We start from the raw sequence: 57,143 nt of genomic DNA, 5'->3' as shown, positions 1-57,143 counted from the left end.
CAGCCTGGTCGAAACCGCGCTGTGGTATTCCTTCCTGGCCAGCATCGCGACGGTCGTCGCTTATCTGCTGCTGGGCGTATTCCTGGGAACCGGAGCCGGCATCGTCGGCGCCGTCGCGCAGCAGTTCCTGCCGGTCTGGGTGTCGCTGATCATCCTGTTCGCGATGTCGGTCGCCTTCAAGCGGCGGCTGGGCCTGTATGGCAAGCTGTTCGACAGCCCGATCGGCATGATTGGCTTTGCCCTGGTCATGTTCTGGGTGTTCACCGGCATTTTCGGCGCGCTCGACCTGATCGTGACCCATGACCCGCTGGTGCAGTTGTCGGGGATGAAGAACAAGGTGCCCGGCACCCCCCTGCCCAACCCCGAGGAAGGGCAGTTCGCCTGGTACCTTCTGGGCGGCGACAACCTGGCCCGCGATGTGTTCAGCCGCATGGTCAAGGGCGCGTGGATCGTCGTGCAGATCGCGCCGCTGGCCACGATGTTCGCCTTCATGGTCGGCATCACGCTGGGCCTGCCGGCGGGGTACTATGGCGGACGCCTGGATACGTTCCTGTCGTTCCTCGCCAACCTGATCCTGGCCTTTCCGGTAATCCTGCTGTTCTATCTGCTGGTAACCCCGGAAATCGTGGCGACCGGCGTGCCGAACTATATGGCCGCTGTGCTGTTCATCTTTCCGATCTTGTTCATCGCGGTGCTCCTGAACTCGCGCTACTATACCCGCCCGAACTTTCGAACGCCTCTGCTGATCGGGGTGCTGGGGATCGCGATCTGGCTGTACCTGTCACTGATTTCGACCGGAGGCCACGTCATCAACACTGACGCCTACAGCATCTGGGGGTTGCCGACCTATCTGGATCTGTTCGACATTCCGGGCGGGATATTGGTCGTGTTCGTATCGGTTGTCTTCGTCAACTCGCCCACGGTGTTCCGCATCGTGCGCGGCCTGGCCATGGACATCAAAACGCGCGACTATGTGGCGGCCGCCCAGACGCGCGGCGAAGGTCCCTGGTACATCATGCTGTGGGAAATCCTGCCCAATGCGCGCGGGCCGCTGATCGTCGATTTCTGCCTGCGCATCGGCTATACGACCATCCTGTTGGGAACCCTGGGGTTCTTTGGGCTGGGCCTGCCGCCGGAAAGCCCGGATTGGGGGTCAACCATCAACGAAGGGCGCAAGCTGCTGTCGATCTATCTGCACCCGGCCCTGCCGCCGGCGTTGGCGCTGTTGTCGCTGGTTCTGGGCTTGAACCTGCTGGCGGACGGCCTGCGCGAGGAAAGCCTGAAGGACTGACGTGAACGCAGCCGGGGGGCCAGCCCCCCCCGGACCCCCCGGGATATTTTGAGCCAGATGAAGGGGAAACCGGACTTTGGCGAGGAGCGAAGAAATGAGCAAACTTGCAGATCATGACGGGCCAATCCTGGAAATCGAAAAACTGTCGATTTCATTCTTTACCCGCCTACGGGAAATTCCGGCCGTGATGGATTTTTCGGTTTCCGTGATGCCCGGCGAGGCGGTGGGGCTGGTCGGGGAATCCGGCTGCGGCAAGTCGACCGTTGCTCTGGGCGTGATGCAGGATCTAGGCAAGAACGGCCGTATCGTCGGAGGCACCATCAAGTTCAAGGGCCGCGATCTGAGCGAGATGAGTGCCGAGGAGTTGCGCGACATCCGCGGCAACGAGATTGCGATGATCTATCAGGAGCCGATGGCTTCGCTGAACCCGGCGATGAAGATCGGCAAGCAGCTGATGGAAGTACCGATGATCCACGAAGGGGTCAGCAAGGAAGAGGCCTATGCCCGCGCGCTGGAAGTGGTGACCGACGTGCGCCTGCCCGACCCCGAACGGATGCTGAACAGCTTTCCGCATCAATTGTCGGGGGGGCAGCAGCAGCGCATCGTGATCGCGATGGCGCTGATGTCGAAACCGGCACTGCTGATCCTCGACGAACCGACAACCGCGCTGGACGTGACCGTTGAGGCCGCCGTGGTGGAACTGGTCAAGGATCTTGGCAAGAAATACGGCACCTCGATGCTGTTCATTTCGCACAATCTGGGCCTGGTGCTGGAGACCTGCGACCGTTTGTGCGTGATGTATTCCGGCGAGGCGGTCGAACGGGGCTCGATCCATGACGTGTTCGACGAGATGCAGCACCCCTATACGCAGGCCTTGTTCCGCTCGATCCCCCTGCCCGGCGCGGACAAGAACGCGCGCCCGCTGGTCGCGATTCCGGGCAATTTCCCCTTGCCGCATGAACGTCCGCCGGGCTGTAATTTCGGACCGCGCTGCGACTATTTCGAAGAGGGGCGTTGTGACGCGCAAGACATCCCGATGTTCCCGGTGCCGGGGAATGACCGTCACCACACGCGCTGCCTCAAGTTCCAGGAGATCGACTGGAACGCCCCGGTTACCGTGGCGGAGCAGAAGGAAAAAGCGCCCATCGGTCAGACCGTTCTGAAGATCGACAACCTCAAGAAATATTATGAAGTCGCCGCAAATGCGCTGTTCGGTGGCGGCGAGAAGAAAGTGGTGAAGGCCAACGAGACCCTGAGTTTCGAGGCCCGCGAGTCTGAGACTCTGGCCATTGTGGGCGAGTCGGGCTGCGGCAAATCCACCTTTGCCAAGGTGCTGATGGGGCTGGAAACGGCGACAGACGGGCAAATCCTGCTGGACAACCGCAACATCGAAGATCTGCCGATCGAAGAGCGGGATACGAAAACCATCGGCGAAGTCCAGATGGTGTTCCAGAACCCCTTTGACACGCTGAACCCGTCGATGACGGTGGGGCGACAGATCATCCGCGCGCTGGAAATCTTCGGCGTCGGCAATTCCGAGGCCGAGCGCAAGCAACGGATGCTGGAGTTGCTGGATCTGGTGAAGCTGCCCCGGGCCTTTGCCGACCGGATGCCACGGCAACTGTCGGGTGGCCAGAAGCAAAGGGTTGGCATTGCGCGTGCCTTTGCCGGAGATGCGCGCATCGTCGTCGCAGACGAGCCGGTTTCGGCGCTGGATGTTTCGGTGCAGGCCGCGGTAACCGACCTGCTGATGGAAATCCAGCGCGAGCACAAGACGACACTGTTGTTCATCAGCCACGACCTGTCGATCGTCCGCTACCTCAGCGACCGCGTGATGGTGATGTATCTAGGCCATGTGGTCGAACTGGGCACCACTGATCAGGTGTTCTCGCCCCCCTATCACCCCTATACCGAGGCATTGCTGAGCGCGGTTCCGATCGCCGATACCTCGGTCGAGAAAGAGCACATCGTGCTCGAGGGGGATATTCCATCGGCGATGAACCCGCCGCGGGGATGTCCGTTTCAGACACGCTGCCGGTGGAAATCCGAAGTCCCCGGGGGCCTGTGCGAACAGCAGGTTCCGCCGGTCAAAACTTTGTCCGAGGGGCACCAGATCAAGTGCCATCTGGCCGAGGACATTCTTGCCAGAATGCAACCGGTCATCAAGATCGCTGCTGAATGACGTACGCGGTCTTCGACGGGTTGGAGCCGTCCACTGGACGGTCCAGAACAATTGCCACGACTGATGGGGTTTTCAGCCGCCCCAGATGGCCTTCACATAGTTCCGGGTCTCAGCATAAGGTGGAATACCGCCGTGCTTTTCCACCGCCTTCGGCCCCGCATTGTAAGCGGCCAGTGCAAGGCGCCATGACCTGAATTTCTTGTACTGCCAGTACAGGTAGCGCGCGCCGCCTTCCAGGTTCTGCTTGGGGTCGTGCGGGTCCACGCCCAGCAGGCGCGCGGTCTGCGGCATCAGCTGCGCCAGCCCCAAAGCGCCCTTGTGGGACCGGGCATGCGGGTTCCATCCGCTTTCCTGCTGGACCAGCCGCAGGAACAGCTCTTCGGGGACGTTGTGCATGCGGGCGGCCTGGCGCGCCAGGACAAGATACTGCCCCTTGTACTTGCCGTCATACCGTTTGCCGAACTTTCCCTGCGCCGATTTGGGTTTGAGACGCTCGCTGTCGCGGTATTGGCTGGCGGCGCGACTGTCCAGCACCTTGGCCTGCTTGAGAAAGATATCCCTGCGGTTCTTGGTCGAAAGAACATCGGCGCCCGACGGAACAGAAGTCAGCGCAAGGAAGGCAACCAAAAAACCAGTCAACACATACCGCATTCAAGCAAATCCCGCCCGTTCTGCCATCAGAATGAGTATAGGTATTTCAAGCCGAAATGAAAGCTTGGTTAATCGCGGGTGGAAATTCAAACCTAAGGCTCCACGATCATCCGTGTTCCAACCCGCGCGCGGGGGGTATAGGGTTCGGGTGAACACCGTGCGAGATTCGCGCCCCAACCCGCAAGACAGGATACGAGGAAAAACATGGCAGGTTCAGTCAACAAGGTCATTCTGATCGGCAATCTCGGGCGTGACCCCGAGGTTCGGTCGTTTCAGAACGGAGGCAAGGTCTGCAACCTGCGCATCGCCACTTCGGAAACCTGGAAAGACCGCAATACGGGCGAGCGTCGCGAACGGACCGAGTGGCACTCGGTCGCGATTTTCAACGAGGGCTTGGTCCGGGTGGCCGAGCAATACCTTCGCAAGGGGTCAAAGGTTTACGTCGAAGGCCAGTTGCAGACCCGCAAATGGCAGGATCAGTCCGGTCAGGACCGGTATTCGACCGAGGTCGTTCTGCAAGGGTTCAATTCGACCCTCGTCATGCTGGACGCCCGCGGAGAAGGCGGCGGCGGCGGTTACGGTGGCGGCCAGTCCGGCGGTTACGGAGACCCCTATGGCGCACCGATGGGCGGCAGTTCACCAGCCCCGGCCTCGGGCGGGATCGACGACGACGAGATCCCGTTCTGATCTGACGGAGCCAGAAAATGACATGGTCCTTCGCCGTCGGTCGTCTGCTTGGCTCGGAGCTGAGGGTCCATGTCACGTTCTTCATTCTGTTGGCCTGGGTCGGCTTCGCGGCCTATGCCGAGGGCGGCCTGCCCGCCGCATTTGACAACATCCTGTTCGTTCTGGCGCTGTTTGCCTGCGTGGTCGCCCATGAATTCGGCCACGCGCTGATGGCCCGCCGCTATGGCATCCGCACGCCGGACATCACGCTTCTGCCGATCGGCGGGCTGGCCCGGCTGGAGCGGATGCCGGAAAAGCCCATGCAGGAAGTTGCCGTTGCGCTAGCCGGGCCGGCGGTGAACATCGTGATCTGGCTGGTGCTGGTGGGTCTGGGTGCGGGCATTCAGATGGATGTAATGGCCCATATCGACTCGGCGCGCGTCGATCTGTTCAGCCGGCTGGCGTATGTGAACCTTTTCTTGGCGGTATTCAATCTGATCCCGGCCTTTCCGATGGATGGTGGCCGGGTGTTCCGGGCGCTGCTGTGCCTAAAGATGGACCGGGTCAAGGCCACGCGGGCCGCTGCCTCGGCCGGTCAGATCGTGGCGGTGGGTTTCGGCTTTCTGGGGCTTAGCACCGGAAACCCGATCCTGGTCCTGATCGCGGTGTTCGTCTTCATCGCCGCCAATGCCGAGAGCCAGGATGTCGAGATGCGCTCGATCGCGCGCCGAGTTCTGGCCCGCGACGCGATGATCACCGAGTTCCACGCACTGACGCCGCAGGACACGCTGGGTACGGCCGCGCAGGCCGTGATCCAGACCACCCAGCATGAGTTTCCGGTGCTGGGCCCCGACGGGCAACTGCTGGGCTTCGTGACGCGCAACCGGTTGTTCGCAGCCCTCGCCGGCGAACACCCCCGGTCCGAACCGGCCACATCGGTCATGGAGACCGAGATTCCCATCGTATCGCCAGCCGGCGGGCTCGAGGCAGTGCTAGACGGGTTGCACGGCGGCGCTCCGGCGGTGGCCGTGTGCACCAGAGCGGGGCAGATGGTCGGGTACATAACCCGCGAAAACATCGGCGAACTGATGGTAATCCGGGGACGCTGAGACCGTCAGCAGGTGGCCAGCGCATCCTCGAGCACGGACAAAACCGCATCGCGCGGCACGTCCGATGTCACGAAGGCCTGCCCGATTCCGCGCGCCAGAATGAACCGCAACTGACCGTCCACCACCTTCTTGTCCTGGGCCATCAGATCGACCAGCGCTCCGGCCCCCGGCAAATCGCCGGGAATGTCGGCGAGGTCAGCCTTCATCCCCATCGCGCGCAGATGCGCCCGAACGCGGCTGGGGTCTTCCTGCGAACAAAGGCCCAGGCGCGCCGACAGTTGGAAGGCCAAGGCACAGCCGATGGCCACGCCCTCGCCATGCAGCAACCGGTCGGAATAGCCTGTCGCGGCCTCGAGCGCGTGGCAGAAGGTATGGCCCAGATTCAGCAACGCCCGGTCGCCCTGTTCGGTCTCGTCGCGCGCGACGATGTCGGCTTTCATCTGCACCGAGCGCGTCACTGCCTGAACCCGGGCCGCCATGTCGCCCTCGGCCAACGCGGGGCCGTTGCGTTCCAGCCATTCAAAGAATTCGGCATCGCCCAGCAGCCCGTATTTCACGACCTCGCCATAGCCCGCCAGAAAATCCCGCGCCGTCAAGGTGCCCAGAACCGAGGTATCGGCCAGCACCAGCGACGGCTGGTGGAAGGCGCCGATCAGGTTCTTGCCTTGCGGGGCGTTGATGCCGGTTTTGCCGCCCACCGAACTGTCGACCTGCGCCAGCAGAGAGGTCGGGATCTGCACGAACCGCACCCCCCGGCGAAGCACGGCAGCGGCAAACCCGGCCAGATCGCCGATCACCCCGCCGCCAAAGGCTACGACGACATCACGGCGCTCGACCTTTTCGGCCAGCAGCCATTCGACCGCGCGTTCGAAATGGGGCCAACTCTTGGTTGCCTCACCCGGCGGCAGCGCCAGGGCAGTCATCTCGACACCGGCCGCGGCCAGCCCGGCACGCAGCGCGTCCAGATGCAGCGTGGCAACCGTTTCATCCGTCAGTACCGCCACACGCGGGCGGGGCAACAGCGGCCTGATCCGCATCCCGGCCTGCGCCAGCAGGTCCGGCCCTATTTCCACGTCATAGGATCGTTCGGCCAGATCAACGAATACGGTTTGATGCATCTACTTCAGTTCCAGAACGTCAGGGCGCGTCGCCAGTTTTTCCAAGACCCGGTCCACCATGTCCTCGATCGCAGTTTCGCCATCCGAGTCCACGACCAGATCGGCCTGTTGGTAAAGCGGAACGCGTGCTTGGTACAAGGCGCTCAGCGTCGCATGCGGATCGGGGGTGCGCAGCAGCGGCCGTGTGTCCTTGTGGCGGACGCGGTTCCACAGCACCTCCAGATCGGCCCTCAGCCAGACCGACACGCCGCGCTCTGATATCATCCTGCGGTTCGCCTCGGACAGGAAGGCGCCGCCGCCAGTCGACAGAATGCCTTTCTGCTCGTCCAGCAACCGGCCGATGACCTGGCTTTCCTTGGCCCGAAAGAATGCCTCGCCATCGCGCTCGAAGATCTCGGGAATGGTCATGTTGGCGGCCGATTCGATCTCGGCATCGCTGTCCAGGAACGGCACGCCCAGCCGCGCGGCCAGCGCCCGGCCCACCGCCGTCTTGCCAGCGCCCATCATGCCGACCATAACCACCGTTTTGTGCAGGTCATAGGCCGGCCGGACCGATGCCGGCGATGCGTTATGCTTAATTTCGCTCATTTCCCCGTGAATGACGTGATCTTGGAAAAAATGCCAGTTATAACTTGGCCAAAATCAAAATTTGAGGCAGCGTTTCGCCATGGGCCGTCTGATCAAACTCCTCCTGTACCTCATCTGCCTGAGTTTCATCGGGCTGGTAGCTTATGCCTATCTGGGGCCGTATTTCGGCGCGGATTTCTCGGCCCCGCAAAGCGAAATCAGCGAACCGGTCATCCTGAATGTGGACTAGGGCCGCGGCGGTGACGATTGCCCTGGCCGGGCAGGTCGCCGCACAGACGACCGAGCCGCTGTCGGCGATCGACTGGCTGAAGGAACCGGGCGACCTGCTACCGGGAACGGTGATGCTCGAACCTCCGGTGGCCGATGCGGTGGCGGACCCGCAGATCCATGTAACTCCGCTCGAGGCGCTGTCGCAGCCACTGGGGTTGGTGGATGCCTCGGTGACGGGACTGCCGGTGGATCTGTGGCGCCCAAGCGACCCGGCCCGCCTGGCCCGACTGATCGGGCAAGTTCCGGTGAAATCCAGCCCGGCCATGCAAAAGCTGATGTTCACCTTGCTGCTGACCGAAGCCCGCGCGCCGTCGGGCGGCGCGGATCCCGACACCCTGCTGCTGGCGCGACTGGATCGCCTGTTCCAGTTGGGGGCGGCCGACCCTGCGCAGGCGCTGGTGCAACAGGCCGGGCCGGCGGCTTCACCGGACCGGTTTCGCCGCTGGTTCGACACGACCTTGCTGACCGGCGACGAGGACCGCAGCTGTACCGCGCTCATCGCGCAACCCGGCCTGTCCCGCGACTACCGCGCCCACATTTTCTGCAAGGCACGCCGCGGTGACTGGGCCTCGGCCGCGCTCATGCTCGAGGCCGCCCACGCGCTCGAGATCCTGCCGACAGAAACGCTGGACCTGCTCGACCGGTTTCTAAGCCCCGAGATGTTCGAAGGCGCCCCCTATCTTCCGCAACCCCAGGACCCCGACCCGCTGACCTTTCGCCTGTTCGAGGCCATCGGCGAACGGCTGCCCACCGCGTCGCTGCCGCGCGCCTTTGCCAATGCCGATCTGCGCGACGTCGCCGGCTGGAAGGCCCAGATCGAGGCGGCCGAGCGCCTGACCCGCATCGGAGCGTTGACCCCCAACCACCTGCTGGGTCTCTATACCGAGCGCGCCCCGGCGGCCTCGGGCGCCGTCTGGGACCGCGTCGCCGCGGTACAGCGGTTCGAGGCCGCGCTGGACGGCGGCAAGCCGCAGGCCGTCGCGGATGCGCTGATCGCGGTCTGGGCGCAGATGGAAACCGTCGGGCTGCAGGTTCCCTTTGCCGAGCTGTTCGCGGACCGCCTGGCGCTCCGCCCCCTGCCCGGCGCCGAGGCCGAGAACCTGCGCTGGCGCATTCTGCTGCTGTCCGAGCTGTATGAAGACGCGGCCCAATCCGTGCCCGATGGGCCAACTGCCAATGCTTTTCTGGCCGCGCTGGCCCGGGGGATGCCCGATCAGGCCCCGTCGCCGTCGCCGCTGTCCGATGCGATCACCGAAGGCTTTGCCTGGGCCGCCCCGGTCCCGCCCGACCTGCAGACTATGCTGGATCAGAACCGGTTGGGCGAAGCGATTCTGGAAGCGATGCAGCTTTATGCCCAGGGCGCGCGCGGCAACCTGGTGGACTTGACCGCTGCCATCGCAACCTTCCGCAGGGTCGGGCTCGAGGATACCGCGCGGCGGGCGGCGCTGCAGCTGCTGATCCTGCAGGGGGTCTGACCGTGCCGGGGCCTGAAACGCCAGAGCTGTGGATCTCGGCCTTTCTCGAAGCGCAGGCCGCCGAGCTGGGCGCGGCAACCAACACGCTGCTGGCCTATGGGCGCGACTTGAAGGACTTCGCGGGATGGCTGAGCCGTCACGGCGACGGATTTGCCCAGGCCGACCAGACCCGGATCGAGGCCTATCTGATCGACTGCGATGCCGAGGGCCTGTCGCGCGCGACCCGGGCTCGCCGCCTGTCCGCCATCAAACAGCTGTACCGCTTCGCTTTCGAGGAAGGCTGGCGCGACACCAACCCCGCCATCCAGATCAAGGGACCAGGCCGGCAAAAGCGCCTGCCCAAGACGCTGGACGTGGCCGAGGTCGACCGCCTGCTGCAGGCCGCGCGCCAGACCGGCCGCACCCAAGCCGACCGGCTGCGCAACACATGCCTGATGGAGCTGTTGTACGCCACCGGCATGCGGGTAACCGAATTGGTTTCGCTGCCCGTATCCGCAGCGCGTGGCGACCCGCGGATGCTTCTGGTTCTGGGCAAGGGCGGCAAGGAACGGATGGTGCCCCTGTCGCCACCGGCCCGCGATGCGTTGGCCGCATGGCTGGCTGCGCGCGATGCGGCCGAGGAGGCGACCGTGGCCAAAGGCGGACAGAGGTCACGCTTTCTGTTTCCGTCGCGCGGCAAGTCCGGGCACCTGACCCGGCACAGGTTCTTCCTGCTGGTCAAGGAATTGGCGGTTCAAGGCGGTGTGTCCCCCGACAAGGTCACCCCGCACACGCTGCGGCACGCCTTTGCCACGCATCTTCTGGCCAACGGGGCCGACCTGCGTTCGATCCAGACCCTGCTGGGCCATGCCGACGTGGCCACGACCGAGATCTACACGCATGTTCTGGACGAGCGGCTGTCGGAATTGGTGTTGCAACATCACCCCCTTGCCAGGAACGACACCGAGGACTAGGGGCTTCCCCTTGATCGCATGCCCCCGCGACCCCATAACCAAGGCGCGACAACAATCATAGTGGAACGATGGACCCTGACCCTTCCCTTTTCGACAGCGCCTTCTGGATCACCACCGTCTCGATCCTGTTCCTGCTTGTGCTGTCCGGCTTCTTCTCGGGCTCGGAAACGGCGCTGACTGCGTCGTCTCGGGGCAAGCTGCGCGCGCAGGCCGACAAGGGATCGCGCGGTGCGCAAAAGGCGCTGGAAATCACCGACGACAACGAACGGCTGATCGGGTCGGTGCTGCTGGGCAACAACCTGGTGAATATCCTTGCGGCCTCGTTGGCGACGGCTCTGTTCACGCGGCTGTTCGGCGAAAGCGGCGTGGCACTGGCTACGCTGGTCATGACCCTGCTGGTTCTGATCTTTGCCGAAGTTCTCCCCAAGACCTATGCGATCACCAATGCCGAAAAGGCCGCCGCTGCGGTCGCCCCGGTGATCGGTGTTGTCGTTACGGTGTTTTCGCCGGTGGTGGCCGCCGTACGCCTGCTGGTGCGCGGGGTATTGCGTTTGTTCGGTGTACGGATCGACCCGGACAGCCACATCCTTGCCGTGCGTGAAGAGATCGCCGGCGCCCTGCAACTGGGCCATTCCGAAGGCGTCGTCGAAAAAGAGGACCGCGATCGCATCCTGGGGGCGCTTGACCTCGGCGACCGCACGGTCGAGGAAATCATGCTGCACCGCTCGAATATCGAGATGATCGACGCCGATGCCGACCCCGAAGCGATCCTGAAACAGTGTCTCGAAAGCCGTCACACGCGCCTGCCGGTGTTCCGCGACCAGCCCGAAAACATCGTGGGTGTCGTGCATGCCAAAGACCTGTTCCGCGCCATGTACGCGCAGGCCGGCGGCGGCGAGGGCGGTGCCGAGCGGCTGAAGTCATTCGACATCCTCAAAGTGGCCAACGCCCCGTATTTCGTGCCGGAAACCACCACTCTGGACGACCAAATGCGGGAATTTCTGCGCATGCACAGCCATTTTGCGCTGGTGGTCGATGAATACGGGTCGCTTCAGGGGCTGATCACGCTCGAGGACATCCTCGAAGAAATCGTGGGCGAGATCGCGGACGAGTTCGACGTGGACGAAGATGTGACGATTACGCGCACCGAAGACGGTCAGTACCTGGTCGAAGGCTCGATGACCATCCGCGACCTGAACCGTGCGATGGACTGGAACCTGCCCGATGACGAGGCCAACACCATTGCCGGGCTGGTGATCCATGAGGCGCAGATGATCCCGACCGTTGGTCAGGTGTTCTCGTTCCACGGCTTCCGGTTCGAGGTCGTCGAACGCGAGGGCAACCGGATCACCTGGTTGAAGGTGCGGCCGCTCTGACGGACGGCCGGCGGAAACGACATACTCGGTCGTTTTCGTGACAGATACCGTCGCGGCGCCCCTGCACCTTCGGGCCAGACGCAAGGAGGTGCGGATGAAATCGACGTGTCAGGTTGCCGTGATCGGCGGCGGAGTTGTCGGGTGTTCGGTGCTGTATCACCTGACCAAGCTGGGTTGGTCGGATGTGATGCTGCTGGAACGGTCGGAACTGACCAGCGGATCGACCTGGCACGCGGCGGGCGGGTTTCACACGCTGAACGGCGACACCAACATGGCCGCGCTGCAAGGCTATACCATCCGGCTGTACAAGGAGTTGGAAGAGATCACCGGCATGTCCTGCGGGCTGCACCATGTGGGCGGCATCACGCTAGCCGACAACCAGGACCGGTTCGACATGCTGCTGGCCGAACGCGCCAAGCATCGTTTCATGGGGCTGGAGACCGAGATCGTCGGCCCCGACGAGATCAAGAAGATCGCCCCCATCACCAATACCGACGGCATCATCGGCGCGCTGTATGATCCGCTGGACGGGCACCTCGACCCTTCGGGCACGACCCATGCCTATGCCAAGGCCGCACGAATGGGCGGTGCCACCATCGAGACCCACTGCATGGTGCGCGAAACCAACCAGCGCCCCGACGGCACATGGGACGTGGTCACCGACAAGGGCACCATCCACGCCGAGCATATCGTCAACGCCGGCGGCCTCTGGGCGCGCGAGGTGGGCGCGATGGCGGGCATCTACTTCCCGCTGCACCCGATGGAGCATCAATACCTCGTCACCGACAACATCCCTCAGATCGAGGCGATCATCGACACGGGAGGCGAGCATCCGCACGTCATGGACCCGGCCGGCGAGAGCTATCTGCGGCAGGAGGGGCGCGGCCTTTGCATCGGCTTCTACGAACAGCCCTGCAAGCCTTGGGCGGTGGACGGCACCCCTTGGGATTTCGGCCACGAACTGCTGCCCGACGATTTCGACAAGATCACCGACTCGATCGAGTTTGCCTATCGCCGTTTCCCGGTTCTGGCCGAGGCCGGGGTGAAATCTGTGATCCACGGCCCGTTCACTTTTGCCCCCGACGGTAACCCGCTGGTCGGGCCGGTGCCGGGCGTGCGCAACTACTGGTCGGCCTGCGGCGTGATGGCCGGGTTCAGCCAGGGCGGCGGCGTCGGCCTGACGCTGGCGCAATGGATGATCGAGGGCGAGCCCGAGCGCGACGTCTTTGCCATGGACGTCGCCCGCTTCGGCGACTGGATCACCCCCGGCTATACCCGCCCCAAGGTGATCGAGAACTATCAGAAGCGTTTCTCCGTCTCCTACCCCAACGAGGAACTGCCCGCCGCTCGGCCCAACCGCACCACGCCGATGTATGACATCTTCAGCGATCTGGGCGCGGTCTGGGGCCAGCAATACGGTCTGGAAGTGCCGAACTACTTCGCGCAAGTGGGCGAGCCCACCTATGAAACCCCCTCCTTCCGCCGCTCGGACGCCTTCGCGGCAACCGGCCGCGAAGTGCGCGCCGTGCGCGAGGGCGTCGGCATCAACGAGGTGCACAATTTCGGCAAATACCTAGTCACCGGCCCCCGTGCCCGCAACTGGCTGGATCGGATCATGGCGGGCCGCATCCCCAAGCTGGGCCGCCTGTCGCTAACCCCAATGCTGTCGCCCAAGGGCAAGCTGATCGGCGACTTCACGGTTTCCTGTCTGGGCGAGGAGGAATTTCAGCTCACCGCCTCATACGGCGCGCAGAACTTCCACATGCGCTGGTTCCAGATACATCAGGAAGACGGCGTAACCGTCGAAAATATCAGCGACAAACGCAACGGCTTCCAGATCGCCGGCCCCAAGGCGCGCGAGGTTCTGACCGCCTGCACCCGCGCCGATATCAGCGACATGCGCTTCATGGACGTGCGGCGGATGGTCGTCGGCATGACCGACTGCATCGTGCAGCGTGTCAGCTATACCGGCGATCTGGGGTTCGAGATCTACTGCGATCCGATGGCGCAGCGCCAGCTCTGGTGGACCCTGTGGCAGGCCGGGCAACCGCACGGCATCACCCCCTTCGGCATGCGCGCGATGATGAGCCTGCGGCTCGACAAGTTCTTCGGCTCGTGGATGCGCGAGTTCTCGCCCGACTACACGGCGGCCGAAACCGGGCTGGACCGTTTCATCGCCTTCAACAAACCCGCCGATTTCATCGGCCGCGCCGCCGCCGAGGCGGAACGTGCGACCGGCTCCGCGCGCAGGTTGGTGGCCTTCGAGGTCGACGCCGACGACGCCGACGTGAACGCCTATGAACCGATCTGGCTGGGCGGCAAGGTCGTGGGTTTCTGCACCTCGGGCGGTTACTCGCACCACACAGGCAAGTCGATCGCGATGGGCTTCCTGCCCACCGACCGCATCGCCGACGGGCTGCAGGTGAAAATCGAGATCCTGGGCCAGATGCGCAAGGCCCGCGTGATCTCGACCCCGCCCTTCGACGCGGATGGCGCGCGCATGCGCGGGTGACAATGCCCGCGCCACACGCCATGGTGGCGGCATGAATACCATTCCAATCATCCTCCTTGCCGCTGGCCGATCCAGCCGCATGGGGGGGGCCGATAAGCTGATGCAGGAAATAGACAGCCAGCCCCTGCTGCGCCGGACGGCGGAAATCGCGCGGGCCGTGGCCCCGGTCATCGTGGCTCTGCCCCCGGCCCCGCACCCGCGCCACGACGCGCTGGCCGGAATGGATGTGCGCATCGTGCCGATCGCCGACGCAGAGGAAGGCATGAACGCAAGCTTGCGCGCGTCCCTGAATCACGTACCCGATACAGCCGACGCCGCGATGATCTTGCTGGCCGACCTGCCGGACTTGACGGTCGACGATCTGGCAAAGGTGCTGCGCTCGGTCAGCGAAAACCCGGACTGCCTGATCTGGCGCGGATCGGCAAGCGACGGCACCCCCGGACACCCGGTGGTCTTCGCATCATCTCTGTTTCCGCAGCTGCGTTCATTGACCGGAGATTCCGGCGCGCAGAGTGTCGTCAGGGCCCATCGCGACAAAGTCCATATCGAACCCCTGCCGGGGACCCATGCCACCCGCGATCTGGACACGCCCCTGGACTGGGCCGCCTGGCGGACCAGTCGGCAGGCCACAAAATAACACGGCCCGATCTTTTCAGACCGGGCCGGTTGCCCAAAAATGCAGGACTACCACTTTCACCTTTTCCGGAAACGCGCCCGACGCATCAGAAGATGAACGGACGTGGCTCTGCAGAACTGAAACAAGACCCCCTCGTTAACACGCCACTGGCATTCCCGGTAATCGAGATCTGCCTGAAGACACCCCCTTGATGTCTGTCAGGCCCCTTTTTGGACATTTTTATCGTCACCGATCATTCGCTTCAAAACAATAAAAAATTCGTCGCAAGGCCTAACAAGGTTCAATTTGACGTAGCGCCCGCACAGTATGAATCTCGGCCATGTTCTACCCATGGCAGAGTTGCGGAATTTGATCGGCCGAATTACCAGCGCGTGCAATCGTTCTGTCACGGGAGCGGGATTAAAAATAGTGTACTGAATGACATCAGATACTGAGCGACGTTTTCAAAGGCATACAACCTAAGCGAGACCATCCAACTCATAACTCCGGCCTCGTCGCCGTTGTAGCCTCTGAGTGATCAATGCAACACTTTTCTACAATTAGCGCCCTTTTCGGCAACAATCCGACGATTCGCGCAGAATCGAATCCCGGAAAACCGCCTGCGCTCGTCGGGCATAGACCGCAAGAAAATGGCAGAATTAAGAAAATTTAACCATCAGGTCAGAAAACCCACAGGGCCGTCCTCCATCTTTCCGTTAAAGAAATGATCCTCTGCGACGAATCCAAGGAGCACAGTCGAGACATGAATACCCGCAAGCCCCTCTTGAACGCTTTCCGTACACCCCGTCTGTTTGGCGCGGCCGCTCTGAGCGCCGCCCTGCTGGCCGGGACCGCGATCCCGTCCCTGGCCGACGAGCGGGTGGCCGATCTGGTCGAATCCGTATCGCCCGCCGTCGTGACCATCATCGCGACGCAGGACGCCGCCCCGATGCCGGCCGGCAGCCCCAATTTCGATTTCGAAGGACATCCTTTTGGCGAATTCTTCAAGCGTTTCGGTGCCCCCGAAGGCATGGACATTCCGCGGCAGGGCCCCCGTCAGGGGCTGGGCTCCGGCTTTGTCATGGATGCTGATGGCTATATCATTACCAACAACCACGTCGTCGAGGGCGCCAGCAAGGTCACGGTGCGCCTGCATGACGACCGCAGCTATGAAGCCGAGATCATCGGGACCGACCCGCTGACCGACCTCGCGCTGCTGAAAATCGAAGCCGATACCCCTCTGACCGCAGTGCCGCTGGGCGACAGCGACGAAATCCGCGTGGGTGAAGACGTTGTGGCCATCGGCAACCCCTTCGGGCTGAGCTCGACCGTCACCACGGGCATCGTCTCGGCCAAGGGGCGCAACATCTCGGATGGCCCCTATGCTGAATTCATCCAGACCGACGCAGCAATCAACAAGGGCAACTCGGGCGGCCCGCTGTTCAACATGGAAGGCGAAGTCATCGGCGTGAACTCGGCCATCTATTCGCCCACGGGCGGCTCGGTCGGGCTGGGCTTTGCCGTGACTTCCAACATCGTTGAACACATCGCTCAGGACCTGCGCGACGACGGGCAGATCAGCCGCGGCTGGCTGGGGGTCTCGATCCAGAATATCAGCCCTGAACTGGCCGCCGCCATGGGGATAGAGGGCACCACTGGTGCGTTGGTCTCGGACGTGGTTCCCGGCAGCCCGGCCGACGGCGTGCTTCAGCAGGGTGACGTGATCGTCGCGTTCGACGGCGAACAGGTCGACAACAGTAGCGAATTGCCGGTCCTGGTTGGCACCACAGCCATCGGCACCGACAGCAAGCTGACCGTACTGCGCAACGGCAAGACCGAGACGCTGAACGTCACCATCGGCCAGCACCAGACCGAAACCGCCGCTGCGGCGCCCGACAAGGTGGCCGGCAAGACGCTGGGCGTGACCGTCGCACCGCTGACCGACACCACGCGCGCCGAGATGGGCGTGCCGGAAACCGTGCACGGCGTGGTTGTCACGGCACTGCAGCCCGACAGCCCCGCCGCAGAGGCCGGTCTGCGCCGCGGTGACGTCATCGTCCGGCTGGGCCGCGCCGAGATCGACACGCCCCAGGATCTGAAGAAGGCTCTGAGCGATCAGAAGGACGGCCCGGCGCTGGTGCTGATCAATCGAGGTGGCAACCAGATCTTCGTTGCCGTCGAGGTGGCCTGACGCTTGTCCCCGCGCGCGCCGCATGATGGGGATATCGGCGCGCGCATCCCCCCGCCCGCACGTCATGTCCGCGTGCGACGGGGCTGCCGGGTGCGATTTCCGCGCCCGGCAGTATTCTTTGACGGCCCCACATGCTTATATCCCGAGCAAAAGGATATCCGACCATGAGCAGACGTTTGTTGATCGTTGAAGACGACGAGGACACGCGGGATTTCATCGCCAAGGGGTTTGCCGAGGAAGGCTATGCCATCGAAACCGCCACCAACGGGCGCGACGGGCTGTATCACGCTACCGATGGCGGGTTCGACGCAATCGTCCTGGACCGGATGCTGCCCGAACTGGACGGGCTGGCGCTGGTGAAATCGCTGCGCGCAGCCGGGATCAAGACCCCCGTTCTGATGCTGACCGCCATGAGCGCGGTGGACGAGCGGGTCAAGGGCCTGCGCGCCGGCGCCGACGACTATCTGGTCAAGCCGTTCTCGTTCCAGGAACTCCATGCCCGGATCGAGGCGCTGCTGCGCCGCCCTCAGGAATCCGAAGAGACCCCGACCCTCAGGTGCCGCGACCTCGAGATGAACCTTCTGACCCGCAAGGTGACCCGCAACGGGCGCGAGATCACCCTGACCCCGCGCGAATTCCAGATCCTCGAATTCTTCCTGCGCCGCAAGAACCGCGTGGTGTCGCGCACGATGCTGCTGGAAGGCGTCTGGGACTATCATTTCGACCCCAACACCAACGTCGTCGACGTGCATATCTCGAAACTGCGCAAACAGTTAGACGATCCCGGCGACACACCCCTGATCGAAACCGTGCGCGGCGCGGGATACATGATGTCCGATGGCACAGCTTAGATTTTCGTTTCACAATTCCCGCACCCGGCTGGTGCTGCTCAGCATGGTGCTCAGCGCGCTGCTGACCGCGACGGTGCTGGCGCTGGTCTATGTGACGGCGACCCGGACAATCGACGGCGAGACACGCTCGGTCGTTTCGGCCGAACTGACCGGGCTGGCCGACGAATACGAACGGCTCGGCCTGATCGGGCTGATGACGGCCATCGAGCGCCGCCTGCCCTCGGCGTCAGAGCGCGATGCGCTGTATCTGCTGACCGACCGGTTCGGCAATGTCCTTGCGGGCAATCTTGCCCGTTGGCCCGAGGGCGTGACACCGGGCAGCGGCTGGACCGAACTGGAATTGCGAAAAACCGAGACGAATGAGATGGTTCCGGTCTCGGCCGCATCCATCCGCCTGCGCGGCGGCGAGCGTTTGTTGGTGGGCCGCGATGCGCTGGCCCGGCAACAGTTCGACAGGGTTCTGTTCCAATCGGTCGCGCTGGCGCTGGGGGCCGCCCTGGCGCTGAGTATCCTGACGGGCTGGCTACTGACCCGGCTGGTTTTTTCCCGGCTGCGGGACATCGCCGATACGGCCGATTCCATCATGTCGGGCGACCTGACGCAGAGAATGCCTCAGCGCGGCACCGGCGACGAGTTCGATCAGGTTTCGGCCATGCTCAACGCCATGCTGGACCGGATCGAGGACCTGGTGAACAATTTGCGGACCACGTCCAACTCCATCGCCCATGATCTGCGGTCGCCGCTGTCGCGGCTCCGGCAGCGGGTCGAGGCGCTGGGCGACAGCCAGCGAAACGACAGCGAACGCGAGGCCGACACCGCCCGCGCCACGGCCGAGATCGACCATATTCTTCGGGTCCTGGGGCAACTGACCGAGATTTCGCGGGCCGAGGCCGGGCTGGGCCGCGAGCAGTTCGAACAGGTCGATCTTGGTCAACTGGCTGCGGACGTGGTCGAGCTCTATGAACCCGTCGCCGCGGATCAGGGCGTTGAAATCAGCCTGACCGGCACCGCGCCCCCCATCCTCGGCCACCGGCCGCTTCTGTCTCAGGCGCTGTCCAACCTGCTGGAAAACGCCCTGCGCTACGCGCCCGAGGGCACCAGCATCACGGTGGAGTTGGGAGACCTCGACAGGCACGCTAGGCTGAGCGTCCGCGACATGGGTCCCGGCGTGCCTGAACCCGATCTGGGCCGGCTGGACCAGCCCTTCGTCACGCTGGACCCGGCCCGCAGCAGCCGCAACTCGGGTCTGGGGCTGGCGCTGGTGGCGGCCATCGCGCGGATGCATGGCGGCACTTTCAGCGCCCGCAACGCCGATCCGGGGCTGGAAGTCACGCTGAACCTGTCGAAATCCTGATCCGGCGCGCCTCCAACGACCCCGCCTACAACTCCGCGGGCAGCGAGGCGTATCCGCGGAACCGGATCCGCCCGCCTCGCACCCGCCCGTTCAACAGGCGATAGCCTGGGAACCGCGCCAGCAGTCGTCCGATGGCGATGCGCCCTTCCATCCGCGCCAGCGTCAGCCCGACGCAAACATGCGGCCCACCTGCAAAGGCCAGGTGCCGGTTCGGCTTGCGCGTGATGTCGAACCGCGTCGGGTCGTCGAACACCTCGGGGTCGCGGTTCGCCGCGCCGATGCACAGGTGCAGGTTGGTGCCCGCCGGAAGCGCCAGCCCGTCCAATTCGATATCCTCGGTGGTCTCGCGGTTTCCGAACTGGTTGGGCGAGCGAAAGCGCAGGATCTCCTCGACCGCTGGCGTGATCAGCTCGGGGTCGTCCAGCAGGCGCTGTTTCTGCTCCGGGTGGTCGTTCAGAAGCGCCAGACCGTTGCCGATCAGGTTCGTCGTGGTCTCGTGCCCCGCATTCAGGATGAAAATGCAGTTCTGCAAAAGCTCGGTTTCGCTGAGTTTTTCGTCCGCCCCCTCGCCCCGGATCAGCCGGGTCAGCACGTCGGTCTCGGGATCGCCCGGCGCCGCCCGCCGCCGCGCGACGAGGTCGGTCAGATACGCCTTGAACTCCTCGACCGCCGCATGGCCCCGCGCCAGTTGCTCCTCGGTCAACGCCGGCTCCAACGCGCCCAGAATGGCCAGCGACCAGTCGCGCAGCGGCCCGCGTTCCTCCATCGGAACGTCCAGCAGGTTGCCGATGATCTGGATCGGAATGGTCGAAGCGAAATCCTCGATCAGATCGACCTTGGGTTTTCCGGCCATCGCGTCCAGCAGATGATCCACCGTCTCGATCAGACCCGGCTCCATCCGGGCAATCGCGCGCGGGGTCAGCGCCGATGTCATGATCTTGCGCACCCGCGTATGCAAAGGCGGATCGGAAAACACCAGCGAGGTCGTGTGATGCTCGAACAGAGGGGATCCCACGCCAAATTTCGGGCCAAACGCAGCCTTCTTGTCCGACGAATACAGCTTTGTGTCGCGATAAATCCGGTCCAGATCCCGATGACGGCTCAACAAAACCGACCCGTCCGGCTGCGGCAGAACCGGCGCATGGGCTAGCAGCGCGTCGTAAAACGGAAACGGATTTTCGACGAAGCCCTCTGGCGGATCGGTCAGATCAAGTGTCCGCGCCGCCTGTGCCACATCCAATGCGTTCATTCCGTCCTCCCCTGCCGTATGCACTCCCGCCTTGGGTATCTCAGGCCGAGACCTCGGACAAGCGTGACATCGCTGCCGAGCGCGGCTAGACAGAACCCATGCCCAGCCCCGTGTCCTCGATCCGCAATCTCGGTCCCGCCTTTGAACAGGCCTGCGCCCGCGCCGGTATCCACTCGGCCGAGGAACTGCGCGAACTGGGCGCCGATGCTGCTTATGCAAGGCTGATCGAGGCCGGAACCCGCCCGCATTTCATCGGATACTACGTTCTGGTAATGGGCTTGCAGGGCCGCCCATGGAACGATTGCAAGGGCGACGAGAAAAAGGCCCTGCGCGCAAGGTTCGACCGCATCAAGGCCGGCGCGAAAACGGCGCCCGTCTCGAAACTGGTCGCCGAGCTGGACGCCGTCGGCGTGCGCGTCTCGGCCTCGGAACTCACGCCCGAGGGCTGACGCGGCACGAAAAAGGGCCGCATCCGGCAGCGGGCGCGACCCTCTTCGATGTCAAATGACTGACGGCTTAGCCGACCAGCTCGATGCCCGAGAAGAAATAGGCGATCTCGACGGCAGCAGTTTCCGGTGCGTCCGAACCGTGGACCGAGTTTTCACCCACCGATTCCGCGAACTCGGCGCGGATGGTGCCGGGGGCCGCGTCTGCCGGGTTGGTGGCGCCCATGACTTCGCGGTTCTTGGCGATGGCGTTCTCGCCTTCCAGAACCTGCACCACGACCGGAGCCGACGACATGAATTCGCACAGCTCGTCATAGAACGGACGGTCCTTGTGGACTTCGTAGAACTTGCCGGCCTGTTCCTTGGTCATGTGGATGCGCTTCTGCGCGATGATGCGCAGGCCGGCTTCTTCCAGCTTGGCGTTGATCTTGCCGGTCAGGTTGCGGCGGGTTGCGTCGGGCTTGATGATCGAGAAAGTGCGTTCCAGTGCCATGCGGGCGTCTCCTTAATCTGACGGCGCGAACTGATCCGCGCCGGAATATACCGCGCGCCGCCTAACATGGACCGCAGCGGTTGGAAAGCCTCTTGTTGAGCACGCAATTGACACTTCCCAAGCCCTGCGCCACACCGCACTTATGCTACGGATCGAAAACATCACCTATGCGGTCGAGGGCCGCCCCCTGTTCGAGGGCGCCAGCGCCACCATTCCAGAAGGCCACAAGGTCGGTCTGGTCGGCCGCAACGGCACAGGCAAGACCACGCTGTTCCGCCTGATCCGGGGCGAGCTGGCGCTGGAATCGGGCAGCATCACCCTGCCCCGCCGCGCGCGGATCGGCGGTGTTTCGCAAGAGGTTCCGTCGTCAAACGTATCGCTGATCGACACGGTCCTAGCAGCCGATACCGAACGGACCACCCTGATGGCCGAGGCCGAAACCGCAAGCGATCCGACCCGCATCGCCGAGATCCAGACCCGGCTGGCCGATATCGACGCCTGGTCGGCCGAGGCCCGCGCCTCGTCGATCCTCAAGGGCCTCGGCTTTGACGATGACGAGCAACAGATGCCCTGCTCGGCCTTTTCCGGCGGCTGGCGGATGCGTGTCGCGCTGGCCGCCGTGCTGTTTTCCCGGCCCGACCTGCTGCTGCTGGACGAACCAACCAACTATCTGGACCTTGAAGGCGCGCTGTGGCTGGAAAGCTATCTGGCGAAATATCCGCATACGGTGATCGTCATCAGCCACGACCGGGGCCTGCTGAACCGGGCGGTCGGCTCGATCCTGCATCTGGAAGACCGCCAGTTGACCTATTACGCGGTCCCCTATGACAAGTTCGCTGCCCGCCGTGCCGAACGTCTGGCCCAGGCCGAAGCCCAAAACGCCAAAGCCAAGGCCCGCATCGCCCATTTGCAGAGCTTCGTTGACCGGTTCCGCTACAAGGCGTCCAAGGCCGTTCAGGCACAATCGCGGCTCAAGATGATTGAACGCATCCAGTTGATCTCGACCCCGCAAGAGGCGGCCTTGCGCGCCTTTTCATTCCCCGAACCAGAGGAACTGTCGCCGCCGATCATCCAGATCGAGGGCGGCGTGACCGGCTATGGCGATACCGAGGTGCTGCGCCGCCTGAACCTGCGCATCGATCAAGACGACCGGATCGCTCTGTTGGGAAAGAACGGGCAAGGCAAATCGACCTTGTCCAAGCTGCTGTCGGACCGGCTGCCGCTGATGGCGGGCAAGATGACCCGCAGCAGCAAGTTGCGCATCGGGTATTTCGCCCAGCATCAGGTGGACGAGCTGCATGTGGACGAAACCCCGCTGGATCACCTGCGGCGCCTGCGCCCGACCGAAACCCCGGCCCAACTGCGCGCGCGCCTGGCGGGGTTCGGCCTTGGCGCAGATCAGGCCGAAACCGAGGTGGGCCGCCTGTCGGGCGGGCAGAAGGCGCGGCTGTCGCTGCTGATTGCCACGATCGACGCGCCGCACATGCTGATCCTCGACGAACCCACCAACCACCTCGACATCGAAAGCCGCGAGGCCCTGGTCGAAGCGCTGACCGCCTATTCCGGTGCTGTGGTTCTGGTCAGTCACGACATGCACTTGCTGGGGCTGGTGGCCGATCGGCTGTGGCTAGTCTCGGACGGCACGGTCAAACCCTTCGACGGCGACCTGGAAGCCTATCGCCAGATGCTGCTGGCGCGCGACAAGCCGCCGACGCGGGAAAAACCGGCCGCCAAACCCAAACGTGCCTCTCGCGATACCATCCTGGCGCTGCGGGCCGACCTGCGGAAATGCGAGGAACGGCTGGAGAAGCTGACCGAGATGCACGAAAAGCTCTCGGCCAAACTGTCCGACCCAGCCTTGTACGAAGATGACCGGATCGGTGATCTGGAAACCTGGAACCGCAAGTTTGCCGAGGTGGTCGAGGCGATACAGCGCGCCGAAGCGCTGTGGGTCGCCGCCGCCGAACGGCTCGAAAGCGCCGAGGCTGCCGCATGATCGAAATGGCATTCTTCATAACCGCGTTCACAACCTTGTTCGTTGTGATCGACCCCTTTGGCACCGCACCGATCTTCGTCGCGCTGACGCAAGGAATGGACCCAGCCACCCGTCGCCGCGTCGCCTACCGCACGTGCCTGACCGCTTCGGGCATCCTTATCGCCTTCGCCGCTTTCGGCGAGGCGGTTCTCGGCTTTGTCGGCATCTCGATGGAGGCCTTCAAGGTCGCTGGCGGCGCATTGCTGTTTCTGACCGCGCTCGACATGCTGTTCGAGCGGCGCAACAAACGGCGCGAGGACCGTGCGGAAGAGGAAGAGCACCCTGACCCCTCAGTCTTTCCGCTGGCCATTCCGCTGGTGGCCGGGCCCGGATCGATCGCAACGATCATCCTGCTGGCCGGTGAGCACCCCGGCATTCAGGGCATCGCTGCGGCTGTCAGCGTGATGCTTGCCGTGATGGCAGTTGTCTTGCTGTTCTTCCTGTCCAGCGGCCTGATCGCGCGCATTCTCGGCAAGACTGGGCTGACCGTGCTGACGCGGTTGCTGGGCATGTTGCTTGCGGCGCTGTCGGTACAGTTCATCCTGGATGGTCTCAAGGCCTTTGGTTTTGCCGCCTGACCCCCCATATTCTGAGGGTATGAAGCGGTTTTGGGTGTGCTGATGGATGGTTATGATCTTGGACGGCTGACCTATCTGGCTCTGCTCGGCGGGGCGCTGCTGCTGTGGTTGTTTACCCAGAACCGCCAGTCGCTGGGCAAGACCCTGCAAATGGTCATGGCCTGGGTCTTCATCTTCATCGGCGTCATCGCCGTGGTCGGCCTGTGGGATGACATCCGCTCGACCGTGGGCACCACACCGCAACTGGCCGTGGCCGGAAACGTGATCGAGGTGCAGCGGTCGTTTGACGGGCACTACTATCTGCCGATGCTGGTGAACGGCAAACCGGTCACCTTCTTGGTGGATACCGGCGCCAGCCAGATCGTGCTGAGCCCCCGTGACGCGAAACGCGTGGGGATCGATCCGGACAGTATGAATTTCGTGGGCCGCGCAGCCACGGCCAATGGCCTGGTGCGCACCGCCCCTGTGCGGCTGGATAGCCTCGAATTGGGCCCCATCGCGGATCGCAACGTGTCGGCCTGGGTGAACGAGGGCGACATGGACCAATCCCTGCTGGGCATGGACTATCTGCAGCATTTTTCCAACATCCAGTTTGCCGACGGTCGGATGATCCTGTCGCGCTGAACGGCGGCTTTCGGGATTGAGAACAAAATGCGAACATGTTAGCATTCGGCCATGTCTACCCATCTTCTTGGCCGCAAACCGGCGCGGGCGGCGCCGGGGCTGACCCTGCATGATGAGATTTCGCTGCAACTGGCCCGCGTACACGAGGCCTGCGGCCCCGCGCGGCGCAGCTTTGCCATGTGGTTGGCCGGTCAGGCGCAGGGGCCGGTTCTGTGGATCTCGCCCGCGTGGGAGGCCGATCAGCTGAACCCCGACGGCATGATGACCTTTGCCGATCCCGCCCGGTTCCTATTCGTCCGCCCCACCCGGGCCGAGGACCTGCTGTGGTGCATCGAAGAGGCACTGCGCAGCGGGGCGGTGCCGTTGGTGATCGGCGATCTGCCGGGGGCACCGGGTCTGACGCCGGTGCGACGGATGCATCTGGCCGCCGAACAGGGGGGCACGATGGGTCAGGCCCCGCTGGGCCTGCTGCTGACCCCGGGCGAGGGCGGCGCGCAGGGGATCGAGACACGCTGGCACATGGCCCCGGCGCACACGGGCCAGACCCGCCGCTGGACCCTGACCCGCCGCCGCGCCCGCGCCCTGCCCCCGGTCAGTTGGCACGCCACCCAGACCGCGCCGCGCGCCGGGCTGCACCTGCAACGGATCGGCGCCGAGGAAACCTGCGCCTGACCGACCGGACCCGGAACAGGCAAGTTGTGACTGGTCAAACCGCAACCCGCGTCCTAGCGTGCCGGAATGACCCACCCGATCCACGACAGCCGCTATTCCTGGCTTCGCCTTCTGGTCACGCTGGCCATCGCGGCGGTGGCCAATGTGGGCATGTGGGCGGTGATCGTGGTGATACCCGCAATCGAGACCCAGTTCGGCGCCAGCCGGGCCGAGGCCTCGATGCCCTACACGCTGACCATGATCGGATTTGCGCTTGGCAACATGTGGCTGGGTCAGGTGGTGGACCGAATGGGCGTGACCAAAGCGCTGATCGGTGCCGCAGGCCTCAGCGCGCTCAGCTATCTGCTGGCGACATGGGCGCCGACGATCACGCTGCTGTCGGCGGCGCATCTGCTGCTGGGTCTGGGCACCGCTGTCGGGTTCGGCCCGCTGATCGCCGATATTTCGCACTGGTTCCTACGCCGCCGCGGGATCGCCGTGGCGCTGGTGGCCAGCGGAAACTATCTGTCCGGCGCGATCTGGCCCACGCTCCTGTCTGGTATCCTTGCCCGCGACGGGTGGCAGCAGGTCTATCTGACACTGGCGGTCATCACCCTGATCCTGGTCATCCCGCTGTCGCTGCTGCTGCGCCGGCAGGTCCCGGCCGAGGCGCATGGCACCGCCGCAGCCGCCGCGCAGATCAACGCGCGCAGCGTCGGCCTGTCGCCGCGAACACTGCAATATGTGCTGGGCCTCGCCGGGATCGGCTGCTGCATCGCCATGTCGATGCCGCAGGTCCATATCGTCTCCTATTGCGTGGGGCTGGGCTATGGCCCGGCAGTCGGGGCCGAGATGCTGTCGCTCATGCTGATGGGCGGCGTGGTCAGCCGGATCATTTCGGGGCTGGTGGCCGACAGGTTGGGCGGTGTTCACACGTTGCTGATCGGGTCGATCCTGCAATGCATCGCCCTGTTCCTGTTCCTGCCCTATGACGGGATGGTGTCGCTCTATGTCATCAGCCTGCTGTTCGGGCTGGCGCAGGGCGGCATCGTGCCCAGCTATGCGCTGGTCGTCCGGGAATACATGCCCCCGCAAGAAGCCGGGGCACGGGTCGGATTCGTGATGATGATGACCATCCTGGGCATGGCGCTGGGCGGATGGATGTCGGGCTGGATCTATGACGTCACCGGGCAGTACACACTGGCCTTCGTGAACGGGATCCTTTGGAATGGGCTGAACATCGCCATCATACTGACGTTGCTGCACAGGTCCCGCCCGCGCCAACAAGGGGCCATCGCATGACATGGCTGCGCCGCCGAGACCTGATGGCCGCACTTGTAGCCCTGGTGGCCGCGCCTCCGACCCTCGCCGCACCCGTTCCCTACGTGCTCGCCCGCACGAAAACCCTGATCGCCTTCACCTTCGATCTGTCGGGCACGCCCCAGACCGGAACCATGCCGATCCGATCAGCGGATGTATGGGTGGACACGCGCCGCCTGCAGAACAGCCGCGCCACGGTCGTTCTGGACGTGGCGCGGGCCCAAACCCGCCTGCCCTTCGCGCGCGAACCGATGCTGGGCCCACAGATACTGGACGCCGCAAGGTTTCCCGCGATCGGGTTCCGCTCGACCCGCATCCACCTGGGCCGGGGCGGACGTATCTCCGACGGCGCCACTGTCACCGGAGACCTGACCCTGCGCGGCCTCACCCGCCAAATCGCCCTTCAGGCCGCGCTGTTCCGACCGCCCGGCTCGGCGCGGGACGAGCTTGACCGCCTGTCCATCCACCTGACGGGGGCGCTGAACCGCCACGTATTCGGGGCTTCGGGATATGCCGATCTGGTCGGACCGACAGTCGGGTTGGATATTCGCGCGGAAATCGAACGAAAAACCTGAGGCGGGCGGAAAACGACATCGGCGCGTCGAATAGGCGCGCACATCGCGGAAAGATACGCTCAAACAGGGACACCATGCGCACGATCATTACCTTTGCCGCCCTTTTCCTGTCGGTCATTCTATTGCAGCTTTCCACCGGCGGTGTCGGCCCGTTGGATGCCATTTCCGGCCTGACGCTGGAGTTCTCAACCGAACAGATCGGCCTGCTCGGGTCGGCGCATTTCCTTGGGTTCTTCATCGGTTGCTGGTGGGCGCCGCGCCTGATGGGCAGCGTCGGCCATTCGCGCGCCTTCGCGGCCTGCACCGCACTGGGCGCGATGGGGCTGATCGGTCATACACTGACCGAAAACCCCTATGCTTGGGCCGCGATGCGGGTCGCCTCGGGCCTGTGCGTGGCTGGCTGCTATACCGTTATCGAGGCGTGGCTGAACGACAAGGTGACCAATGAAACCCGCGGCCGCGCGATGGGCACCTACCGGATCGCCGACGCCAGCGCCTCTTTGGCCGCGCAGCTGATCATCGCGGTGCTGCCGCCGGCCTCTTATGTCTCCTACAACGTGCTGGCCATCCTGTGCTGCGCGGCCCTGCTGCCATTGACCCTCTCGCGAGCCACGCAACCGGCGACGCCCAAGGCCCCGCGCCTCCGTCCCTGGCTGGCCTGGGCCTGTTCGCCGTTGGCGGTGGTGGGTGTCGTCGTGTCGGCCATCAGCGCGGCATCTTTCCGAATGGTCGGGCCGGTCTACGGCCAGGGCGTGGGGCTGGCGGTGGACCAGATCGCCTTTTTCCTGGCCTCGTTCGTTCTGGGCGGCGTGTTGGCGCAATATCCGGTCGGATGGTTGGCCGATAAATACGACCGCCGCTGGGTTCTTTTGTGGATTTCGGTATCCGCCATTCTGGCCTGCGGCATCACCGCCGCCGCCGGTGGAAGCGGAACAATGGGCGTGATGCTGGCCGCCGGGCTGTTCGGGTTCACGACCTTTCCCGTCTTTTCGGTGTCAGCCGCCCACGCAAACGACTTCGCTACGTCCGAACAGCGGGTCGAATTGGCGGCAGCCATGATGTTCTGGTACGCGATGGGCGCAATTGCGGCCCCCTATCTGTCTTCGGCCCTGATCCGCGCATTTGGCCCACCCGCCCTGTTCGGCCTGATCGCGGCAGGGCATCTTTGCCTGATCCTGTTCGGCCTGAGCCGGATGCGAGCGCGCCCGACACCCGAGGACCGGACTCATTACGTCTATGCCCCGCGCACATCCTTCACCATCGGCAAGCTGCTCAAGAGGTCGCGCGAAGGTCGATAGCAATCTGGGGCTGGGATTTCCCGATCCGGTTTGATAGAGCGCCCGCAGACAGTTAGGCGGAAACCAAACATGGCTCGGATTCTCATTACCTCGGCAATTCCCTACATCAACGGGATCAAGCACCTTGGAAACCTGATCGGCTCGCAGCTGCCGGCGGATTTGTTTGCGCGCTACCAGCGCGGCCGCGGCAACGAGGTCATGTTCCTGTGCGCCACCGACGAACACGGCACCCCGGCCGAGTTGGCCGCCGCCAAGGCCGGCAAACCGGTGGCCGAATACTGCGCCGAGATGCACGAGGTGCAGGCTGACATCGCGAAGCGCTTTGGCCTCAGCTTCGATCACTTTGGCCGGTCCTCCAGCCCGCAGAACCACAAACTGACCCAGCATTTCGCCGGCAAGCTGGCCGAGGCCGGACTGATCCGCGAAGTGACTGAAAAGCAGGTCTATTCCAACGCCGACGGTCGGTTCCTGCCCGACCGCTATATCGAGGGCACGTGCCCCAACTGCGGTTACGAAAAGGCCCGCGGCGACCAGTGCGAGAACTGCACCAAGCAGCTGGACCCGACCGATCTGATCGACCCGCGCAGCGCGATTTCTGGCTCGACCGACCTTGAGGTGCGCGAGACCAAGCACCTCTATCTGCGCCAGTCGGCGATGAAGGATCAGCTGGACGCCTGGATCGACAGCAAGACCGACTGGCCGGTGCTGACCACCTCGATCGCCAAGAAATGGCTGCATGACGGCGACGGCCTGCAGGACCGCGGCATCACCCGCGATCTGGACTGGGGCATTCCGGTCAAGAAGGGCGACGAGGACTGGCCCGGCATGGAGGGCAAGGTCTTTTACGTCTGGTTCGACGCGCCGATTGAATACATCGCCTGCGCCAAGGAATGGGCCGATGCCCACGGTAAGCCGGATGCGGAATGGGAACGCTGGTGGCGCACTGACAAAGGCGCCGACGACGTGCGTTATGTGCAGTTCATGGGCAAGGACAACGTGCCGTTCCACACCCTGTCCTTCCCGGCCACCATCCTAGGCTCGGGCGAACCGTGGAAGTTGGTCGATCACCTGAAATCGTTTAACTATCTGAATTATGATGGCGGACAATTCTCGACCAGCCAGGGCCGCGGAGTCTTCATGGACCAGGCGCTGGACATCCTGCCCGCCGACTACTGGCGCTGGTGGCTGCTAAGCCACGCGCCGGAAAGCAGCGACAGCGAATTCACCTGGGAGAACTTCCAGCAGTCAGTGAACAAGGACCTGGCCGACGTCCTGGGTAATTTCGTCAGCCGCATCACCAAGTTCTGCCGCTCAAAATTCGGCGAAGAAGTTCCGGCCGGCGGTGCATACGGCGAACGCGAACAGGCCTTGATCGAGGAATTGACCAAGCGCATCCGCGCCTACGAAGCGCATATGGAGGCGATGGAGGTCCGCAAATCTGCGCAGGAACTGCGCGCGATTTGGGTCGCCGGCAACGAATACCTGCAGGCCGCTGCGCCTTGGTCCACCTTCAAGGAAGACCCGGAACAGGCCGCCGCGCAGGTTCGCCTTGGCCTGAACCTGATCCGTCTTTACGCGGTGCTGAGCGCCCCGTTTATTCCCGAGACCTCGGCCAAGATGCTGAGCGCGATGAACACGCTCGACACCAGTTGGCCCGACGACGTGGAGGCCGCGCTGAACGCCCTGCCCGCCGGACACGCGTTCACGGTGCCGGACGTTCTGTTCGCCAAGATCACCGACGAACAGCGCGAAGACTGGCAAACACGTTTTGCCGGAACGCGCGCCTGACCCGCGCAGCGACGGGGTGCAACAGGGGGCCATCTGGCCCCCGTTTTTTTCGCACGCGCCAAGCCTGCACAATCAAAGGCTTGAGAAATAAACCCTTTGCCTCCATCCTGACGATGAATTTCGTCTGGGCCCTCGGAACCGGACAGCAGATCCGGGCCCCGCGCCCGCATTGAACGAGGCAATTGTCATGAACCCTGTTTCCCCGCCGTGCCGCTCTCCTCTGCCCCGTGCCGTTGGTCGTGCGGGACGGTTGGTTGCCGCCATCATTGCGATTGGCCTGATGCAGCCGGCATCGGCGCAGGAAGACTCCAGCGCGCCGCCCCCCAAGGTCTCGATCGCGGCGGCCTATACGCAGGAGATCACCGAGGAAGCGACCTTCATCGGCCGCGCCGAGGCGATCAACAAAGTCGACATCATCGCTCGCGTCAGCGGTTTCCTGGAAAGCCGCGAGGTCGAAGACGGCGCCGAAGTCAAGGATGGCGACCTGCTGTTCACCATCGAGCCCGACCTCTATCAGGCCACGCTCGAGGCGCGGAAGGCTGACCTGGACCGTGCCGAGGCCAATCTGGAACTGGCCAAGGTGGATCTGGCCCGCAAGGAAGAGCTGTTCCGGCGCGAAGCCACGCCGGAATCGGAAGTGGACATTTCACGCGCCAACGAATTGGTCGCCGAGGCCGAAGTCAAAGCTGCACAGGCCGCGATCCGGCAGGCTGAACTGGACCTGAGCTATACAAAGATCCACGCACCGTTCGACGGCCGGCTAAGCCGGATCAATGTCAGCGTCGGCGATGTCGTCGGTCCGAACACCGAACCTCTGGTAAACCTGGTCAGCGAGGCTCCGATCTATGTGACTTTCTCATTGAACGAGAAACAGTTCACCTCGGTTCTTCAAGCGGTCAACGAAACCGCATCGACCCTGGCCGAAAGCGACAAGAGCCCGGTGGTCAAGCTGACCCTGCCAAACGGAACCGAGCTGCCCGAGACCGGCAAGATCGTGTTCGTCGACAACCGGATAGACCCTTTGACCGGCGCCATCACCTTGCGGGCCGAGTTTGAAAATACCGACCGCCTCATCGTCGACGGCGCTTTCGTCAACGTCCAGATCGAGGCGCTGGAACCCACGCTCGAGGTTCTGATTCCGCAGGCCGCCTTGCAGCGCGACCAGCGCGGCGAGTTCGTTCTGGTCGTGAACGACAAGCAGATGGTCGAACAGCGGTACATCACCACGGGCAACAACGTGGGTTCGGCGGTGATCGTGAAAGAGGGCCTGCGCGAAGGCGAAAGCGTCATCGTCGAGGGGCTGCAGCGCGTGCGGCCCGGGGTGGCCGTGGACGCGGTCGTCGCTGCAGAACAGCCGGGAGAATAACCGATGTTTTCCGCCCTGTTCATCAGCCGGCCCAAGCTGGCCTTCGTCATTTCACTGGTCCTGACGATCATGGGCATGATCGGTTACATGGTTTTGCCGGTGGCGCAGTTTCCCGATATCACGCCCCCGGTGGTCAGCGTTTCGACCAATTATACGGGCGCAAATGCCGAAACCGTGGAAAACACAGTGGCCGCCCCGATCGAGGCGCAGGTCAACGGCGTGGACGACATGATCTACATGACCTCCACCTCGTCGGACAACGGATCCTATTCGCTGAACATCACCTTCGAGGTCGGCACCGACCCGGATATCGCCTCGGTCAACGTTCAGAACCGGGTGGCGCAAGCCATGTCGTCGCTGCCCGCCGAGGTCACCGCGTCCGGGGTCGTGACCCAGAAAGCGTCGACCAACATGCTGCTGCTGGTGACGCTGACCTCGCCCAGTGGCACCTATGACAGCGTGTTTCTGTCGAACTACGCGTCGATCAACCTCAAGGATGCGTTGGCGCGGGTGCAGGGCGTGGGCAAAGCCGATGTTCTGACCAATCTGGAATACGCGATGCGGATCTGGATGGACCCTGACAAGATGGCTGCCCTGTCGATCACGCCAGGTGACGTGATTTCGGCCATTCGCGAACAGAATATCGAGGTGTCGGCTGGCTCGATCGGTGCCCCGCCAGTGCCCGAGGGCCAGACCTTTCAATACACGATCAAGACCAAAGGACGCCTGACGTCGGCCAATGAATTCGGCGATATCGTTATCCGCACCGGCGACGCCGGGTCCATCGTTCGGGTCCGTGACATCGCGCGGGTCGAACTGGGCGCCCAGTACTATGCGGCATCGGGGTATTTCCAGGCCGTGCCTGCCACCGTGATCGGCATCTATCAGGCACCCGGCGCCAACGCGCTGGCCGTCTCCGAGCGGGTCGAGGCTGAACTGGAGCGCCTGTCGCGCGCCTTCCCGACGGATGTGGAATACGCGATTCCGTTCAATACCACCGATTTCGTCGAACAATCCTTGAACGATGTGGTTTCGACCCTGATCCTGACCTTCATCCTGGTGATCTCGGTCGTGTTCGTGTTTTTGGGCAGTTGGCGGGCCACGATCATTCCGGCAGTGGCCATTCCGGTTTCGCTGATCGGAACCTTCGCGTTCCTGCTGCTGTTCGGCATGTCGCTGAACACGATCTCGCTGTTCGCGCTGGTACTGGCCATCGGCATCGTGGTCGATGACGCCATCGTGGTGGTCGAGAACGTGGAACGCATCATCGCCGAAGAAGGCCTGCCGCCCGCCGAAGCGACGCGCAAGGCGATGGGCCAGATCACCGGCCCTGTCATCGCGACCACGCTTGTCCTGTTGGCGGTGTTCGTGCCCGTGACCTTCATGCCCGGGATCTCGGGGCGGCTGTATTCCCAGTTTGCGGTCACCATTTCCACCGCGGTCGTGATCTCGTCGATCAACGCGCTGACGCTGTCTCCGGCCTTGTGCGGAATGGTCTTGCGGGCGCGGTCCGGCCCGCCCAAGGGGCTGCTGGCCGCGTTCGAGGGGTTTATCGGCTCGATGCGCGCGGGCTATGTGGCCATCGTGCGCAAGCTGCTGATCGTCCCGGCAGTGTCCTTGGCAATCGTGGCCGGGTTCGGCTTTGGCGGGGTCACGATCATGTCGAACACCTCCAGCGGCTTCCTCCCGCTCGAAGACAACGGTTACCTGTTCGTCGACATCCAACTGCCCGACGCGGCCACCCTGGAACGGACCGAGGCCGTGACCAAGCGCGTCGACGACCAGATCCGCCAGATCCCCGGCGTGGCCAATACCGTGCTGATCAACGGTTTTTCGATGCTCAACGGCACCATCACCAATGGCGCAGCGATTTTCGCGAACCTCGACAACTGGGACGACCGCCAGGATGAAGACCTGAGCGCCGACGCCATCCTGCAGAAGGTGCTGGCCATCGCCAATGGTGAATCCGCCGCCTCGATCGTGGCCTTTAACCCGCCACCGATCCAGGGTTTGGGCATGTCGGCCGGCGTGGAAATGGAGGTGCAGCAAACCGGAGGCGGCTCGCCTCAGGATCTCGCGTCGGCGGTCGGGTCCTTTGTCTATGCCGCCAACCAGAGGCCGGAAATCGGCCAAGCCTACACGACCTTCCGGGCCAACGTGCCTCAGTTGTTCGTGGATTTGGACCGCGAGAAGGCCAAGACGCTGCAGGTCTCGGTCGCCGAGATCTTCCAGACCATGCAGGCGCAGTTGGGGTCGTATTATGTCAACGACTTCAACCTGTTCGGCCGCGTCTATCGCGTGATGATCCAGGCAGAGGGGTCGTATCGCGACAATGTCGAGGACATCTCCAACCTGTATGTGCGTTCGAACGAGGGCAAGATGGTTCCGTTGGGCACGCTGATCGACGTGGAAAACGTGCTGGGGCCAGTATTGCTGAAGCGGCACAACCTGTTCCGCTCGGCCACTGTGACGGCGGTGCCGGCCGAAGGGCTGTCGACCGGTGACGCCATCGCCGTGATGACCGAGGAATCAGCCACCGCCCTGCCCCCCGGTTATGCGTTCGAATGGACCGGTACGGCCCAGCAGCAGCTGGCCTCAGGCGGGCTGGTCGTGGTGATCCTGGGGCTGGCGATCCTGTTCGGCTATCTGTTCCTGGTGGGGCAATACGAAAGCTGGACCATGCCGGTTTCGATCCTGCTGTCGGTGATCGTCGCCCTGTTCGGCGCGGTCGCGGCGGTGGCGATCGTGGGCAGCGACATCAACCTCTACACGCAGATCGGGATGATCATGCTGGTGGGGCTTGCATCGAAAAACGGCATTCTGATCGTGGAATTCGCGATGGAGCAGCGCGCCAAGGGCTTGTCTATCAAAGAGGCCGCCGCCGAGGCCGCGCATCAGCGGTTCCGGGCCGTGATGATGACGGCGCTGTCCTTCCTACTGGGCGTCGTGCCGCTGCTGGCGGCCAGCGGGGCCGGTGCGGCCAGCCAGAAGGCCATCGGCGTGGCCGTGTTCGGCGGCATGTTGGCGGCCACGCTGGTCGGCGTGATCGTGGTTCCGGTTCTCTATGCCGTCATGCAGGGGCTGCGGGAATGGATCAAGGGCAGCAAGGGTTCGGGGCCATCCGAGGAAACGGCCTGAGTTCCCGGCGGACTAGGAACAAAAACCGCCCCGCTGATGCGGGGCGATTTTTCGGCGACCACAATTTCATCAGCCCGCCAGCGCGGGTTCCGCATGACGACGCACCTGCATCCACGCGTCCAGCCGCGCGACCTGATCGGCGCTCAGTCGCAGGCCCAGCTTGTTGCGACGCCAGATCACGTCCTGCGCGGTGCGGGCGTATTCCTTGTCCATCAGCCAGACCACTTCGCGTTCGGTCAGCGTCGCCCCAAAATCTTCGCCCAGATCCGCGGCGGATATTGCATCGCCCAGGATCAGCCGGGCCTCAGTACCATAGGCGCGCACCAACCGACGCGCCCAGCCTTGGGTCAGAAAGGCGAAATCGGCCATCAATCCGTCGATCAGTCCTTGCACCCCTTCAACAGGGAAATCACCGCCCGGCAGGGCAACGCCCGCGGTCCAGGGGCCGGGCAGGTCCGGGAAATGCTCGGCAACCTTGTCCATCGCGCTTTCGGCCAGCCGGCGATAGGTGGTGATCTTTCCCCCGAAAATGTTCAGAACCGGCGCACCACCCTCGGCATCCACCTTCAGCGTATAGTCCCGCGTCGCCGCCGTGGCGCTTTGCGCACCGTCGTCATACAGGGGCCGCACACCGGAATAGGTCCAGACGATCTGCTCCCGCGTTACGGGCTGTTTGAAGTATTTTGACGCGAAGGCGCACAGATAGTCCTGCTCGGCCTCGGTGCAGACGGGCGGTTCGGACGGATCGGGGTGGTCCTGGTCGGTGGTCCCGATCAGGGTGAAATCCTGCTCGTAGGGGATGGCGAAGATGATGCGGCCGTCCTCGCCCTGGAAGAAATAGCATTTGTCATGGTCATACAGGCGCGGCACCACGATATGGCTGCCCCGCACCAGCCGGACCCCTTCGCGCGAATTCGAGCGGATCTTGGTGCGGATGATGTCGCCCACCCAAGGCCCGCCCGCGTTGATCAGCATCCGGGCGCGCATCTCGCGGGTCTCGCCGCTGTCGCAATCCTGCACGGTGATCCGCCAGACGCCCTCGGCCCGCTCGGCCGACAAGACCTTGGTGCGCACCATGATCCGCGCCCCGCGCGCCTCGGCGTCGCGGGCGTTCAGAACCACCAGACGGGAATCCTCGACCCAGCAGTCCGAGTATTCATAGGCGGTTTCGAACCGGTCCTGCAGCGGCGCCCCCTCGGGCGCGGTGCGCAGGTTCAAAGAGGTCGTGCCAGGCAGGATCTTGCGCCCGCCCAAGTGGTCATACATGAACAGACCCAGACGGATCAGCCAAGCAGGTCGGCGCCCCTTCATCCATGGCATGACGGTCCCCAAAAGGCGCGACGTCGGAGTTTCCGAGTCGAACCGCATGTCGGGGTGATAGGGCAGCACGAACCGCATCGGCCAACTGATATGCGGCATGGCGCGCAGCAGGGTTTCACGCTCGATCAACGCCTCGCGCACCAGGCGGAACTCGAAATATTCCAGATATCGCAACCCCCCGTGGAACAGCTTGGTCGAGGCCGAAGACGTGGCCGAGGCCAGGTCGTTCATTTCGGCCAGCGCCACCGACAGGCCGCGGCCTGCTGCGTCGCGGGCAATACCGCATCCGTTGATGCCGCCGCCAATGATGAAAAGATCGGTGATCGGGGTGTCGTCCTGTGCCATCTGAGCGTGATTCCATATTGCCCGGGAGATGCGCGCATTAACGTCATCGTGGTTCGTTTGGTCAAGGTTTGTGTTCGCTTTTTTTCCTTGCACCCCCCGTCGAGGAACTTGGAATACAGGATTTTCCCCAGAGTTTTGGCACTATCGAATGGGGCGCGCACCGATACAGGCTTGCGAAATCACACAAAAACGACCAAAAACGAACACAGCCTCGGATCGGAGCCCCCATGTCGCTGTCCTTTCGCCAAACCGACATCCTTGAACTGGCCAAACGGAACGGGCGCGTTTCGGTTGATCACCTGGCCGAGCGCTTCGGCGTCACGGTCCAGACCATCCGCCGCGATCTGACCGAACTGGCCGAGGCCGGCAAGCTGGACCGCGTGCATGGCGGTGCGGTGCTGAGGTCGGGCGTGACCAATATCGGCTATGAGGACCGGCGCGACCTGAACGAAGAGGCCAAGGCCCGCATTGCCCGGCGCTGCGCGGCCGACATCCCCGATGGCGCCTCGGTGTTTCTAAATATCGGAACGTCGACCGAGGCCGTCGCGCGCCAGTTGCTGGGCCACAGGAACCTGATGGTGGTCACCAACAACATGAACGTCGCCAACATCCTGGTCGAGAACCCCGACTGCCAGATCGTCGTGGCCGGCGGCATTCTGCGCCGCGCCGATGGCGGTTTGATTGGGAATCTCACCGTGAACACGATCCGCCAGTTCAAGTTCGATCACGCGATCATCGGCTGTTCTGCCGTGGATGCCGAAGGCGACCTGCTGGATTTCGATTTTCAAGAGGTCAGTGTCAGCCAAACGATCATCGCCCAGGCCCGGCGGGTGTGGCTGGTGGCGGATGGGTCAAAGTTCCAACGCTCGGCGCCTGCCCGCATCGCCTCGCTGGCCGAAATCGACGCCTTCTACACCGACGCCACCCCCCCGGCGCCGCTGCCAGACCGCTGCAAGGAATGGCAGACCCGCCTGGTGATCTGCCGCTGACGGCCGCGCAAGGCTATTGTCGTCAAAGCTTGCCAGATCGCCGACCGCCTGCCACTATCGCGTGAACTGCATCATCGCACGGGAAGGGAGGACCGGGCCATGATCGCACTTTTGTTTGCGCTTTTGGCGGCCGTGATGGCCTTGAATTACTTTGGAAGACACCGGATCGGCACCGCCGTGTTCTTTTTCACGCTGGCGTTGAGCGTCTATTGGCTGAAATACCACGCCACCAGCCAACTGACTATTCAGCTGTAGGAGGCGCCGATGACACCGGACCTGTCCCGTACGTTGAATGCCATCGGCATGCTGGCCGTCAGCCTGGTGCTGGTGCTGGCCTATGTCTATCAGTTGGCGCTTTACGAACTGCCCTGTCCGCTGTGCCTGCTGCAACGGGTGGGTTTCGTGGCGGTGGGCGTCGGGCTGGGGCTGAACCTGCTGTACGGGCCGCGACCGCAGCACTATGCGATAATGCTGATCGCGGCACTCTATGGCGGCAGCGTCTCGGTCCGGCAAATCCTGCTGCATATCGTGCCGGGAACCGGGCACTATGGGTCTCCGGTTCTGGGCCTGCACTACTACACCTGGGCCGCGATCTGCTTTTTCCTGATCCTGCTGGGCACTGCGATCATGCTGATGTTCGACCGGCAATATGTCGAGGACCGCCGCTCCCTGCCACGCTTTGGCGGCAACAGGCTGGCGAAGGTCGCGTTCTTTATCATGCTGGGTCTTTCGGTGCTGAACGCTGGTTCGACGCTGCTGGAATGCGGTCCGGGCATCTGCGCCGACCCACCGACCAGCTACAAACTGATTGACGACTTGGACCCGGGAAACTGACGACGGGGCCACCGGCCCCGAAGAAGGCGCAAAGATGGACTGCCGGGACAGCCGCTGGGCTTCTACGACTATCTGACATTCGTCGCGCTGATCCTACTGCTGGCGGCGGTGATGGCGCTGTTTCTGTTCATCATGGGCCTGCCCGGCCGGATCGCGATCAAGCGGAACCACCCCCATGCCGAAGCCGTCAATCTGATGGGATGGATGGGTTTCCTGGCCGTGATCCCCTGGGTCCAGGCCTTCATCTGGGCCTACCACGACGGGATGACGGTCGACATCCGCCGCCTGTCCGAGGGCGAGCGAGACGCGATCCGCAAGTAGATCGAACGCCTTGGCGGACAGGCCAAGGACGAGTACCAAGCGCCTGTGGCGCCGAAGGAAGGCTGAAGCCAAAGGACCCAAAACACCATGTTCGTCGCCCTCGGCATCACGCTTTTCTAATTCATTTTTGTCTGGTTATTTTCTTCAAGGCACAATGGCTCAAGTTCAACATTATTTGGGGAACCGTGTCGTTTTAGGTCAGGCCCATCTGCTGCTGATCTTCCTTGTCGCGCTGCGGTTTATTCAGCCCTTCTCGATCAACAGGCACGTTGTGCGGTCCACCATCCAGATCGTCCCGAAACTGACCCAGCCGACCATCCTGACCGAAGTTCTGATCAAACCCAACACGCCCATCACCAAGGGCGATCCGCTGTACCGCTTCGATGACGCGGTATTCAAGCTGGCCGTCGAGAACGCACAGGCCCAACTGGTGGCTGCCGAGCAAAACGCCAAAATCCTTGAACAGGACGTAATCGCCTCGACCGAGGCGGTGGAGCGTTCCAATACCCAGCTGGCCTATACGATGACGCAGAAGGCACGCTATGAAAACCTTGTGTCTGCCGAGGGCGCGCGCCAGGACGAGTTGGACCGCTGGAACGAGCAGGTGACCGAAGATCAGGCTGCGGTCAAACAGGCCGAGGCCAATCTTAGAAAGGCGCAACTTGCGCAGGAATCACAGATCGACGGAGTGAACACCGGTATCCTTCAGGCCAAGGCGCAGTTGGCCGAAGCACAGTATTTCCTGGACACTACGACGATCTACGCCCCCGAAAACGGCATGATCGTCTCGCAACAGGTCCGTCCCGGCCTTGTGGTCGGCGATATCCGCCTTGGGGCCATCGCCAGCTTCGTGACCGAGGATTCGCCCTATATACTCGCCACCTTTCGTCAGCAGAACCTGAAATTCGTCAAACCCGGTCAGCCAGTCGAAGTCGCGCTAGACCTCTATCCGGGTGAAATTCTGACCGGCAAGGTCGAGGCCATCTGGTGGGCCACCCGGCAAGGGCAATACCTGCCCTCCGGCCGCCTGCCGGGGTTCGAGCTGCCCAAAATTCCCGGGCGCATCGCGGTGCAAATTACGGTCGAGGTCCCTGAAGGGCATACCTTCCCCGCTGGCGGGCAAGCGGCCGTGGCCATCTACACGGGACAAGTCACAAGCTTCGAGTTTTTGCGCCGCATCAACATCCGCCTCTATTTCTTCGCCAACTTCATCCGACCGTTGGATATCTGAGCCTGACAGACATGAACCCGGACCATCCGCGCAAGCCACGAAACCGCCGCCGCATGTTAGTTGGCACCGCGCTTAGCGCCGCGTTGCTGGTTGCATGCACCCCGGTCGCGCCGGATTTCGTGCGCCCCAACTCGCCGGTCGTGAAACAGTGGATGGAGGCCAACAGCCCCAGCGCCAGCCAGGCCAGCGGTCTGACATCGCGCAGCGCGCCCGTGGTCAAATGGTGGCAGAGCTTCAATGTTCCGACCCTGAACAAGCTGGTGGCCGAGGCCTATGCCCAGAACCTGACCCTTCAGGTCGCAGGCGCGCGCGTGCTGCAGGCCCGCGCGCAGCTGGGAATCGCCTTCGGGGAGCTCTATCCGCAGTCTCAGGCCGTGGGCGGCGCGTTGGAGCGGCGCCGGATCAGCGACAACCTCGGTCCCATTGCCGATATCAACCGGATCATTCCACTGGATACCGAGTTCTCGACGTCGCAGGTGGGATTTGACGCCCAGTGGGAACTGGATGTCCGGGGGGGCGCAGCGGCGTGGGGTGCAGGTGGCGCGGTCGAACTTGGCGCTGCAGGTCGCCAATTATGACGACGCACTGGTGACGCTGACGGGCGATGTGACCGCGCTGTACATCAACATCCGCGCGCTGCAGGAGTCTCTGGCCGTCGCGCGCCAGAACATCAAGCTGCAACAGGAAGCCAACGATCTGACCCAGTTGCGGTTCAACAATGGTGTGACGACGGAATTGGATGTGCAGGAGTCCACTGCCCTGCTGAACAACACCAAGGCGCTGGTGCCGACGCTGGAAAGCGATTTGCAGCAGGCCAAGAACGCGCTGGCGGTTCTGCTGGGCACGACACCATCGCGCATGACCGGTCTGCTGGGAACGTCCGGACGAATTCCGTCGGCAAGATCGAACGTGGCCGTCGGTGTTCCGGCCGAACTGCTGCGCCGCCGCCCCGACGTACGCGCCGCTGAACTGGCCGCGGCCACGCAATCGGCGTAGGTGGGCATAGCCATGGCGGACCTGTAGCCGCAATTCATCCTGTCGGGGTCGATCGGCCTGCGGGCATCGGGCGGGCGCGACAAGTTCAGTTCGAACAACATCACGGGTCTGGCCAGCGCCGGCGTGGTCTGGAACTGTTGAACTATGGGCGGATCAAGAAAACGTGCGCGCACAGGACGCCGCTTATGAGGCGCTGATCGCCAACTATCAGAACACCGTCCTGACCGCCTATTCCGAGGTCGAAAGCGCCATGGTCGCCTAGGCCGAGGCACGCAAGAAGGTGACGTTCTACCAACGCAGCGTCGACGCAGCACGCAAGGCCGCCGACATTTCCGTCAGCCAGTATCGCGACGGCATCGCAGACTATTCCCGCGTGCTGAACACGCAGACCGCGCTTCTGCGCTCGCAAGCCAATCTGATCGAGTCGCGCCAGCAGGTTTCGTCGAACTTACTCGCGGTCTACAAAGGTCTGGGCGGGGGCTGGCAGATCCGTCAGAACCAGGAATTCCTGCCCGAAACCGTACTGGCCGAGATGGCCTATCGCACCGATTGGGGTGACCTGCTGCAGCAAGACCCGAAACGGGCAAGTCTGAACTAGGCGCTATTTCGTCAGGCCCGTCAGGCCGCCCGAGATCAGGATATTCACCTCGTACAGGATGCGCGGCGCGGCCAGACCGCCCGGGCTGGCCAGATAGTTGGGGCTCCATTCGGGGTCGAATTTTTGCTTGAAGGCGCGCAGCCCCTCGAAGTGGTAGAACTGCTCACCGTGCTCGTAGACGAAGCCGCCGATCCGGTTCCAGAGCGAGGCGAGTTGCCGGTTCTCGATCCCGGAAAACGGCGCGGCCCCCAATGAGAACCAATGAAACCCTTGGCCGGCGCCCCAGTTCATCATCTCGGCGAACAGAGCATCCATCACAAAGCTGGGGCAGTCGGGCTCGTACCGCATCAGATCCAGCGACAATTCCGACTTGTTGCCGCCCTGAAACAGGTTGGCAAAAGCCACGATCCTGTCTGTCTCGCCGTTCTTCAGAACCGCATGATCGAAATAGGACAAGTACTGCTCGTCGAACCCGCCCAGGGCAAATCCCTTTTCCGCGCCCGCCTTGCCCTCCAGCCAGTGATCCGAGATCTGGCGCAGCTCGGGCAGGACCGGTGCAAGCTGTTCTTTGCGAATGATCTCGAAGACATATCCTTCACGCTCGGCCCTGTTCCGGGCCTGACGAAACCGTTTGCGGGATTTGCCGTCCAGCGTGAAGCCCTTCAGCGGAACCCGAGCGACCTCACCGATCTTGAGGATCGACAGCCCGAGGTCCAGAAAAGTAGGCAGATACTTGGTGGACACGCTGTAAAAAGCGCAGAGCTTGCCTTCGGCATCGGCCATCTCGCGCAACTGCCAGATTAGCTGCTGGCCGGCGGCCTCATCGCCGACCGGCTCGCCCTTGCTGATCAGCGCGTTGCCGGTGTCGGCATAGGCCAGAAAGGCGCTTTCATCCGGCGCAATCAGAAACTGCTTGTCGCCGGTCAGGCTGATCTGCGCCTCGGTGTCTTCGCTGGCCAGCGCCAAACGTTCGACGGTCGGGGGGATCTCGGTTCTCTGACGCGCGGGGATGGTGCGTCCGAATAGCGAGTTCACGGCCACCACCCCGACGATCACCGCCGCCACCATGCTGGAGCGCAGGAACCGCGAGGCATCGCCGTCCCAGGCAAACTCCCACCACAACGCATTTTCGTATTCGACATGGGAATAGGCAAACAACCCGATCCAGAAGATCACTGCCAGCAACGCGATCAGACTGACCAGCCAGGGAATGTTCAGTCGAAAGATGGATGCGCCGCTGACCCGGTAGAACGCCCCGCGAAACAGGGCCAGCAAACCGATGGCCACCAGCATTCCGATGGCCTCGTGCGTATCCAGACCCTTGGCCAGAGACGCGAAGAAACCGGCCAGCATCAGGATCATGGCCACGATCCATGCCCGGTACAGTTTGCGGTACAGTCCCCGTGCCACAAGCAGCAGCAAAACGCCAATGGCGCTACCGGCCAGATGCGATGCCTCGACAAAGGACAGGGGCAGAAAATCGCGCAGGATCCCCAGCTTCGTCGAGCTGGCCGGCAAGCTGCCCGAAATCAGAAGCACTGCGCCGGCCATGGCGGCGATGCCCGCAGCCGCCATCGGAACGATGGGACGGATGGCGCGATAGAACCAGGTCGCCGCGCCCCCCAGCCGGCGGCGATGCGCAACGGCGGTTGCTGTGGCAATCGACAAGCTGGCAATCGCAAAGGGCAAAAAGGTGTAGATCACCCGGTACAGCAGCAAGGCGGCGATCACGTCTGACCGGCCCGAGGCCCCCAGCCCCGCGATCAACGTGGCCTCGAACACGCCAAGCCCACCGGGGGCATGGCTGAGAATCCCGACGGCGATGGCGCAGATGAAGATCGTGAAGAACAGAGGATAGCCGACCCCCAGATCATCCGGCATCAGGACATACAGAACCATCGAGGCGCCCAGCAGGTCTCCGACCGCCGCAAGTGTCAGAAGCCCGGCCAGTCTGCCGCCCGGCAGGTTGAAGCCGAGTCCCGCGACCGACAGGCGCCGGGCGCCGCGTGACAGCCACAGGAACAGCGCGGTAAAGCCCGCCAGCAACCCCAGGCCAATCGCGGTCTCGACCGGCGCGCTGATGGGCAGCACCTGTGCAATCCCGTCCGGGTGAAAGGTCAGCAGCCCCCCCAAGATCAGTACCAGCCCCATCCAGAACGCCACCCACGAGGTCGCGATCACCCCTGCAACCCGCCCCAGGTCGAGGCCCAGCGAAGCATAGATCCGATAGCGGATCGCCGTGCCGGTGATATAGGAAAAGCCGAGGCAGTTCGACACGGCATAGCCACAGGCCCCAGCCAGGCCGGCAACGCGCAGCGGAACCTTGCCCTTAGCAACGCTCTGAACCGCAAAGACGTCATACAGCGACAAGGACACGAAGCTGAACGCCGTCCAGAACACGGCCAGTGCAACCACCCGCCATGGCGTCTGCGCCATGTCCGCCTTGACATCCGACCAGCGGACATGCCCGGCCAGATCATGCAGAACGGTCAGCGCGATCAGGGTCACCAGTACGGGCACCGCCACCCGCACCACGGGTTTTTCCAGTATGGCGGTCACTCGTGCAACCCACGGTTCGGGATTGGGCGGCTTGCCTGTTTCGGTCGTACTCATCCTGCGCCTCCCCACCGTTCCGGTCGCCGCCCCCTCAGTGGCAGCAGCCGCCCGCGAAGCTTGGCACAGGTTTGACCCGGCTAAAAGCGCCCGATCAATACCGCCCCTTGCGGGTGGACAGCAGAAGGTTGGTCTCGGACCGGGTGACGCCTTCGATGCGGCGGATCTGGAACAGAACCTCGTCCAGTTCGGCCAGCGTCTCGGTGCCGATCTCAGCGATCAGATCCCAGCTGCCATTGGTGGAATGCACCGCCCGCACCTGCCGCATCGCCGCGATCCGGGCCATGATCCGCTCGGTCCCGCGCCCTTCGATTTCCAGCATCATCAGCCCGCGCACCGGGCTCTGCGCCACGTCCCGACGGGTCAGGACGGTGAAACCCACGATCTCGCCCGATTGCTTGAGCCGCTGCAGCCGGCTGCGCACGGTCGTCCGGGTGACGCCCAGCAGCTCGGCCAACTCGGACAAAGACGCCCGCGCGTCTCGGTGAAGGGCGCTCAGCAGCCGACTGTCCAGATCGTCCATCTTTTCTTACCAGATTGAAAATACTTGTTCCTTTTTGAGCAATTTGCTCTCTTCCCGCAACCCATGCTGCGCCGATAAATGAGCACATGGATAGAAAACACCTCATTCTGGTCGGTGCGCCGATGGATGCCGGCAAGCGGCGACAGGGCTGCCGCATGGGCCCCGACGCCTATCGCGTTGCCGGGCTGGCCAAGGCCCTTGCAGATCTTGGGCACAGCGTCACCGACATGGGCAATGTTCAGCCAGACCCGGGTGATCTGCCCGAACATGACCACCTGTTCGCCCTGCCCGAATGCGTCGGCTGGACCCGCGCATTGGCCCGCGCTGCCAGGGACGCAGCAGCGACGGGCGTGCCGATCTTCATGGGCGGGGACCACGCCCTGTCGATGGGCACCGTCTCGGGCATGGCCGCCCATGCGCAGCAGATCGGGCGCCCGCTGTTCGTTCTTTGGCTGGACGCGCACAGCGATTTCCACACGCCCAACAGCACCGGCAGTGGCAACCTGCATGGCACGCCGGTCGCCTATTTCACCGGCCAGCCCGGGTTCGACGCCTTCCCTGCGCTGGCGGCCCCCGTGCCGACCGACCGCGTCGGCATGATCGGCCTGCGCTCGGTCGATCCCGCCGAACGCGCCGCGCTGGAGAAAGACCGCGCCATGCTGGCCGACATGCGCAGCATCGACGAACACGGCATCAAGGCCCCGCTGATGGCCTTTCTGGACCGCGTCCGCGCCGCGAACGGTATTCTGCATGTCTCGCTGGACGTGGACTTCCTTGATCCCGCAATCGCCCCGGCCGTCGGCACCACCGTTCCCGGCGGCGCCACCGAACGCGAGGCGCATCTGGTCATGGAATTGCTGCACGAAAGCGGGCTGGTCTGCTCGCTGGACCTGGTCGAACTGAATCCTTTCCTGGATGAACGCGGCCGCACCGCGAAACTGATGGTCGACCTGGCCGCCTCGCTGCTTGGACGCCGCATCTTCGACCGCATTACCCGGAGCTTCTAATGCACTCCCTTCAGGCCCCTTCGGCGGTGGTCATGATCCGGCCACACGCCTTTGCCTCGAACCCCGAGACCCGAGACGACAACGCGTTCCAGACGCTGGCCAACCGCTCGGCCGAGGCGACCTCGGCCGCCGCCCGCGACGAGCATGATCGCGCGGTCGAGCAGTTGCGCGACGCTGGCGTGACCGTGCATGTGTTCGACGATTTCGGTGACAACGACACACCCGACAGCGTGTTTCCGAACAACTGGTTTTCGACCCACCCGGGCGGGCACGTGGCGATCTATCCGATGTTCGTTCCCTCGCGCCGGCGCGAACGTCGGATGGATGTGATCGAGATGCTGAAACGCGACTATCGCGTTCAGGACGTGATCGACTATTCCGGGCTCGAGCAGGACAACCTCGCACTGGAGGGCACCGGTGCGATGGTACTCGATCACGTCGGACGCATTGCCTATACCGTCAAATCCAACCGCGCCGACCCGGTGCTGTTGGAACGGTTCTGCACCCATTTCAACTATGAGCCCATCGCCTTCGAGGCCCGTGACGCGCAAGGCCGCGATGTCTATCACACCAATGTTCTGATGGGGATCGGCACACACTACGTCCTGATCTGTCTGGACATGATCACCGACCCCGAGCGGCGCGCGACCGTTCGGGCGCGGCTGGAGGAATCCGGCCGCAGGGTGATCGACCTGACCCACGACCAGATCGCTGAATTCGCCGGAAACGCCATTGAACTGACGGGCAGCGACGGGCTGATTCTGGCGCTGTCGAGCCGGGCTTTGGCCGCGCTGCGTCCCGATCAGATTGACATCATCCAGGACAGCGCGACGCTGCTGCCGCTGTCCGTTCCCACCATCGAAACCGCCGGCGGGTCGGTGCGCTGCATGATCGCAGGCATCCACCTGTCACGCCGCTAGGAGAGACCCCATGAAACCTTCCGACAAGGCGCTTGTTCCCTTCGTATCCGTCGACAACATGATGCGGCTGATCCACCACATCGGTGTCGAAAGAATGATCACCGAGATCGCCGCCCAGATCGAGGATGACTTCAAACGCTGGGAGAGCTTTGACAAGACCCCGCGCATCCCGGCCCATTCCCCGCATGGCGTGATCGAACTGATGCCAACTTCGGATGGCGAGGCCTATGGGTTCAAATATGTGAACGGCCACCCCAAGAACACATCCGAAGGCCTGCAGACCGTCACCGCGTTCGGCCTGCTTGCGGACGTGTACACCGGGTATCCGACCCTGTTGACCGAGATGACCATGCTGACGGCGCTGCGCACCGCGGCAACCTCGGCGCTGGTTGGCAAATACCTGGCCCCCAAGAACGCCACCACCATGGCGATGATCGGCAATGGCGCACAGTCCGAGTTCCAGTGCCTAGCCTTCAAGGCCATGTGTGGAATTGATACCGTTCGCCTTTATGACATCGATCCCGCCGCCACCGCGAAATGCGCGGCCAACCTGCAAGGGACCGGCTTGAACGTGGTTTCGTGCCGCTCGGCCGAAGAGGCGATCGAGGGTGCGCAGATCATCACCACCTGCACCGCCGATAAGAAATACGCCACCATCCTGACCGACAACATGGTCGGCCCGGGCGTGCACATCAACGCGATCGGCGGCGACTGCCCCGGCAAGACCGAATTGCATCGCGATATCCTTCTGCGGTCCGACATATTCGTGGAATACCCCGAGCAGACCCGGATCGAAGGTGAAATTCAAGCGCTGGACCCTGACCACCCGGTCACCGAGATGTGGCAGGTCATCACCGGTCAGGCCGAAGGTCGCCGTGACGACCGTCAGATCACTCTATTCGACAGCGTCGGTTTCGCGATTGAGGACTTCTCCGCTCTTCGCTACGTCAAACGCGCGATCGAGGGAACCGAGTTTTTCGAGCCCTTGGACATGCTGGCCGACCCTGACGATCCGCGCGATCTCTACGGCATGCTGATGCGGGCCAAGTGAAGCCCCTTGGCACTGTCTTGCCGGCGGGCTGGTTGGGGGCTCTGCCCCCATCGCCTTCGGCGATCCCCCCGGGATATTTCTGGCCAGATGAAAGGTCTTGCGTTCGGATGGAATGCCAAAGTTCCATGCCTTTCCTTCCGTGCTAGCAGGCGGCAGTGTGTGGATTGACACACCGCAAAATTTATCTGGCTTAAAATATCCCGGAGCGCGAGGCAGAGCCTCGCACATGCAGTTGTGGCTGGGTCAGCCGCCCCCCTAGCCCGCGAGAGAGGGCAAGTAGAGAACGATTGCCGGAAACGCGACCAGCAGCGCAATCGTGACCGCATCAGCCACAAAAAACGGCGCCACGCCCTTGAACACGTCCTGCACGCTCAGATCCGGTCGCACACCTGCCACCACGAAACAGTTCAATCCGATTGGCGGGGTGATCAGGCAGAACTCGGCCATCTTGACCACCAAGATGCCGAACCAGATCGCGCACATGGGTCCGGACATGCCGAATGTGCTGTCGGCCGCGCTTACCGCTTCACCGCCGTTCAGCGCCATGACGGCCGGGTAGACAACCGGCAGTGTCAGCAGGAGCATACCGATCGCATCCATAAACATGCCCAGCACGGCGTAAGCTAGCAAGATACAGATCAGGATCAGCATGGGCGACATGTGCAAGGACGTGATCCAATCGGAGAACGCGCCGGGCAGATCGGCGAAGCCTAGGAACCGGACATAGATCAGAACGCCCCAGATGATCGTGAATATCATCGCCGTCAGCTTGGCGGTTTCCAGCAGCGCTGATTTCAGTTGCTGCCAGCGCATACCGTTGAAAACAGCGAAGCAGAACACGATGAATGCACCGATGGCTCCGCCCTCGGTCGGTGTTCCCCACGCATTTTCTCCAAACGGGTTGTAGACGAAGCAGATGATGATCAAGACCACCGCAACGATCGGCAAGGCCCCCGGCAACGCCGCAAAGCGTTGTTTCCAAGTGAAGCCAGTTACCGGAGGCCCGACCGACTTGAAAACCATCGCAATGCCGACGATCAGCAACCCGTAAACCAGGGCGGAAAAAGCGCCGGGAATGAACCCGGCCAAGAGCAGTTTGCCCACGTCCTGCTCGACGATGATCGCATAGATCACCAGGATAGCCGAAGGGGGGATCAGCGAGGCCAGCGTGCCACCGGCGGCCACCACGCCGGCCGCGAAGCGTTTGTTGTAGCCGACCTCCAGCATCTCGGGGATGGCGATGCGTGCGAACACGGCCGAGGTGGCCACCGAAGCCCCCGAAACCGCTGCGAAACCCGCGGTGGCAAACACCGTGGACACCGCCAGGCCACCGGGTACCCAGGCGATCCAGCGCTTGGCGGCCTCGAACAGGGCGCGCGTCAACCCGGCGTAGTAGGCCAGATACCCGATCAGGATGAAGGTGGGGATCAAGCTGAGCGTGTGCGACGCCACTTTGGAATGCGGCACCTGTCCGGCAGTCTTGACCGCGACGGTCAGCGCCTTTCCGAACCGATCCGGATCATAGCCAAACTTGGCCCAGAAGACCCACACCAGACCGACAAGCCCCGCCAAACCGGCGGCGAAGGCCACACGCATACCAGCGACCACCAGTACCAGCAGACCGCCCGTAACCCAAAGGCCGATGTCAATCGTGTCCATGTGTCAGTCCCGCTTCTCAAACTGCTCGGCTTCGGCGGCGGCTTGCGCGGCCACATCTTGAATCATCGGAACCCCCGCGGGGGCATCAAGGCCCAGCACGAAGGCGCGCCCATAGCCCCAGATCTGCAGACACAGCCGCAGGCAGAGGACGGAAAACGCAACGGGCGCCAACAGCTTGGCGGGCCAGATTGGGATACCGATGTCGATTGAACTGTCGCGGCTCCACATCGGGGCGCCGAAATCGAAGGACCGGTCGAAATGCGCCCAACTGCCCCAGACCAGCGCCACCATAAGGACAAGAATCAGAACAACCGAGACGAGTTCGAACAGCCACAGTGCACGACCGTGCAGGCGCGCAATGACGATGTCCATTCGGATATGCCCGCCCTCTCGCTGCACATACGAGATCCCAAGGAAGGCAATCAGCGGCATGGCCTGCTCGATCCAGTCGACATAGCCCGGCAAGGGGGCATTGACCGCGTTTCGGCCGCTGACGGAAATCACGGCCAGTACCATCAATCCGAACACGGCAACCCCACTGAGCAAGGCCATAAAACGTTCGAGTTTCAGCAAATGCCGGTCAAGACGGCTAAGCAAACTGCCGTCTTCCAGCACGGTGGCCTGTCCTGCCATCCGGTCGTCCCCTATCTGGAAAAAACCGGGGGCCGATGCGCCCCCGGTCAGTGGTGTCAGTTGCCGCCGCGCTGCTGCTTGAGCGTGGATTGCACTAGGTCATACAGCTCTTGCGCCGGAAGGCCCTGGGCCGACATGTCGGCGATCCACTGTTCGCGGATCGGGTCGGCCGCCTTGGCCCGGAACTCGGCTAGGACTGCGTCGTCGATCATCACCTTCTGCACGCCCTTTTCTTCCAGAACGCTGTCCCATTTCTTGAGCAACTCGCCATAGTTCGCGAGATAATGCGCAATGGCTTCGTCGATCGAGCTGTCCAGAGCCTCGCGATGTTCCGACGGCAGCGCCTCGTAGGCGTCGATATTCACCACGACCGGGCAATTCACCGTGCCCGGGTTCAGGTTCGCGGTCCACCAGTCCGCCTCGTTGATGGTGCCGAAGGACAGATGCGCATGCTGGGCGAAGGCCACGGTATCGACGACGCCGGACTGCATCGCGTTGTAGGCTTCGGTAGCGGGCACCGACGTGGGCACCGCGCCTACCGACTCGAACGCGTTGCCGATGCCACCGGTCGCGCGCACGCGCATGCCTTCAAACTCAGACAGCTCATCCCGTGGCTCACCCTTGCCGACCAGATTGTACTGCGGCATCGGCGAGGTCATGAGGATGCGTGCATTCCACTGTGCCATCTCGTCCTTGACCGCAGGGTGGTCATAGACCGCATGGCTGACCGCGACCTCTTCGTCCAACGTGTTCACACCCAGGAACGGAAGTTCCAGCACCGTGATCGCGCGGTTCTTGTCGCGGTGATAACCCGCGCAGAACTGGGCCATCTCGAAGGCGCCGATCTCGATCCCATCCAAGTTTTCCCTGGGTTTGGACAGGCCACCATAGCTGACGTTGATGGTAAAGGCGCCATCGGTCTTCTCGCTGACCAGTTCGGCCAGCTTTTCCACATGTTCGGTGAAAGCACGGCGCTTGCCCCAGACCGACGCGTTCCATTCCGTCGCGGCCGCTTCGGTCACGAAAGACACGGCCAAGGCGGCGATGGCCGCGCCGCTCAACATCTTGTTCATCATAATCTCTCCCTTTGGCACACCCCCTTCCGGGGCGCTTGGGGTCAAGCTAGCGCCAACATGTGAATGTGCCAAGCCCCCGTTCCGACCAGCGCCCCAACAGTCGGGCAATGGACACGCCGTGCGGGAATTGCACCTGGGCAGGCTTCCCCATGACGGGAAGAAACTGCACGATGACATCGTTTACAAAATCACGGAGAAAATTTCGTTGTTTTACAGACACCCAGATCTTGGGAACATAGACAATTTTTACAATTCGCAACTGTATCGAGAAAGTTGTTTACAAACAAATCCAAGGATTACGGCAATTTATTTCTTTCTTTTCGTGATGCCGTATTATCCATCGCGGGGAAGAAGCGGATCGACGATGCCCAAAGAAGGGGCAAACTTGATCCATCGAATATCCAGTCAGAGGGAGGAGCCTCAGTATGACCAGCGCTGCCCAGGCAGAAACCAAGGTTTATCCGCCATCCGCCGAAACCGTCGCCCGCGCCCATGTGGACGCCGAAAAATACGCCCGGATGTATGAGGAGTCGGTCAGCGACCCCGAGGCATTCTGGGGCGAGCACGGCAAGCGGATCGATTGGATCAAGCCCTATTCCAAGGTCAAGGACGTCAACTACGATTTCGGCTCGGTCAAGATCAACTGGTTCGCCGACGGCACGCTGAACGTCTCGGCCAACTGCCTGGACCGACACCTCAAGACCCGCGGCGATCAGACCGCGATCATCTGGGAACCGGACGATCCGAATGACGAAGCCCAGCACATCACCTATGCCGAGCTGCACCGCCGCACCTGCCGGATGGCCAACATTCTGGAGTCGATGGGCGTGCGCAAGGGCGACCGGGTGGTGATCTATCTGCCGATGATCCCCGAGGCCGCCTATGCCATGTTGGCCTGCGCCCGCATCGGCGCGATCCACTCGATCGTGTTTGCCGGCTTCTCGCCCGACGCGCTGGCGGCCCGGGTCAATGGCTGTGACGCCAAGGTCATCATCACCGCCGACGAGGCGCCGCGCGGTGGCCGCAAGACCCCGCTGAAGTCGAATGCCGACGCTGCCCTGCTGCACTGCAAGGACACGGTGAAGTGCCTGGTGGTCAAGCGCACCGGTGGCCAGACCACCTGGATCGAGGGGCGCGACTTTGACTACAACGAAATGGCGCTGGAGGCCGACGATTACTGTGCCCCGGCCGAGATGAACGCCGAAGATCCCCTGTTCATCCTCTACACTTCGGGCTCGACCGGCCAGCCCAAAGGCGTGGTGCATACCACCGGCGGCTATCTGGTCTATGCCTCGATGACGCATGAGATCACCTTCGATTGCCATGACGGCGACATCTATTGGTGTACGGCGGACGTGGGCTGGGTCACCGGGCACAGCTATATCGTCTACGGCCCGCTGGCCAATGGCGCGACCACGCTGATGTTCGAAGGTGTGCCGACCTATCCCGACGCCTCGCGGTTCTGGCAGGTCTGCGAAAAGCACAAGGTCAACCAGTTCTACACCGCCCCCACCGCGATCCGCGCGCTGATGGGTCAGGGCAACGAGTTCGTCGAGAAATGCGACCTGTCCAGCCTGCGCATCCTGGGAACCGTGGGCGAGCCGATCAACCCCGAGGCCTGGACCTGGTACCACGAGGTCGTTGGCAAGGGGAAATGCCCGATCGTGGACACTTGGTGGCAGACCGAGACCGGCGGCCACATGATGACCCCCCTGCCCGGCGCGCATGCGACCAAACCCGGGTCGGCGATGAAACCTTTCTTTGGTGTTCAGCCCGTCGTGCTGGACCCGCAGTCTGGCGTCGAGATCACCGGCAACGGGGTCGAAGGCGTGCTGTGCATCAAGGACAGCTGGCCGGGCCAGATGCGTACCGTCTGGGGCGATCATGAGCGGTTCGAGAAGACCTATTTCTCGGACTACAAGGGCTATTACTTTACCGGTGACGGCTGCCGCCGCGACGAGGACGGGGATTACTGGATCACCGGCCGCGTCGATGACGTGATAAACGTCTCGGGCCACCGCATGGGCACCGCCGAGGTCGAAAGCGCGCTGGTGGCGCACCCGGCCGTGGCCGAAGCCGCCGTGGTGGGCTATCCGCACGACATCAAGGGACAGGGCATCTATTGCTACGTCACCCTGATGAACGACCGCGAGCCCACGGAGGAGCTGCGCAAGGAGTTGCGCCAGTGGGTCCGCACGGAGATCGGCCCGATCGCCAGCCCCGACGTGATCCAGTGGGCCCCGGGCCTGCCCAAGACGCGCTCGGGCAAGATCATGCGCCGCATCCTGCGCAAGATCGCCGAAAACGACTTTGGTTCGCTAGGCGACACCTCGACCCTGGCCGATCCTTCGGTGGTCGAAGATCTGATCGAAAACCGGGCCAACAAGTGAGGGCATGATGCAGGCTGATACGATCACCAAGCCCGCCGTCCTGATCCTTCTCGGCCCTCCGGGCGCCGGGAAGGGCACGCAGGCCCGCATGCTCGAAGATAAATTCGGTCTGGTGCAACTCAGCACCGGCGACCTGCTGCGCGCCGCCGTGGCCGCCGGAACCGAGGCTGGCAAGGCCGCCAAGGCGGTGATGGAGGCCGGTGGCTTGGTCAGCGACGACATCGTCATCGCGATCCTGCGCGACCGTCTGGCCGAACCCGACTGCGCGCGCGGTGTCATCCTTGACGGCTTTCCGCGCACCACGGTTCAGGCCGAGTCGCTGGACAAGCTGCTGTCGGAAAACGGCCAGAAGGTGAACGCGGCCATCAGCCTCGAGGTCGAGGACGCCGAGATGGTGACCCGTATCGCCGGCCGCTATACCTGCGCCAATTGCGGCGAGGGCTATCACGACCAGTTCAAGCAGCCAAAGGTCGAAGGCGTCTGCGACAAGTGCGGCGGCACCGCCTTCAGCCGGCGTGCCGACGACAACGCGGAAACCGTTGCCTCGCGGCTGGCGGCCTATCACGAACAGACCGCGCCCCTGATCGACTATTACCAGCGTCAGGGCGTATTGAAGCGGCTGAATGCCATGGGTCAGATCGAAGAGATCGCCCGCGGCCTTGAAGGCATCGTGGGGGAGGCGATGCGCTAAAGGGGAAAGGCAAGCCCCCGAATTACGTTTCTTCACTGGAACCGCCTTGGCGGACCAGAGGAGCTTTGCCTGACGCCGCCCCCGGCGGTCAGGCCCAATCGAAGGGTGGCCCGGCGTTTCGGAGGACAAGGGCAATGGACCACCCAGGAGGAAGCAAGGAGGAAACCGCAATGGCGGATCATTCAACAAACTCCGCGCAGACTGCCGAAGCCGGCAAGGGCTATTGGCAGGCAAACCTGCGTCTCATCTACATCAGCCTCATCATCTGGGCGCTGGTGTCGTTCGGGTTCGGCATTCTGCTGCGCCCCCTGCTGGCAGGTATCGCCGTCGGCGGCACCGATCTGGGCTTCTGGTTCGCGCAGCAAGGCTCGATCCTGGTCTTTCTGGCGCTGATCTTCTTCTACGCCTGGCGCATGAACAAGCTGGATGCCGAATTCGGCGTCGACGAAGAATAAGGGAGCGAGGGGACAATGGATCAGTTTACCATCAACCTGCTGTTTGTGGGCGCGTCGTTCGCGCTCTACATCGGCATCGCGATCTGGGCCCGCGCAGGGTCCACATCGGAATTCTACGCCGCCGGTCGCGGCGTTCACCCGGTCACCAACGGCATGGCCACGGCGGCCGACTGGATGTCGGCGGCCTCGTTCATCTCGATGGCGGGTCTGATTGCCTTTACTGGCTATGACAACAGCTCGTTCCTGATGGGCTGGACCGGCGGCTATGTGCTGCTGGCGCTTCTGCTTGCGCCCTATCTGCGCAAGTTTGGCAAGTTCACCGTGTCCGAGTTCATCGGCGATCGCTTCTACAGCCAGACCGCGCGCGTAGTGGCGGTGATATGTCTGATCGTGGCCTCGGTCACCTACGTGATCGGCCAGATGACCGGCGTGGGCGTGGCCTTTGGCCGGTTCCTTGAGGTGTCGAACACCACCGGGTTGCTGATCGGCGCGGGCGTCGTGTTCGCCTACGCGGTGTTCGGCGGCATGAAGGGCGTGACCTATACTCAGGTCGCTCAGTACTGCGTGCTGATCACCGCTTACACGATCCCGGCGATCTTCATCTCGCTGCAGCTGACCGGCAACCCGATCCCGGCCCTGGGCCTGTTCGGCGACACCGCCGGCGGTGAGCCGCTGCTGACCAAGCTGGATGCAATCGTGGCCGAACTGGGATTTGCCGAATACACCGCCCATCACGCGAACACGTTGAACATGGTTTTGTTCACCCTGTCGCTGATGATCGGCACCGCCGGCCTGCCCCACGTCATCATGCGCTTCTTCACCGTTCCCAAAGTGTCGGACGCCCGCTGGTCGGCAGGTTGGGCGCTGGTGTTCATCGCGCTGCTGTACCTGACCGCCCCCGCGGTTGGCGCCATGGCCCGTCTGAACATCACCGACATGATGTGGCCGAACGGTGGCATCGAAGGCGGCGCTGTATCGCTGGAGCAGATCGACAACGATGCCCGGTATGACTGGATGGCGACCTGGCAGAAAACCGGCCTGCTGGACTGGGAAGACAAGAACGGCGACGGCAAGATCCAGTACTACAACGATCAGAACGCCGACATGCAGGCGCTTGCCGAGGAAAAAGGCTGGGTCGGCAACGAGTTGACCAACTTCAACCGCGACATCCTGGTTCTGGCCAACCCCGAAATCGCCAACTTGCCGGGTTGGGTGATCGGTCTGGTCGCGGCCGGTGGTCTTGCGGCTGCGCTTTCGACCGCTGCGGGCCTGCTGCTGGCAATCTCGTCGGCGGTGTCGCACGACCTGATCAAGGGCTCGATCAACCCGAGCATCTCGGAAAAGGGCGAGCTTCTGGCGGCGCGGATCGCAATGGCCGTGGCCATCGTGGTTGCCACCTATCTGGGCCTCAACCCTCCGGGCTTTGCGGCGCAAACCGTGGCGCTGGCCTTCGGTCTGGCGGCGGCCTCGATCTTCCCGGCGCTGATGATGGGGATCTTCTCGACCCGCATCAACAACACCGGCGCGGTCGCGGGCATGCTGGCTGGTCTGACCGTCACCCTGGTCTACATCTTCCTGCACAAGGGCTGGCTGTTCATTCCGGGCACCAACTCGTTCACCGATGCAGACCCGCTGCTGGGTCCGATCAAATCGACCTCGTTCGGTGCGATCGGCGCCATGGTCAACTTCGGCGTCGCCTATGTGGTGGCCGGCATGACCAAGGAAACCCCGCAGGAGATCAAGGATCTGGTCGAAAGCGTACGCATTCCCCGTGGTGCGGGCGCGGCTCAGGACCACTGAGCCGGATGCGGTCCGCGATGATGCATCACGGGCCGTTTCCCTCGACCAACTTTTCCCGCCCGGCTAAACCCCGGGCGGGGCTTTTCATTCCAGCGGACGGGCGAACCCATGGCGCTTTCACCTGATCAGATCACCCGGTTCCTGAAATCCGTGCACCCCTATGACGCGCTGCCGGTCGAGGAACTGGCCGACATCGCGGCCCGGATCGAAGCGCGCGAAATCCCAAAGGGCACGGTCATCTATCACCGCGGCGCGCAGTTGCCCGGCCTGTTCATCATCTACGAAGGCCAGGTCGAGATCACCGACGAAAACGGTGCGGTCGTATCCCATCTGGGCCTGCGCAACTCGTTTGGCGAGCGTGGGCTGATGCGCGACGGACGCGCGGTGACCACGGCGACGGCTGACGCGCCCTCGGTTCTGCTGATCATCCCCGCCAACCTGTTTTCCGATCTGCTCAAGCGCCACGTCGTCATCGCCAAATTCTTCAACCGGGCCCGCCCTGCCCGGCCCGAACAGCAATCGCTGGCCACCACACGGGTGGAAACCCTGATGGCGCGCAAGCCGGCCACCTGCACCCCGGACACGACCGTTCAGGAAGCCGCGCGCCTGATGCGCGACCGGGGCATTTCGTCCGTCTGCATCACCGAGCGCGGTGCGCTGCGCGGCATTGCCACGGTTCGGGACCTGTCGGGCAAGGTCGTGGCGGGCGCCCTGCCCCCGACGACCCCGGTGTCACAGATCATGACCCCGGACCCGCTGACCCTGTCGTCCGGCGCTATCGGCTCGGACGTTCTGCACGCGATGCTGGAATGCGGTATCGGCCATATCCCCATCACCGAAGGCGGGCGCCTGGTCGGGATCGTTACCCAGACCGACCTGACCCGGTTCCAGGCCGTCAGCTCGGCCGAGCTGGTCAGCCGCATCGCG

The 57,143-nt window shown here is 63.2% G+C and carries 51 protein-coding genes (2 of these 51 only partly in view); 40 read left to right on the top strand and 11 right to left on the bottom strand.

From position 1 onward, the window contains the following. Positions 1-1,291, top strand: partial view of an ABC transporter permease gene (locus tag AC2FNS_RS04250; RefSeq protein ID WP_496680855.1) — the 3' portion only. It extends 173 nt beyond the left edge of the window; 1,291 of the gene's 1,464 nt are visible here — the last part of the coding sequence; the start codon falls outside the window, past its left edge; the stop codon is at positions 1,289-1,291. A gap of 94 nt (positions 1,292-1,385) precedes the next feature. Beyond that, on the top strand, positions 1,386-3,473 hold the full coding sequence (locus AC2FNS_RS04245) for a dipeptide ABC transporter ATP-binding protein (RefSeq protein ID WP_496712330.1): 2,088 nt from the start codon (positions 1,386-1,388) through the stop codon (positions 3,471-3,473). A 72-nt stretch (positions 3,474-3,545) separates the two neighbouring features. Here the strand turns inward: AC2FNS_RS04245 and AC2FNS_RS04240 are convergent, their stop codons facing one another. Next, positions 3,546-4,124 (bottom strand): lytic transglycosylase domain-containing protein, encoded by a 579-nt coding sequence (locus AC2FNS_RS04240; protein WP_496712332.1) that lies wholly within the window; start codon positions 4,122-4,124, stop codon positions 3,546-3,548. Between the two features lie 204 nt (positions 4,125-4,328). On the opposite strand from AC2FNS_RS04240, the gene ssb reads away from it, so the two are divergent. Continuing rightward, on the top strand, positions 4,329-4,811 hold the full coding sequence (ssb, locus tag AC2FNS_RS04235) for a single-stranded DNA-binding protein (protein ID WP_496680861.1): 483 nt from the start codon (positions 4,329-4,331) through the stop codon (positions 4,809-4,811). 17 nt (positions 4,812-4,828) lie between these two features. Then, positions 4,829-5,899, top strand: a complete 1,071-nt coding sequence (locus tag AC2FNS_RS04230; protein ID WP_496680864.1) for a site-2 protease family protein — start codon at positions 4,829-4,831, stop codon at positions 5,897-5,899. Between the two features lie 5 nt (positions 5,900-5,904). On the opposite strand, the gene aroB is transcribed toward AC2FNS_RS04230, so the two are convergent. Both aroB and AC2FNS_RS04220 read right to left on the bottom strand, forming a co-directional pair. Beyond that, the gene (gene aroB / locus AC2FNS_RS04225) at positions 5,905-7,017 is read right to left on the bottom strand and encodes a 3-dehydroquinate synthase (protein WP_496712334.1); all 1,113 of its coding nucleotides are present in this window, start codon (positions 7,015-7,017) and stop codon (positions 5,905-5,907) included. Beyond that, a complete protein-coding gene (locus AC2FNS_RS04220) occupies positions 7,018-7,605 on the bottom strand; it encodes a shikimate kinase (RefSeq protein ID WP_496680868.1) in 588 nt (195 codons plus the stop codon). Positions 7,606-7,684: 79 nt separating this feature from the next. On the opposite strand from AC2FNS_RS04220, the gene AC2FNS_RS04215 reads away from it, so the two are divergent. The 9 genes from AC2FNS_RS04215 to AC2FNS_RS04175 all read left to right on the top strand — a co-directional run bounded on the left by AC2FNS_RS04215 (position 7,685) and on the right by AC2FNS_RS04175 (position 19,203). Further along, a complete protein-coding gene (locus AC2FNS_RS04215) occupies positions 7,685-7,834 on the top strand; it encodes a hypothetical protein (protein WP_496680870.1) in 150 nt (49 codons plus the stop codon). After that, positions 7,824-9,350, top strand: coding sequence for a hypothetical protein (locus tag AC2FNS_RS04210; protein WP_496727567.1), 1,527 nt, complete (start codon positions 7,824-7,826; stop codon positions 9,348-9,350). The genes AC2FNS_RS04215 and AC2FNS_RS04210 overlap by 11 nt, the downstream gene beginning before the upstream one ends. Before the next feature lie 2 nt (positions 9,351-9,352). Continuing rightward, the gene (locus AC2FNS_RS04205; RefSeq protein WP_496797428.1) at positions 9,353-10,303 is read left to right on the top strand and encodes a tyrosine recombinase; all 951 of its coding nucleotides are present in this window, start codon (positions 9,353-9,355) and stop codon (positions 10,301-10,303) included. Between the two features lie 68 nt (positions 10,304-10,371). Beyond that, a complete protein-coding gene (locus tag AC2FNS_RS04200; protein ID WP_496687153.1) occupies positions 10,372-11,679 on the top strand; it encodes an HlyC/CorC family transporter in 1,308 nt (435 codons plus the stop codon). A gap of 94 nt (positions 11,680-11,773) precedes the next feature. Beyond that, entirely contained in the window at positions 11,774-14,191 is a 2,418-nt protein-coding gene (locus AC2FNS_RS04195) for a GcvT family protein (RefSeq protein WP_496712664.1), read from the top strand. Between the two features lie 31 nt (positions 14,192-14,222). Next, a complete protein-coding gene (locus tag AC2FNS_RS04190; RefSeq protein ID WP_496797811.1) occupies positions 14,223-14,828 on the top strand; it encodes a nucleotidyltransferase family protein in 606 nt (201 codons plus the stop codon). Between the two features lie 742 nt (positions 14,829-15,570). Then, positions 15,571-16,998, top strand: a complete 1,428-nt coding sequence (locus AC2FNS_RS04185) for a DegQ family serine endoprotease (RefSeq protein ID WP_496797810.1) — start codon at positions 15,571-15,573, stop codon at positions 16,996-16,998. Between the two features lie 164 nt (positions 16,999-17,162). Beyond that, positions 17,163-17,849, top strand: coding sequence for a response regulator transcription factor (locus AC2FNS_RS04180; protein WP_496797809.1), 687 nt, complete (start codon positions 17,163-17,165; stop codon positions 17,847-17,849). Then, a complete protein-coding gene (locus AC2FNS_RS04175) occupies positions 17,836-19,203 on the top strand; it encodes a sensor histidine kinase (protein ID WP_496797808.1) in 1,368 nt (455 codons plus the stop codon). The genes AC2FNS_RS04180 and AC2FNS_RS04175 overlap by 14 nt, the downstream gene beginning before the upstream one ends. Before the next feature lie 25 nt (positions 19,204-19,228). On the opposite strand, the gene AC2FNS_RS04170 is transcribed toward AC2FNS_RS04175, so the two are convergent. Next, on the bottom strand, positions 19,229-20,452 hold the full coding sequence (locus AC2FNS_RS04170) for a cytochrome P450 (protein WP_496712654.1): 1,224 nt from the start codon (positions 20,450-20,452) through the stop codon (positions 19,229-19,231). A gap of 98 nt (positions 20,453-20,550) precedes the next feature. On the opposite strand from AC2FNS_RS04170, the gene AC2FNS_RS04165 reads away from it, so the two are divergent. Then, positions 20,551-20,901 carry a TfoX/Sxy family protein gene (locus tag AC2FNS_RS04165; protein WP_496712652.1) on the top strand — a complete coding sequence of 117 codons (351 nt, stop codon included), beginning with the start codon at positions 20,551-20,553 and terminating at the stop codon, positions 20,899-20,901. A gap of 67 nt (positions 20,902-20,968) precedes the next feature. On the opposite strand, the gene ndk is transcribed toward AC2FNS_RS04165, so the two are convergent. Continuing rightward, positions 20,969-21,391: a nucleoside-diphosphate kinase gene (gene ndk / locus AC2FNS_RS04160; RefSeq protein ID WP_496680898.1), complete on the bottom strand. Its 423-nt coding sequence runs from the start codon at positions 21,389-21,391 to the stop codon at positions 20,969-20,971. A 142-nt stretch (positions 21,392-21,533) separates the two neighbouring features. Between ndk and AC2FNS_RS04155 the strand changes: the two genes are divergently transcribed. The 10 genes from AC2FNS_RS04155 (at position 21,534) to AC2FNS_RS04110 (ending at position 34,764) form a co-directional block, all read left to right on the top strand. Further along, the gene (locus AC2FNS_RS04155) at positions 21,534-23,387 is read left to right on the top strand and encodes an ABC-F family ATP-binding cassette domain-containing protein (protein ID WP_496712650.1); all 1,854 of its coding nucleotides are present in this window, start codon (positions 21,534-21,536) and stop codon (positions 23,385-23,387) included. Beyond that, a complete protein-coding gene (locus tag AC2FNS_RS04150; protein ID WP_496680903.1) occupies positions 23,384-24,004 on the top strand; it encodes a MarC family protein in 621 nt (206 codons plus the stop codon). Before AC2FNS_RS04155 ends, AC2FNS_RS04150 begins: the two co-directional genes overlap by 4 nt. A gap of 42 nt (positions 24,005-24,046) precedes the next feature. Beyond that, positions 24,047-24,628 carry a retropepsin-like aspartic protease family protein gene (locus AC2FNS_RS04145; RefSeq protein ID WP_496712648.1) on the top strand — a complete coding sequence of 194 codons (582 nt, stop codon included), beginning with the start codon at positions 24,047-24,049 and terminating at the stop codon, positions 24,626-24,628. 51 nt (positions 24,629-24,679) lie between these two features. Beyond that, complete coding sequence (locus tag AC2FNS_RS04140; RefSeq protein WP_496712647.1) at positions 24,680-25,300, top strand: ImuA family protein; 621 nt, start codon at positions 24,680-24,682, stop codon at positions 25,298-25,300. Positions 25,301-25,366: 66 nt separating this feature from the next. After that, entirely contained in the window at positions 25,367-26,581 is a 1,215-nt protein-coding gene (locus AC2FNS_RS04135) for an MFS transporter (protein WP_496712646.1), read from the top strand. Beyond that, the gene (locus AC2FNS_RS04130; RefSeq protein WP_496712645.1) at positions 26,578-27,174 is read left to right on the top strand and encodes a YceI family protein; all 597 of its coding nucleotides are present in this window, start codon (positions 26,578-26,580) and stop codon (positions 27,172-27,174) included. Before AC2FNS_RS04135 ends, AC2FNS_RS04130 begins: the two co-directional genes overlap by 4 nt. 74 nt (positions 27,175-27,248) lie before the next feature. Beyond that, positions 27,249-28,472, top strand: a complete 1,224-nt coding sequence (locus AC2FNS_RS04125; RefSeq protein WP_496712644.1) for an MFS transporter — start codon at positions 27,249-27,251, stop codon at positions 28,470-28,472. Positions 28,473-28,541: 69 nt separating this feature from the next. After that, positions 28,542-30,260: a methionine--tRNA ligase gene (gene metG / locus AC2FNS_RS04120; protein WP_496803780.1), complete on the top strand. Its 1,719-nt coding sequence runs from the start codon at positions 28,542-28,544 to the stop codon at positions 30,258-30,260. 280 nt (positions 30,261-30,540) lie between these two features. Beyond that, complete coding sequence (locus AC2FNS_RS04115; RefSeq protein ID WP_496712642.1) at positions 30,541-31,626, top strand: efflux RND transporter periplasmic adaptor subunit; 1,086 nt, start codon at positions 30,541-30,543, stop codon at positions 31,624-31,626. A 3-nt stretch (positions 31,627-31,629) separates the two neighbouring features. Continuing rightward, a complete protein-coding gene (locus AC2FNS_RS04110; protein WP_496712640.1) occupies positions 31,630-34,764 on the top strand; it encodes an efflux RND transporter permease subunit in 3,135 nt (1,044 codons plus the stop codon). Positions 34,765-34,833: 69 nt separating this feature from the next. Here the strand turns inward: AC2FNS_RS04110 and glpD are convergent, their stop codons facing one another. Next, entirely contained in the window at positions 34,834-36,429 is a 1,596-nt protein-coding gene (glpD, locus tag AC2FNS_RS04105; protein ID WP_496712638.1) for a glycerol-3-phosphate dehydrogenase, read from the bottom strand. Between the two features lie 227 nt (positions 36,430-36,656). Here glpD and AC2FNS_RS04100 point away from each other — a divergent pair, with 227 nt between their 5' ends. The 8 genes from AC2FNS_RS04100 (at position 36,657) to AC2FNS_RS04065 (ending at position 41,398) form a co-directional block, all read left to right on the top strand. Next, positions 36,657-37,418 (top strand): DeoR/GlpR family DNA-binding transcription regulator, encoded by a 762-nt coding sequence (locus AC2FNS_RS04100; RefSeq protein WP_496679741.1) that lies wholly within the window; start codon positions 36,657-36,659, stop codon positions 37,416-37,418. Positions 37,419-37,517: 99 nt separating this feature from the next. Continuing rightward, complete coding sequence (locus AC2FNS_RS04095; protein ID WP_496712636.1) at positions 37,518-37,673, top strand: DUF5993 family protein; 156 nt, start codon at positions 37,518-37,520, stop codon at positions 37,671-37,673. Between the two features lie 9 nt (positions 37,674-37,682). Continuing rightward, a complete protein-coding gene (locus AC2FNS_RS04090; protein WP_496712634.1) occupies positions 37,683-38,252 on the top strand; it encodes a disulfide bond formation protein B in 570 nt (189 codons plus the stop codon). 39 nt (positions 38,253-38,291) lie between these two features. Next, complete coding sequence (locus AC2FNS_RS04085; RefSeq protein ID WP_496712670.1) at positions 38,292-38,573, top strand: DUF3302 domain-containing protein; 282 nt, start codon at positions 38,292-38,294, stop codon at positions 38,571-38,573. Between the two features lie 154 nt (positions 38,574-38,727). Further along, positions 38,728-39,804, top strand: a complete 1,077-nt coding sequence (locus AC2FNS_RS04080) for an HlyD family secretion protein (RefSeq protein WP_496712632.1) — start codon at positions 38,728-38,730, stop codon at positions 39,802-39,804. A gap of 53 nt (positions 39,805-39,857) precedes the next feature. Next, positions 39,858-40,382, top strand: coding sequence for a hypothetical protein (locus AC2FNS_RS04075; RefSeq protein WP_496712630.1), 525 nt, complete (start codon positions 39,858-39,860; stop codon positions 40,380-40,382). Next, positions 40,342-40,800 carry a TolC family protein gene (locus tag AC2FNS_RS04070; protein ID WP_496712628.1) on the top strand — a complete coding sequence of 153 codons (459 nt, stop codon included), beginning with the start codon at positions 40,342-40,344 and terminating at the stop codon, positions 40,798-40,800. Before AC2FNS_RS04075 ends, AC2FNS_RS04070 begins: the two co-directional genes overlap by 41 nt. Positions 40,801-41,080: 280 nt before the next feature. Continuing rightward, entirely contained in the window at positions 41,081-41,398 is a 318-nt protein-coding gene (locus AC2FNS_RS04065) for a TolC family protein (protein ID WP_496712626.1), read from the top strand. A gap of 3 nt (positions 41,399-41,401) precedes the next feature. Here the strand turns inward: AC2FNS_RS04065 and mprF are convergent, their stop codons facing one another. Beyond that, positions 41,402-44,011 carry a bifunctional lysylphosphatidylglycerol flippase/synthetase MprF gene (mprF, locus tag AC2FNS_RS04060; RefSeq protein WP_496712624.1) on the bottom strand — a complete coding sequence of 870 codons (2,610 nt, stop codon included), beginning with the start codon at positions 44,009-44,011 and terminating at the stop codon, positions 41,402-41,404. 94 nt (positions 44,012-44,105) lie between these two features. Next, on the bottom strand, positions 44,106-44,534 hold the full coding sequence (locus AC2FNS_RS04055) for an Lrp/AsnC family transcriptional regulator (protein WP_005983707.1): 429 nt from the start codon (positions 44,532-44,534) through the stop codon (positions 44,106-44,108). An 86-nt stretch (positions 44,535-44,620) separates the two neighbouring features. On the opposite strand from AC2FNS_RS04055, the gene rocF reads away from it, so the two are divergent. From rocF to ocd, 3 genes are read left to right on the top strand one after another with little or no spacing between them, the layout of a single operon-like run. Next, positions 44,621-45,541 carry an arginase gene (gene rocF, locus AC2FNS_RS04050; protein WP_496712622.1) on the top strand — a complete coding sequence of 307 codons (921 nt, stop codon included), beginning with the start codon at positions 44,621-44,623 and terminating at the stop codon, positions 45,539-45,541. Continuing rightward, positions 45,541-46,461, top strand: coding sequence for a citrulline utilization hydrolase CtlX (gene ctlX, locus AC2FNS_RS04045; protein ID WP_496803779.1), 921 nt, complete (start codon positions 45,541-45,543; stop codon positions 46,459-46,461). The genes rocF and ctlX overlap by 1 nt, the downstream gene beginning before the upstream one ends. A gap of 10 nt (positions 46,462-46,471) precedes the next feature. Beyond that, entirely contained in the window at positions 46,472-47,512 is a 1,041-nt protein-coding gene (gene ocd, locus AC2FNS_RS04040; RefSeq protein ID WP_496712618.1) for an ornithine cyclodeaminase, read from the top strand. A 255-nt stretch (positions 47,513-47,767) separates the two neighbouring features. Here ocd and AC2FNS_RS04035 read toward each other — a convergent pair whose 3' ends face one another. The 3 genes from AC2FNS_RS04035 to AC2FNS_RS04025 are packed head-to-tail and all read right to left on the bottom strand — an operon-like array spanning position 47,768 to position 50,877. Continuing rightward, positions 47,768-49,171: a TRAP transporter large permease gene (locus AC2FNS_RS04035; RefSeq protein ID WP_496679719.1), complete on the bottom strand. Its 1,404-nt coding sequence runs from the start codon at positions 49,169-49,171 to the stop codon at positions 47,768-47,770. Positions 49,172-49,174: 3 nt separating this feature from the next. Beyond that, positions 49,175-49,804 carry a TRAP transporter small permease gene (locus AC2FNS_RS04030; RefSeq protein WP_496727566.1) on the bottom strand — a complete coding sequence of 210 codons (630 nt, stop codon included), beginning with the start codon at positions 49,802-49,804 and terminating at the stop codon, positions 49,175-49,177. A 56-nt stretch (positions 49,805-49,860) separates the two neighbouring features. Further along, the gene (locus AC2FNS_RS04025; protein ID WP_496687122.1) at positions 49,861-50,877 is read right to left on the bottom strand and encodes a C4-dicarboxylate TRAP transporter substrate-binding protein; all 1,017 of its coding nucleotides are present in this window, start codon (positions 50,875-50,877) and stop codon (positions 49,861-49,863) included. Between the two features lie 428 nt (positions 50,878-51,305). Here AC2FNS_RS04025 and acs point away from each other — a divergent pair, with 428 nt between their 5' ends. The 5 genes from acs to AC2FNS_RS04000 all read left to right on the top strand — a co-directional run. After that, on the top strand, positions 51,306-53,270 hold the full coding sequence (gene acs / locus AC2FNS_RS04020) for an acetate--CoA ligase (protein ID WP_496687121.1): 1,965 nt from the start codon (positions 51,306-51,308) through the stop codon (positions 53,268-53,270). Positions 53,271-53,277: 7 nt separating this feature from the next. Continuing rightward, entirely contained in the window at positions 53,278-53,961 is a 684-nt protein-coding gene (locus tag AC2FNS_RS04015) for an adenylate kinase (protein ID WP_496679711.1), read from the top strand. A 170-nt stretch (positions 53,962-54,131) separates the two neighbouring features. After that, positions 54,132-54,416, top strand: coding sequence for a DUF4212 domain-containing protein (locus tag AC2FNS_RS04010; RefSeq protein ID WP_496679710.1), 285 nt, complete (start codon positions 54,132-54,134; stop codon positions 54,414-54,416). Between the two features lie 15 nt (positions 54,417-54,431). After that, the gene (locus AC2FNS_RS04005) at positions 54,432-56,216 is read left to right on the top strand and encodes a sodium:solute symporter family protein (protein ID WP_496679709.1); all 1,785 of its coding nucleotides are present in this window, start codon (positions 54,432-54,434) and stop codon (positions 56,214-56,216) included. A 108-nt stretch (positions 56,217-56,324) separates the two neighbouring features. Then, positions 56,325-57,143: the 5' portion of a DUF294 nucleotidyltransferase-like domain-containing protein gene (locus AC2FNS_RS04000; protein ID WP_496710866.1), read on the top strand. 1,005 nt of this gene lie beyond the right edge of the window; the window shows 819 of its 1,824 coding nt (coding positions 1-819); it begins with the start codon at positions 56,325-56,327; its stop codon lies off the right edge, out of view.

The sequence above is a fragment of the Ruegeria sp. BHSA191 genome (genome assembly GCF_059613325.1).
The sequence above is the reverse complement of the archived record's forward strand: the minus strand, read 5'-3'. Positions and strand labels throughout refer to the sequence as shown.

Excerpts from the sequence above, each read along its gene's own strand:
- AC2FNS_RS04200 (WP_496687153.1), top strand. The coding sequence starts at position 10,372 with ATGGACCCTGACCCTTCCCTTTTCGACAGCGCCTTCTGGATCACCACC.
- AC2FNS_RS04170 (WP_496712654.1), bottom strand. The coding sequence starts at position 20,452 with ATGAACGCATTGGATGTGGCACAGGCGGCGCGGACACTTGATCTGACC.
- AC2FNS_RS04130 (WP_496712645.1), top strand. The coding sequence starts at position 26,578 with ATGACATGGCTGCGCCGCCGAGACCTGATGGCCGCACTTGTAGCCCTG.
- AC2FNS_RS04245 (WP_496712330.1), top strand. The coding sequence starts at position 1,386 with ATGAGCAAACTTGCAGATCATGACGGGCCAATCCTGGAAATCGAAAAA.
- AC2FNS_RS04175 (WP_496797808.1), top strand. The coding sequence starts at position 17,836 with ATGGCACAGCTTAGATTTTCGTTTCACAATTCCCGCACCCGGCTGGTG.
- AC2FNS_RS04100 (WP_496679741.1), top strand. The coding sequence starts at position 36,657 with ATGTCGCTGTCCTTTCGCCAAACCGACATCCTTGAACTGGCCAAACGG.
- AC2FNS_RS04095 (WP_496712636.1), top strand. The coding sequence starts at position 37,518 with ATGATCGCACTTTTGTTTGCGCTTTTGGCGGCCGTGATGGCCTTGAAT.
- AC2FNS_RS04240 (WP_496712332.1), bottom strand. The coding sequence starts at position 4,124 with ATGCGGTATGTGTTGACTGGTTTTTTGGTTGCCTTCCTTGCGCTGACT.
- glpD (WP_496712638.1), bottom strand. The coding sequence starts at position 36,429 with ATGGCACAGGACGACACCCCGATCACCGATCTTTTCATCATTGGCGGC.
- AC2FNS_RS04015 (WP_496679711.1), top strand. The coding sequence starts at position 53,278 with ATGCAGGCTGATACGATCACCAAGCCCGCCGTCCTGATCCTTCTCGGC.
- AC2FNS_RS04030 (WP_496727566.1), bottom strand. The coding sequence starts at position 49,804 with ATGGCAGGACAGGCCACCGTGCTGGAAGACGGCAGTTTGCTTAGCCGT.
- AC2FNS_RS04090 (WP_496712634.1), top strand. The coding sequence starts at position 37,683 with ATGACACCGGACCTGTCCCGTACGTTGAATGCCATCGGCATGCTGGCC.
- AC2FNS_RS04115 (WP_496712642.1), top strand. The coding sequence starts at position 30,541 with ATGCAGCCGGCATCGGCGCAGGAAGACTCCAGCGCGCCGCCCCCCAAG.
- AC2FNS_RS04185 (WP_496797810.1), top strand. The coding sequence starts at position 15,571 with ATGAATACCCGCAAGCCCCTCTTGAACGCTTTCCGTACACCCCGTCTG.
- AC2FNS_RS04155 (WP_496712650.1), top strand. The coding sequence starts at position 21,534 with ATGCTACGGATCGAAAACATCACCTATGCGGTCGAGGGCCGCCCCCTG.
- AC2FNS_RS04110 (WP_496712640.1), top strand. The coding sequence starts at position 31,630 with ATGTTTTCCGCCCTGTTCATCAGCCGGCCCAAGCTGGCCTTCGTCATT.
- AC2FNS_RS04025 (WP_496687122.1), bottom strand. The coding sequence starts at position 50,877 with ATGAACAAGATGTTGAGCGGCGCGGCCATCGCCGCCTTGGCCGTGTCT.
- AC2FNS_RS04165 (WP_496712652.1), top strand. The coding sequence starts at position 20,551 with ATGCCCAGCCCCGTGTCCTCGATCCGCAATCTCGGTCCCGCCTTTGAA.
- metG (WP_496803780.1), top strand. The coding sequence starts at position 28,542 with ATGGCTCGGATTCTCATTACCTCGGCAATTCCCTACATCAACGGGATC.
- AC2FNS_RS04140 (WP_496712647.1), top strand. The coding sequence starts at position 24,680 with ATGTCTACCCATCTTCTTGGCCGCAAACCGGCGCGGGCGGCGCCGGGG.
- AC2FNS_RS04220 (WP_496680868.1), bottom strand. The coding sequence starts at position 7,605 with ATGAGCGAAATTAAGCATAACGCATCGCCGGCATCGGTCCGGCCGGCC.
- ndk (WP_496680898.1), bottom strand. The coding sequence starts at position 21,391 with ATGGCACTGGAACGCACTTTCTCGATCATCAAGCCCGACGCAACCCGC.
- AC2FNS_RS04010 (WP_496679710.1), top strand. The coding sequence starts at position 54,132 with ATGGCGGATCATTCAACAAACTCCGCGCAGACTGCCGAAGCCGGCAAG.
- AC2FNS_RS04035 (WP_496679719.1), bottom strand. The coding sequence starts at position 49,171 with ATGGACACGATTGACATCGGCCTTTGGGTTACGGGCGGTCTGCTGGTA.
- aroB (WP_496712334.1), bottom strand. The coding sequence starts at position 7,017 with ATGCATCAAACCGTATTCGTTGATCTGGCCGAACGATCCTATGACGTG.
- AC2FNS_RS04195 (WP_496712664.1), top strand. The coding sequence starts at position 11,774 with ATGAAATCGACGTGTCAGGTTGCCGTGATCGGCGGCGGAGTTGTCGGG.
- AC2FNS_RS04180 (WP_496797809.1), top strand. The coding sequence starts at position 17,163 with ATGAGCAGACGTTTGTTGATCGTTGAAGACGACGAGGACACGCGGGAT.
- ocd (WP_496712618.1), top strand. The coding sequence starts at position 46,472 with ATGAAACCTTCCGACAAGGCGCTTGTTCCCTTCGTATCCGTCGACAAC.
- mprF (WP_496712624.1), bottom strand. The coding sequence starts at position 44,011 with ATGAGTACGACCGAAACAGGCAAGCCGCCCAATCCCGAACCGTGGGTT.
- AC2FNS_RS04080 (WP_496712632.1), top strand. The coding sequence starts at position 38,728 with ATGGCTCAAGTTCAACATTATTTGGGGAACCGTGTCGTTTTAGGTCAG.
- AC2FNS_RS04215 (WP_496680870.1), top strand. The coding sequence starts at position 7,685 with ATGGGCCGTCTGATCAAACTCCTCCTGTACCTCATCTGCCTGAGTTTC.
- ssb (WP_496680861.1), top strand. The coding sequence starts at position 4,329 with ATGGCAGGTTCAGTCAACAAGGTCATTCTGATCGGCAATCTCGGGCGT.
- AC2FNS_RS04190 (WP_496797811.1), top strand. The coding sequence starts at position 14,223 with ATGAATACCATTCCAATCATCCTCCTTGCCGCTGGCCGATCCAGCCGC.
- ctlX (WP_496803779.1), top strand. The coding sequence starts at position 45,541 with ATGCACTCCCTTCAGGCCCCTTCGGCGGTGGTCATGATCCGGCCACAC.
- AC2FNS_RS04150 (WP_496680903.1), top strand. The coding sequence starts at position 23,384 with ATGATCGAAATGGCATTCTTCATAACCGCGTTCACAACCTTGTTCGTT.
- rocF (WP_496712622.1), top strand. The coding sequence starts at position 44,621 with ATGGATAGAAAACACCTCATTCTGGTCGGTGCGCCGATGGATGCCGGC.
- AC2FNS_RS04005 (WP_496679709.1), top strand. The coding sequence starts at position 54,432 with ATGGATCAGTTTACCATCAACCTGCTGTTTGTGGGCGCGTCGTTCGCG.
- AC2FNS_RS04075 (WP_496712630.1), top strand. The coding sequence starts at position 39,858 with ATGTTAGTTGGCACCGCGCTTAGCGCCGCGTTGCTGGTTGCATGCACC.
- AC2FNS_RS04210 (WP_496727567.1), top strand. The coding sequence starts at position 7,824 with ATGTGGACTAGGGCCGCGGCGGTGACGATTGCCCTGGCCGGGCAGGTC.
- AC2FNS_RS04055 (WP_005983707.1), bottom strand. The coding sequence starts at position 44,534 with ATGGACGATCTGGACAGTCGGCTGCTGAGCGCCCTTCACCGAGACGCG.
- AC2FNS_RS04125 (WP_496712644.1), top strand. The coding sequence starts at position 27,249 with ATGCGCACGATCATTACCTTTGCCGCCCTTTTCCTGTCGGTCATTCTA.
- acs (WP_496687121.1), top strand. The coding sequence starts at position 51,306 with ATGACCAGCGCTGCCCAGGCAGAAACCAAGGTTTATCCGCCATCCGCC.
- AC2FNS_RS04145 (WP_496712648.1), top strand. The coding sequence starts at position 24,047 with ATGGATGGTTATGATCTTGGACGGCTGACCTATCTGGCTCTGCTCGGC.
- AC2FNS_RS04230 (WP_496680864.1), top strand. The coding sequence starts at position 4,829 with ATGACATGGTCCTTCGCCGTCGGTCGTCTGCTTGGCTCGGAGCTGAGG.
- AC2FNS_RS04135 (WP_496712646.1), top strand. The coding sequence starts at position 25,367 with ATGACCCACCCGATCCACGACAGCCGCTATTCCTGGCTTCGCCTTCTG.